We start from the raw sequence: 57671 nt of genomic DNA, 5'->3' as shown, positions 1-57671 counted from the left end.
GGCCGAGCCGCTTGCCGAGCCGCAGCAGGTCCTGCCGGACGCGGGTCTCGATGCCGAGGCCGTGGTCCATCAGCTCGAGATACAGGTTGCCGGGGCCGAAGATGTCGCGCAGCTCGGCGGCGGCGGCGCAGGCCCGCTCGAAGTCGCCGATGCGCAGCAGCGTCTGCACCTCGCCGGAGGGGCAGCCGGTGGTGGCGATCACCCCGCGCGAATACTCGGCCAGCAGCTCACGGTCGGCGCGCGGCTTGTAGAAGTAGCCTTCGATGCTGGACCGCGACGACAGCCTGAACAGGTTGCGCAGCCCGGTCTCGTCGGCGGCGAGCATGGTCAGGTGCGTGTACGCGCCGCCGCCGGAGACGTCGTCCTCGCCGCCGGCCGCCCAGCGGACCCGGGTGCGGTCGCCCCGGTGGGTGCCGGGGGTCAGATACGCCTCGATGCCGAGGATCGGCTTGATCCCGGCGGCGACGGCCTGCCGGTGGAAGTCGTAGGCACCGAACATGTTGCCGTGGTCGGTCATGGCGAGCGCGGGCTGGCCGAGCCGGGCCGCCTCGGAGAACAGGGACCCGAGCCGGGCGGCCCCGTCCAGCATCGAATACTCGGTGTGCACGTGCAGATGTACGAACGACTCCCCCACGTCGCAGAACCTATCCCCGGGGTACGACACTTTGCGAGACTCGCAGCATGATCGACCGTGACCGTCTGGGCGCACTGTTGCGCCGCGAGCGAGCCGCCTTCGCCGACCGTAACCCACGCTCCGCCGAGGAGTACGCGAACGCCGGGAACCTGTTCGGCCGCGTCCCGATGACCTGGATGAACAAGAACGCCGCCGGTTTCCCGCTCTACCTGGCCACGGCCCGGGGCGCGACGCTCACCGACGTCGACGGTCACGAGTACACCGACTTCTGCCTCGGCGACACGGCCGCCATGGCGGGGCACGCCCCGGAGGCGACCCGGAAGGCGGCGCAGGAGCAGTTCGCGAACGGCGCCTGCGCCATGCTCCCCACCCCGGACGCGGCCTGGGTGGGCAAGGAGCTCACCAGGCGGTTCGGCGTCACCGAGTGGAGCTTCGCGCTCACCGCCACCGACGCCAACCGCTGGGCCATCCGCCTGCTGCGCGCCGTCACCGGACGGCCGAAGATCCTCTTCAACAGCTACTGCTACCACGGGTCGGTCGACGAGTCGCTGATCGTGACGAGCGACCAGGGCCCGCGCAGCCGCGAGGGCAACGTCGGCGCCCCCTGCGACGTCACCACCACCAGCCGGGTCGCGGAGTACAACGACCTCGAAGGCCTCGAGCGCGAGCTCGCGCACGGCGATGTCGCCGCGGTCGTCATGGAGCCGGCCCTGACCAACATCGGCATCGTGCTGCCGGAGCCGGGCTACCTCGAAGGCGTGCGGGAGCTGACGCGGAAGTACGGCACGTACCTGGTCAACGACGAGACCCACACGTTCTCCGCCGGCCCGGGCGGCGCCACGGGACGCTGGGGGCTGGAGCCGGACGTGGTCACGATCGGCAAGGCGATCGGCGGCGGCATCCCGGCGGCCGCCTACGGGCTCTCCACCGAGATCGCACGGCACATCGGTCAGCGAACGGACCTCGACCTCATCGACATGGGCGGCGTCGGCGGCACCCTCGCCGGCAACGCGCTGTCCATCGCCGCGACCAGGGCGACCCTGGAGCACGTGCTGACCGACGAGGCGTTCACCGGGATGGAGCGCCTCGCGGAGCGGTTCGAGGCCGGCACGAAGCAGGTCATCGACGCGCACGGCCTGCCGTGGTCGGTGAGCCGGCTCGGCGCCCGCGTCGAGTACCGCTTCGCGAACCCGGCCCCGCGCAACGGCACCGACAGCGCGAAAGCCGCGGACGCGGACCTTGAGGACTACCTGCACGTGTACCTGGCGAACCGGGGCATCCTGCTCACGCCGTTCCACAACATGGCGCTCATGTCACCGGCCACCACGGAACAGCAGGTGGATCAGCACGCCGTCGTGTTCGGCGCGGCGATCGAGGAGCTTCAGCGCGCGTAGGGGTCCATCATCACGGCCGCCGCCCGCAGCCACGCGCGCTTCGTCGCCGGCGCCAGCATCGTGTACTCGATGTTGGAGCCGCTCTCGAGCGCCGGGTCGTACGGCACGACGACGACGGCTCTGGTCCGGGAGCGGAAGTGCCCGGCCAGGTCGTCGATGAGCGGCGTCGGGTTGGGCGTCGGGCAGGACAGCAGGGTCACCGCGTTGGCGACGAGCTCGTCCATGCCGGCCTCGTCGAGCAGGTCGAGCATCCAGTCGGCCGTGAACGCCGCGTCCTCCCGCGGGACGCTGGTCACGACCAGCTGGTCCGCGGTCTGCAGGACGGTCTGCCAGTTGGGGCTCTCCACGTTGTTGCCGGTGTCGACGCAGATCACGTCGTGGGTGCGGCGCAGCAGCTCCAGGACGCGGCGCACCGTGTGCGGGTCGAGCCGCTGCGCGAAGCGCGGGTTCTCCTCGCCGGCGAGGACGTCGTACGAGCCGTCCGAGGCGTGCCGCAGGTAGTCGTCGAGCTGGTCGTACAGGTCGTAGCCAGAGGCGTTCTCCACCCGGACGAGGTCGGCGATGAGGTGCCGGATGGTGCGGGCGTGCCGGGCGCTGCCGGCGCGCAGGCCGAGGGTGCCGCGCAGCTCGTTGTCGTCCCAGGCGATGACGCCCTTGCCGCGCACGCTGCCGATGGTGGCGGCGGTCAGCACGGTCGCGGTGGTCTTGTGGACCCCGCCCTTCGGGTTGGCGAAGGCGAGGACCTTGGGGGTCGGGATCTCCTGGCGCAGGACCTGCACCATCTGCTCGGTCGGGTCCGCCGGGCGGGCTTGATACTCCACCTGAGGACCTCGACGACTCTCATAGGGGTCGACGACCCGACGCTGCGACGGAGCGTCGGCGAGGGGGCGCGTGCCGTTGGGATGCATTGGCTCGTCATCGTAGGGCCGCGCGGGCGGATATGGGGCGCTGGGGCGCTCGAACCTTCCGTCGTAATCCAGATCACCCGGGCTTGACCGGCCGAGCAGGGCCCGGTCCAGCAGCGAGCGCCAACGGGCGGGCGGCTCCGACGACCTGTCCCAACTGGCATCGGCCCGCTCTGCCACGCTGGCCCTCCCTCCGCACCGCAGCGTCCACCCGTACCCCAGGCTACGGACCGAACACTATTCGGACCACACCTGCGGGAGCATCCCCTGCATCAACTGCACGACAGGCCGAAGAGATATCGCCTCAGGACGGACCGGCCGACGCGGAGGCGGCCGACAGAGGCCCCGCGACCTGTGCCTGCTCTGGCAGCGGCGGCAGGAACACCGTCCGGTCGAGGCGGCGCAGGTCGGTGATCGGATCGACGGCGCGGGTCTCCGGGCGGGCCGCGACGGCCCGCAGCCCGGCCGGCGCGGCGTAGATCACCGCGGCGTAGACGCACGAGCAGTGCTCCCGGTACGCGGTCGCCTCCTTGTCGGCGATGATCGCCCCGTCGAGGTACACGGCACGGACGTCGCCGGGCTGGTCGGCGGCCTTGTCGAGCAGCTGCCGGTAGTGCGCGGCCTCCCCGGTCTTGCGGGCGGCGGTCGCGTCCATCGCCTTCACCACGTCGGAGGGCACCTCGTAGGCGCCGAGACGGACCAGCTCCGTCTGCTCGCCCGGCAGCGGCACCCGCGCGAAGACACTCGACAGGGCGACACCCGAGAGCACCGGGGTCAGCCGGTCGGGGCCGAGGTACGCGGTGAACGACACCAGCGCGTACACGGACTGTTCACCCGTGAGTGCGGCCAGCTCGTCGGCGGAGCTCCGCACGTACACCGGGATCGAGCCGCCCTCGTCGACGCCGACGCGCAGCACGTCGCCCAGGGAGGGGTCGCTGCGCTGGTGCCGCTGCGCGCCGTGGACGACCAGCAGGGTCGCCGTGACCGCGACCAGCGCGACCACGGCGGTGAAGACGCGCAGGCGGACGGCGCCCCGGAACAGCCGGGCGAGGACGTTGCCGGCGGCGGGGAGCAGCCGCTGGTCGAGCCGCTGGAAGAAGTTCATCGCGCGTCGAGCGTCGCACAGGCAAGTTGCACGCCTCTTGACAGGGGTGACCAGTGAAGACTATCTATCAGGAAGGTTTCCTAATAGAAAGGTGCCTTCGTGAGAGCTCCCGCCATCGCGACCGCCGTCGCCGCCCTCGGTGCCGCCGTCGCGTTCATGGTCGCCGCCCCCGCCCAGGCGGCCGCCACGCTCCCCGCCCACGTGTTCGCCCCGTACTTCGAGGCGTACAACGGCGACAGCCTCAACGGGCTGTCCCAGCAGTCCGGGGTCAAGCACCTGACCCTGGCCTTCGTCCAGACCGCGACCCGCGGCTCATGCACCGTCTACTTCAACGGCGACACGTCCATGCCGATCGCGAACTCGACGTTCGGCGCCGACATCGCCGCGATCCGCGCCCGCGGCGGCGACGTCATCCCCAGCTTCGGCGGCTACGCGGCCGACAACGGCGGCACCGAGATCGCCGACAGCTGCACCGACGTCAACCAGATCGCCGCCCAGTTCCAGAAGGTGATCACGACGTACGACGTGACCCGCATCGACCTGGACATCGAGGACAACTCGCTGACCAACACCGCGGGCATCGACCGGCGCAACAAGGCGATCAAGCTGACCGAGGACTGGGCCGCCGCCAACGGCCGGACCGTGCAGTTCCAGTACACGCTGCCGACCACCACGACCGGGCTCGCCCCCAGCGGCCTCGCCGTGCTGCGCAACGCGGTCACCAACAACGCCCGGATCGACTACGTCAACCAGATGACGTTCGACTACTACGACAACCAGCCGCACCAGATGGCCCAGGACACGATCACCGCGTCCAACGGGCTGCACACGCAGCTCGGGCAGCTGTGGCCGGCCAAGACGGCGGCGCAGCGGTGGGCCATGATCGGCGTCACCGAGATGATCGGCGTCGACGACTTCGGCCCCGCCGAGACGTTCACCCTCGCCGACGCCCGTACCGTGCTCAACTGGGCCAACCAGCAGGGCATCGCGGCGCTGTCGTTCTGGGCGCTGCAACGCGACAACGGCAGCTGCCCCGGCGGCGCGGCGGCCGACAACTGCTCCGGCATCCAGCAGCAGACCTGGGAGTTCTCCCACATCTTCAACCCGTTCACCAGCGGCGACAGCGGCCCCGGCTCGCCCAGCCCGTCGGTGTCGAAGAGCCCGAGCACCAGCCCCAGCACGAGCCCGAGCACCCCGCCCGGCAGCGGCATCGTCAACGGTGGCTTCGAGACCGGTGCCCTGAGCCCGTGGACGTGCGCGCTCGGCAGCGTCGTCACCACCCCCGTGCACGGCGGCACGAAGGCGCTCAAGGCGGCCGCGTCCAGCTCGGACACCGCGCAGTGCTCGCAGACCGTCGGCGTGTCTGCGAACCGCACGTACACGCTGAGCGCCTGGGTGCAGGGCAACTACGCGTTCCTCGGCGCCACCACCGGCACCGGCGACGTGAGCACCTGGACGCCGGGCGGATCGACCTGGACGAAGCTCACCGTCACGGTCAACACGGGCAGCTCCACCTCGATCAAGGTGTGGGTGCACGGTTGGTACGGCACGGGCACGATCTACGCCGACGACGTCACCCTCGTGTAGCACTGTCTTCGCCAAGAAACCTGACCGCCGCGGTTCATCCACGGCCGGACCACGGCGGTCAGGCCGCGAGGACCTCCAGGGCGTTGCTGAGGTCCTGCGGGTAGTCGCTGACGAACGACACGTACTCGCCCTCACGCGGGTGGATGAAGCCCAGCTCCCGTGCGTGCAGCCACTGCCGCCCCAGCCCCAGCCGGGCCGACAGCGTCGGATCCGCGCCGTACGTGGTGTCACCGACGCACGGGTGCCGCAGCGCGGAGAAGTGCACCCGGATCTGGTGGGTGCGCCCCGTCTCCAGCTTGACGTCGAGCAGGCTCGCCGACGGGAACGCCTCGATCGTGTCGTAGTGCGTGATGCTCGGCCGGCCGCCGGAGACGACCGCGAACTTGTAGTCGTGGCCGGGATGCCGGTCGATCGGGGCGTCGATGGTGCCGCGCAGCGGGTCCGGGTGGCCCTGGACGACCGTGTGGTACCGCTTCTCGACCTCGCGGTCCTTGAACGCCCGCTTCAGGATGCTGTAGGCCATTTCGCTCTTCGCGACGACCATGAGCCCGGTGGTGCCGACGTCGAGGCGGTGCACGACCCCCTGGCGCTCGGCGGCGCCGCTGGTCGCGATCGTCAGCCCCATCGCGGCGAGCCCGCCGATGACCGTCGGACCCGTCCAGCCGGGGCTCGGGTGCGCGGCGACACCGACCGGCTTGTCGACCACGACGATGTCGTCGTCGCTGTACACGATGCGCAGGCCGTCGACGGGGATGGCCTCGACCGTGACCTCCGACGGCGGCGCGGGCAGGGTCACCTCGAGCCAGGCGCCACCGGTGACCTTGTCGGACTTCGCGCGGATCTGCCCGTCGACGGCGACGTCACCCGCCTCGACCAGCGCCGCCGCCACGGTCCGGCTGAAGCCGAACAGCCTGGTGAGCGCCTGGTCCAGGCGGCTGCCGTCGAGCCCGTCGGGGACGGGCATCGACCGGGTCTCACGCATCGCTGGGGTCCTTGCCGACCCGGCCGCTGGGCCCGTAGCCCAGCGAGAGCGGGTTGGACTCGGCGGGCTCGCCCTTCCCGGCCCGGGTGCCGTCGCGGCGGCGGCCCGTGAACTCCAGCAGGATCGCCAGCGCCACGCCGACCGTCAGCGCCGAGTCGGCGATGTTGAACACCGGGAAGTGCCCCGCGTGGTCGTCGAGGAAGCTGAACATGTCCACGACGTGCCCGTGGAACGGCTTCGGCGCCCGGAAGATCCGGTCGCCGAGGTTGCCCGTGGCGCCGCCCAGGATGAGGCCGAGCGCGACCGCCCATGGCACAGAGACGGTCGTGCGGACCATGACGAGCAGCCAGGCGATCACCGCCGAGGCGATGATCGGGAAGACCCACGTCAGGTCGCTGAACATGCTGAATGCCGCGCCGCTGTTGCGGGCGTAGATCACATAGATCAGGCCGCCGAGCAGCTTCACCGGCTCGCCGTGCGCGATGACGGAGGTGGTCCACTCCTTCACCGCGAGGTCGATGCCGATCACCACGACCGCGACAGCGCCGAACAGGCTCCAGGCCTTTCGCCGGCTGCCGCGGGGGGTGGTCGTGGTGATGTCGTCCTGGGTGGTCAGCGCCGCTCCTCCAACTGCTTGCAGGTGACGCAGAGCGTAGCCGACGGGAACGCCGCCAGCCGCTCGACCGGGATCGCGTTGCCGCACTTCTCACACCAGCCGTAGCCGCCCTCGTCGAGCCGCTCCAGGGCCCGCTCGACCTGGTTGACCCGCTCGAGGATGTTGTTGGCGAGGGTGATCTCCTGCTCGCGCTCGAACGTCTTGGTGCCGGTATCGGCCTGGTCGTCGCCCGCCGAGTCGGTGAGCCGGTGCTGCTGCAGCTCGGCGATCTCGGCCAGGGTCTGGTCGTGCTCCGCCTTGAGCTCGTCGCGCCGCTCGATCAGCGCGACGCGGATCTTCTCCGTCTCCGCGGCGGTGCGCGTGCCACGGGCCTTGGCTGCGGCGGTCTTCGGTTCGGCGGTCTTGGCCATCGTGGCTCCCTTGGCCGCACGAGCGGCGATCGGCGACGTGTTGGATGTGGTGCCTGAGCCGCCCGCGTCGTCCGCAAGCCCCCCAGTGTTGCCGCGCTTGCTCTGCGCCGACGTGGTGCTGTTCCCCCGAGCCGCCGCTTGCCGAGTGCCGCGTTTCTGTGCTGTTGTCACAGTGGTCACACGCGTCACATCAGCGGCGTCATGCTGCCCGGCGGTGCTCGCGGACGTGCCTTTCGGCACGCCACCCGCTCGCTCGGCCATGGCTTCCCCCAGATGCAAAACGGGCGCGCGACGCGCCGTCGCGCACTCCAGTGGCTGGCAAGAATACGGAATGTACACGCGTCCGACAAACATGCCACACGCATTCCGACCAATTGGATCAGTTATTGGCGCCGATCCTCGCCATGTTCGGCAAACCAGCGCGCAAGTCTTCCTCGCCTGCTCACCGCTCGCAGCCTGCGCTCCGCCGCGTCACGCACCTGCTCGGTGGCGACGATCAGCAGACTGTCGCGGGTCTTGAGGCGGGTCTGCGATTCCGGCACGAACGCGCCGCCGTCGCGAAGCACCAGCGTCACGACCGCACCGACAGGCAATCGTAGCTCGTCCACGTGCACGCCGTTGAGCTTCGAGCCGACCGGCACCTCAAGCTGCAGCAGGTCAGCGCCCATCCGCTCCAGCGGCGCCGACTCCACCTGCAGGTCGGTCGTCTCGCCGGGTGCCGCCACGCCCAGCCGCTTCGCGACCGGTGGCAGCGTCACCCCCTGCACCGCCGTGTAGACCACGACCAGCACGAACACGACGTTGAACAGCGTCTGCGCGCCCGGCAGGCCGGCCGACAGCGGGATCGTGGCGAGCACGACCGGGACCGCGCCGCGCAGCCCCGCCCACGACAGGAACGCCTGGTCGCGCCAGCCGTACCGGAACGGGGTGACGCTGACCAGCACCGACAGCGGCCGCGCGAGCAGGATCAGCACCAGGCCGACGACCAGCGCCGGCAGCACCGCGGCGCCGAGCTCGCTGGGCGACGCGAGCAGGCCGAGCAGCACGAACAGCCCGATCTGGGCGAGCCACGCCAACCCGTCCGCGAAACCGAGCATGGCCCTGCGGTGCGGCAGCCGGGAGTTGCCGAGCACGACACCGGTCACGTACACCGCCAGGAAGCCCGACGCGTGCGCGACGGAGCCGACCGCGTACGCCAGCACGGTCAGGCCGACCGCGGCCAGGGGGTACAGGCCGGCGGACGGCAGCGCGGCGCGGCGCAGCGCCCAGGCCCCGCCCAACCCGACGACGAGCCCGATGACGGCGCCGGCGAGCAGCTCGTAGCCGACCAGGCCCAGCTGCTCCCACCACGGGCCGGTGACCCCCTCCGGCAGCGACAGCAGCACGACCAGGATCACCACCGGCGCGTCGTTGATGCCGGACTCGGCCTCCAGGATCGCGGCGAGCCGCGGCCGGACCGGCATCCTGCGCAGCGTGGAGAAGACGGCCGCGGCGTCCGTGGAGGACAGCACCGCCCCGTACAGGAGCGACTGCTGCCAACCGGCGCCGAGCGCGAAGTGCGTGATCACGCCGACCACCGCCACACTCACCGCGACGCCCACCGTCGACAGCACCACGGCCGGCCCCAGCACCGGACGCAGCGTCGACCAGCGGGCCGTCAGACCACCCTCGGCGATGATCACCACGAGCGCGCAGATGCCGAGGGTACGGGTGAGCTCCGCGTTCTCGAAGTTGATGCCGAGCCCCGCCTCGCCGATCACGACACCCAGCAGCAGGTACACCAGAAGGCTGGGCAGACCGAGCCGCACCGACAGACGCACCGCACCCACGCAGACCAGCAGCACCGCCGCGCCGATGAGCAGCGCCAGGTTGAACTCGTGGCTCAATGCGAGGGGTCCATCAGCGCGGCCAGCCGTGCGGCGTGCCCCTCCGGCAACGTCTCGGGCAGCTCCACGAGCTTGTCCCGACTGGCGGCGCCCGCCTTCAGCCGCAGCGCCGACGGCCGCAGCCCCAGCGCGCCGGCGAGGGCCTTCAGCGCGGCCTCGGTGGCCTGCCCGTCAACGGGGCGGGCGCCGACCGCGACGATCAGCGCCGGGCCGTACGGTCCGGCGTGGCTCCCGCCGACCGCGGTGCGCGAGGCACCCGGCTTGACACGGATCGCGATGGTGGGCATGCCCTATTGTGAAGGTTCACCCGTTCGTGGGCGATCGACCAGACCGGTGGATCATCACCCGGACCGGTCACCTCTCACCACCCGCCACCCGCAGCTACTTTGCCGCTACTTAAGGTAATAACTCCGAGATCAATTTCTCCCGATACGTTACGGTGTAGGACAAGGCCGCCGTCACCGCCGAGGTCCCCGACGTGCCCCGCGAACGACGCCCCTGCCGGGTCCGTCGCCCCCAGCACGACGACCAGGCCAGCCACGGACGCCTCGCCCGCACGGCCGCCCGCGCGTAAGCACCCGGTCGCGGCGCCGGCCAGGCCGGCTCAGCCGGGGGCGAGCAGGCAGGCCGACGGACGCCTCACCCGAGGTCGTCTACGCGTCAGCGCCCGGGCGTCCAGACCGGAGCGTCCAGGCCCGAGCCTCCAGGTCGGGGTGTTCAGCCCGGAGCGTCAGGGCCGGGGTTGTTCAGGCCGGGGTTGTTCAGGCCGGGGTTGTTCAGGCCGGGTTGTTTTCAGGACAGGGTGGTCCTGGCCAGCCAAGCCGGGACGACCAGGCCGGCCTACGGACGCCTCTCCCGCAGGTGCTTGCGTGGTCGCCTGCGTGGAAGTGCCTGGCCGGGGACGACCAGGCTGCCCTGTCAAGACGACCAGGCTGGCCCGCGGACGCCTCGCCCGGAGTCGTCCCGCGCCCGCCCCACCGTCACCCCGTGGGCGCCGAGGTCCCGCCGCGCGGAAACGCCCAGCCGGGCACATCTGGATCGTCCGGCGGTAGGCGTGATCCGCCCCTCCGGGTGTCCGAGCACATGCCGGGCCGGTCGACGACGGCCGGCCCGGTCGGTCGGTCGGCCGGCCGGCCGGCCGGTGAGCGTGCCCAGAGCCGGGAGCCGGTGAGCGTGCCCAGCCGGGAGTCCGACGGCCGGAAGCCCAGCCGGGTCCGATCGCCGGAGGCGTCCAGGCGGCTCCGATTTCCGTGGCGGGCCCAAATGCAGCGGACGTCCGCCTGGGTCGCGCGGGACGAAAGTGCGCCGGCCTGGGCCGCGGCGTGCGCCGAAAGAAACGAGCGGGCAGGTCAGAGGTCAGGCGCGGCCGCGGTCCGACGGCCGGGAGCGCCCAGCCTGGTCCGGCGTCCGCGGCAGGCCCGGTGGAGTGAACGCCTGGGGCCGAGCCGGACGGATGTCCGTCCGGCTCGGGCCGCGGCGTGCGCCGAAGAAGGGCGAAAGGTCAGGCGCGGCCGGCGAGGACGGCGTCGTTGGGTTCGCAGACGCTGCAGGGGGTGAAGCCGAGCTCGACGGCCTCGCTGATCGGCAGTGGCTCGCTCTCCCGGCCGAGCAGGTGCACGCAGCCGCGCACGTGGTAGCGGGGGCGGCCGTCGATGACCAGGACCTCGTCCTGCATCGTGGCGACGCGGGCCATGTCGGCGGGTGACGACGGCTGGATCGGGGGCTCGTCCTCCGGGTCCTCGTCGTCGAACTCCTCGCCGTCGACGGACCATTCGCCGTCCGGGGAGGCCGGGTAGTCGTCGTACGGCTGCTGCGGCACGACCGGCTCGTCGCGGACGGGCGGCGTGATCGCGGTCTCGTCGACGGGCGGCACGTTGGCGTCGGTCCGCCCACTGTCCGCGAGCCGGGCGGGGCCGCCTGAGCCGGAGCCGGAACCAGCACCGGAACCAGAACCGGCGCCGCGGCCGTACGTGGTGCCGCCGGTGGACCGGGCGCCGGCGCCGACGGGCTGGCGGGCCTCGCGGGCGCTGTCAGCGTCCAGGCGGGACTCGAACGGGTCGTAACGCTCGTCGTTGGGCACCTGCCGGCCGGTGCGCACGGTGCGGGACGAGCGGGCGGCGGCGGCCTGGCGGCCACCGACGATGAGGGCGACCGCCGCGAGGAGGCTCGCCCCGATCGACGCCACCAGCAGGGCGTCAGCGCCTTGCAGCAGGCCCACCACGAGCAGGCCCACGGCCACGACGATCAGCAGCAGACTTCCGACGATCACGGCCTACCCCTCCGCAAGCTGAGCCCGGCAGATGCTGCGCAACGGTCCCGGGCGAGTGTCTCTCAGCCCGTACAACGAACGAGACCCCGGATAGCGACCGGCGCCCCAGCCGAATTTCGACTGGGGCGCCGCGTGTCGCATTGACCGGCGTGTCAGTGCTCTGTGCTGGTCACCCTCATGAGCCGCCGAGGTTGCCGAACTGAAAGCGGAGGGACTAGCGTCCCGCGCCCTCGTAGCCACCCGAGAGGCCCGCCGCGGCGAGACCGGTGCCACCGGTCGCGGCACGGGGCGCGGCCTCGTTGCGGGCGGCCATCTCGGCCTCGAGGCTCTGCTCGCGGCCGGTGAGGTCGCGCAGCTGGCTCTCCAGGTAGGCCTTCAGACGGGTCCGGTACTCCCGCTCGAACTGCTTGAGCTCCTCGATGTGCTTCTGCAGCGCGGTGCGCTTGGCGTCGAGACCGCCCATCGCCTCCTGGTGCCGCTGCCGGGCGTCGCGCTCCAGCGCGTCGGCCTTCGCGCGCGCGTCGCGGGTGACCTCCTCGGCCTTGGTGCGGGCGTCGGAGAGCAGCTTGTCGGCCTCGCGGCGGGCGTCGGACACGTGGTCGTCGGCGGTGCGCTGGGCCATCATCAGGACGCGGAGCGCCTGCTGCTCGCCGTCGCCGCCGGCCGGGCCGCCCTGCGAGCGGATCTGGTCCAGCTCCTGCTGCATGCCGCGAGCGGCCTGCTCGGCGGACTGCTTCTCCCGCTGGACGCGCTCGAACTGCGTCTTGAGGTCGGCCAGCTCCGAGGCCAGGCGCGGGTCGCCGCCGCCGCTGGGACCGGCGGGGGCGCGACCGCCACCACCGCGTTCGAGCTGCGCGCGCAGCTCGTTGTTCTCCTCGATCAGACGGGCGAGCTCGCGCTCGACCTCGTCGAGGAAGGCGTCGACCTCCTCCTCGTCGTAGCCCCGTTTACCGATGGGGGGCTTCTTGAAGGCGACGTTGTGGACGTCGGCCGGGGTCAGCGGCATCGAAACTCCTCGGGTCAGTTGCGGCCGCGTGGCCGCCGATCGGGGCGAGTCACGAGAACACCTCGATCAGTTGCCTTACCACGACGTTCATCAGCACGAACAGGATAACCAGCAGCACAAGCGAAGACAGGTCCACGGCCACGGTACCAATACGCAGCGGACGGATCACCCGCCTCAACGCTTTGAGCGGCGGATCGGTGACGCTCCACACCACTTCGAGCGCTGCCGCCGCGCCCCGGCCCGGTTGCCAGCGGCGGCCGAACTGCATCACATAGCCCATGACAAAGCGAGCGAGGAGCACCACCAGGAACAGGTAGAGCAGCAGATACACGATCTGCAGGGTGATGGACACCACGGCCGTTGAGTCCTCGCATCAGCTCTGGTTGAAGAACCCGCCCTCGGCGATCTTAGCTTTGTCCTCTGCGGTGACCTGGACATTTGCCGGAGAGAGCAGGAAGACCCGGTTGGTCACCCGCTCGAAGTTACCACGCAGGCCAAACACCAGTCCTGCCGCGAAGTCGACCAGTCGCTTCGCGTCGGCCTCGTCCATTTCGGTGAGGTTCATGATCACCGGGTGGCCGTCACGGAAGTGCTCGCCGATGGTCCGGGCCTCGTTGTACGTCGTGGGGTGCAGCGTCGTGATCGCGTAGCGGCGGTCGTCGGCCTCTTCCTCGACCACTGTCCGCTCCCTCGTCACCGGCTGCGGCGCGATCGCCAGGTTGTCTCGTGTCGGGTAGCTGACGGTCGTGGGCCGCGTGATCGAGCGCACGGTGCTGCGGCTCGCGGCGGCGGCGTCGCGCTCGGCCGCGGAGAGCCGCTCGGCCGCCGTCAGGCGCTCCGAGGTCGTCATCCGCTCGGCGGCGGCGAGGCGCTCGGACGCGGTGAGCCGCTCCGAGGAGGAGGTGGAGAGCCGGTCCGACACGGAGAGCCGGTCCGACACGGAGAGCCGGTCGGACGTCATGCGGGCACGCGGCGCCGGCACCTCGTCGACGTCGTCCTCGTCGTCGGCGAAGTCGTCACCGTAGCCCCGGTAGTGACGGTCGTCGTAGCCCCGCTCGTCGTCGTCCTCGACGAGCCCGAGCCATACACCCGCCCTGCGCAGAGCACCCATGCGCGCTCCTCCGTCCACCGCCATGCGGCACTTCCCCCCGTTGTCGGTGCCACCGATCACGATGGTGTGACACCGCCCCGCCGGCGCAGAACCACACCCGTGTAGTTTTTCCGTTCCCGCGGTCAGGCTACCCCAGTGGGGGTCGATTTCCGAGCAATGCGCTACCGACACGAACATGTGTCGAGCCGTGCGAAATCGCGGATTCGAGGTCGTCGCTCATGCCGGCGGAAATCCAGTCCGCGTCCGGAAAGGAGATCCGCAGGCGGGCGGATACGGCGGCGAGTCGCTCGAATGCCGCGTCCGGATCCCATCCGAGCGGCGCGACGGCCATCACACCTTTGAGTGTCAAAGCGGGGCTCGCCGCGATTGATTCGGCCACCTGTTCGATAATTCCGGTGACGGCGCCGCCGCGGTGCTCGTCGTCGTCGAGGCTCACCTGCACGAGCGCGCCCAGCGGCGTGTCGCGTCCGGCCCGCACCGCGGCGTCCGTCAGCGCGTCCACCAGCCGCAGGCTGTCCACGGAGTGCACGACCGACGCGTACGAGGCGACCGAGCGCGCCTTGTTGCGCTGCAGCTGACCGATGAAGTGCCAGCGCAGCTCGGCGGGGCACGCGGAGGCCTTGGGGGCGGCCTCCTGGTCCCGGTTCTCCCCCACGTCCAGCACGCCCAGCGAGGCCAGGCGGGTCACGTCCTCGGCGGGGTACGTCTTGGTGACCGCGACCAGGGTCACCTCGTCGGCGGCCCGCCCGGCGGCCCTGCAGGCCGACGCGACCCGGGCGCGGACCACAGCCAGGTTGTGTTCGATCTCCGCGGTCCGTGCGTCGCCCACGTGGCCCTCCGAGCATGCGAAACGAATCGGGTGGGCCCCGGAGGACCCACCCGATTCTTTCAGGCGCCGTTCTTCAGGAAGTCCGGCACGTCGACGTCGTCGAACAGCACCCGCCGGGGCGGCGGCGGGGCCTGGCGCTCGACCGGGGCCGGCTCCTTCGGCTGGTGGTGGTGCTGCGGCCGCGGGGCGCGGGCCTCGACCGGCCGGTAGGCCGGCGCGCCGCCGTCGAACCCGGCCGCGATCACCGTGACGCGCACCTCGTCGCCGAGCGCGTCGTCGATGACCGCACCGAAGATGATGTTGGCGTCGGGGTGGGCCGCGTCGGTGACCAGCTGCGCCGCGTCGTTGATCTCGAACAGGCCGAGGTCGGAGCCACCGGCGATGGACAGCAGCACCCCGCGCGCGCCGTCCATGCTCTGCTCCAGCAGCGGGCTGGAGATCGCCGACTCGGCCGCCTCGACGGCCCGGTTGTCACCGCGCGCGCTGCCGATGCCCATGAGGGCACTGCCGGCTCCGCTCATGACGCTCTTCACGTCGGCGAAGTCGAGGTTGATCAGGCCGGGCGTGGTGATCAGGTCGGTGATGCCCTGGACACCGGAGAGCAGGACCTGGTCGGCCTGCCGGAAGGCGTCCATCATCGAGATGCCCCGGTCGCCGAGCGCCAGGAGCCGGTCGTTGGGGATCACGATGAGCGTGTCGCACTGGTTGCGCAGCTCCTCGATCCCGGCCTCGGCCTGGACCTGCCGGCGCTTGCCCTCGAACGAGAACGGCCGGGTGACCACGCCGATCGTCAGCGCGCCGAGCTTCCGCGCGATGTTCGCCACCACCGGCGCGCCGCCGGTGCCCGTGCCGCCGCCCTCGCCACAGGTGACGAAGACCATGTCGGCGCCCTTGAGCACCTCTTCGATCTCGTCCCGGTGGTCCTCGGCGGCGTTCTTGCCCACGTCGGGGTTGGCGCCGGCGCCGAGCCCGCGGGTCAGTTCCCGGCCGACGTCGAGCTTGACGTCGGCGTCGCTCATCAGCAGGGCCTGGGCGTCGGTGTTGATCGCGATGAACTCGACGCCCTTGAGGCCAACCTCGATCATGCGATTGACGGCGTTGACCCCGCCGCCGCCGATGCCGACGACCTTGATGACCGCGAGATAGTTGTGCGGATGTGTCATCGGACTGCCTTTCCTTTCGAGGTTGGCGAGCGCCGATCCTTCCCGGAGCCGTCAGACTGGTGTAGCCCGGCCCCGCGACGGGCGGCGTCCGCCATGCAGACGCACTGGATGTGGGTCCCGCAAACCCTCACCCTTTACTAGAGGCTTATAGTTATGTCAACTAATGCCTTATCGCAAGGTAAGGGCCCGACTGTCGCGATCCAAGGACCGCCGCCCGGCGTGTCGGCTATTCCCCGACGACGCCGTCGACCAATTCCCTAACGGCGTCGAGGTGTCCGTTGTGACGGGCGGTCTCCTCGATCATGTGCAGAAGCACCCAGCGGACCGCGACGGGCTCGCCGCGCCGCGGTGCCGCGGCCGTCCCGTCGAGATCGACGTCGCGCATCAGGGCCCGCGAGACGTCGCATTGGCGCCGGTACCGGTCGAGGTTGCCGGCCAGGGTGGCACCGGGCGCCCGGCGCCAGTCCGCGTCGGTGTCGCCGGCGCTCCACGGCACCGGCACGTCCAGCCCCGCGACGACCCGCTCGAACCAGTACGACTCGACCGCCGTGAGGTGCGACACGAGCCCGGCGGCGCTGGTCAGCGGCGACGCCGACAGCGGGGTCCGCCAGGCGTCCTCCTCGGCGAGCCCGGCGCACTTCACGTGCACGGTCTCCCGGTGCCAGTCGAGCCACCCGAGCACTATCGACCGCTCGTCGCCGGCGAAAGGGACGTCAACACGGTTCACCGCTCCAGCGACCGCTCGTCGCCGGCGAAAGGGACGTCGAGACGGTTCACCGCTCCAGCACCACCCCGGGCGCGCTCACGTCGAGCGTCTTGTCCGGCAGGATCTTCGTGACCTGCAACACCCTGACCTTCGCCTCGTTCTGGGTCGCGTCGCCCCACACGACCGTGCGGCCCTCGGTGAGCTCCAGCCGCACCCGCGTCGGCGCGTCGGCGGCCAGGGCCACCATCTGCGACCGCAGCCACGGCGGCAGCGCCGCCAGGACGGTCAGCGCGGCCCGGGTGGCAGGGTCGCCGGGGGCGGGCGCGGCGAGGCGCACCACCGGCAGCCCCGCCGGCGCGGAGCCGACCGGGAGGAACGCCACGCCGTCGGCGTCCAGCAGCACGAACCCCAGCGCCGCCGGCACCACGGCGATCCCCGTCCGCTCGCGCACCGCGAGGACCAGGGTGCGCGGGTAGTCCTTGGACGCGGTGACCGTCCGGACCGGCTTCAGCGTCCGCACCCGCCGCTCCACCGCGGCGAGGTCGAGCCGGGCCAGGGGCGTGCCGGTGGCGACCCCGGCCGCGTCCCGGACGTCCTGGGCCGTCAGCGCCGACACGCCGGTGACCCGGATCCCGTGGACCCCGAACACCGGCGTGGCGTAGACGACGGCGACGGCCCCGCCGAGCAACGCGACGACGCCGAGCCCGACCAGCCAGGACAGCACGACGCGGAGGCGGTGCCGCCGGGCCCGCTGCGCGAAGCGGCGCTGCGACGAGCCGGCGGGCGCCGAGCGGGGTGCCAGGACCAGCCGCCAGCCGCGCGTGGACGTCAAGGGCGGTCAGTCCCCGGTCATTCGCCGTCGGGGCGGTTGTGCCGGCCGACGTAGCCGTCGCCGGAGTTCTTGAGCGCGGCGAGCAGCTCGTCACCCATGAGGGAGATCGGCGGCGCGCCCATCGTGACGACCACGTCGCCCTCCCGGACGCGGGCGACGACCTCGCCCGGCACGTCGTCCCACGACGGCACGAACACCTTGCGGTCCTCGGGCAGGTCGACGGCGGCGGTCAGCGCGACCCCGCCCTCCCCCGGCTCCCGGACCTCGCCCGGGCCGAACACCTCCATGATGATCGCCTCGTCGGCCAGGGACAGCGCGGCGGCGATCTCGGTCAGGTAGTCGCGGGTGCGGTACATCCGGTAGGGCTGGAACACCACGATCAGCCGCCCGTCGCCGGCGACCTCGCGCAGGGTGCGCATCGCCGCCTCGATCGGGACGTGGTGGTACGCGTACTCGTCGTAGATCCGCACGCCGGCCTCGGCGCCCTTGAACTCGAAGCGCCGCCGCACCCCGGGGAACGTCGACAGCGCCTCGATCGCCGACTCGGCCGGGATGCCGAGCCGCAGGGCGGTGAGCAGCGCCCCCGCCGAGTTGAGGCCGAGGTGCGCGCCGGGGATCGGCAGGTGCACCTCGCCGAGCGGCACGCCCTCGTGGTGCGCCACGTAGCGCACGCCCTGCGCGGAGGAGCGCACCTCCGTCAGGCGCAGGTCGGCGTCGGGGGCGGTGCCGTAGGTGACGACGTCGCCGCCGGCCTCGCGGACCCGCACGATCATCCGCTGGGCGCCGGGGTCGTCGGCGCAGGTGACCACGAAGCCGCCGGGCTCGACGCGGGCACAGAACTCGACGAACGCGTCCTCGAGGCCCTGCAGGTCGCCGTACGTGTTGAGGTGGTCGGCGTCGATGTTGGTGACGACCGCGACGTGCGGGTTGTAGAGCAGGAACGACCGGTCGCTCTCGTCGGCCTCGGCGACGAACAGCTCGCCGCTGCCGTGGTGGGCGTTGGAGCCGACCTCGGAGATCTCCCCGCCGATGACGAACGACGGGTCGAGCCCGGCGTGCTGGAGCATGAGGGTGATCATCGACGTCGTGGTCGTCTTGCCGTGTGTACCGGCGACCGCGACGCTCCTGCGCCCGACCATCGTGGCGGCGAGGGCCTCGGAACGGTGCATGACCCGCAGCCCCCGCTCCCGGGCCGTGACGAGCTCGATGTGGTCCTGCGGGATCGCGGTCGAGTAGACGACCGTGTCGACCCCGTCGAGGTTCGCCGGCTGGTGCTCGCGGAAGATCGTGCCGCCGAGCGCCTTGAGCGCCGCCAGCTGCGGCCACTCGCGCAGCTCGCTGCCGGACGTGGGGATGCCCCGGGTGAGCAGGAGCCGGGCGAGCCCGCTCATGCCGACCCCGCCCACCCCGACGAGGTGCACCCTGCCGAGGTCCTCGGCGGTCAAATCCGTCATGCTCCGACCACCTTCAGCAGGTACCGGCGAAGGGCCTCGTCGCCGTCGCGGCGACCGTAACCGGCGGCGGCGCGGCTCATCGCCGCGAGCCGGGCGCCGTCGCGCACCAGGGGCACCACGGTGTCGGTGACCCACTGCGGGGAGAGGTCGCCGTCCTCGACGATGAGGCCACCGCCGGCCTCGACGACCGGCAGCGCGTTGCGGCGCTGCTCGCCGTTGCCCCACGGCAGCGGCACGTAGATGGCCGGCATGCCGACCGCGGCGGTCTCCGCGCAGGTCATCGCGCCACCCCGGCACAGCGCCAGGTCGCCGGCCGCGTAGCCGAGCTCCATCTCCGACAGGAACTTGACCTTCACGTACGGCGCGGGCAGGCCGGTGGGGACCTCGACGTCGTCGTTGCGGGCGCCGATGATGTGCAGCACCTGCACCCCGGAGCCGGTGATCTGCTTCGCCGCGCCGGACACCGCCAGGTTGATCGAGCGGGCGCCGGCCGACGCGCCGAAGACGAACAGCGTCGGCAGGTGCGGGTCGAGGCCGAAGTGGGCGCGGGCCCGCTCCCGCAGCGCGGCCCGGTCGAGGGTGGCGATGCTCTGCCGCAGCGGCACCCCGACGACCTCGGCGTGCGCCACCGACGGGATCTGCTGCGCCTGGTGGGGGAAGCCGAGCACGATGTGCTTCGTGAAGCGCATGCCCATCTTGTTGGCCACGCCCACGGGCACGTTGACCTCGTGGATGATCGTGGGGGTCTTGCGCCGCCATGCGGCGAGATAGGCGGGGACGGAGACGTAGCCGCCGAACCCGACCACCGCGTCCGCCTCGACCTCGTCGAGGATCTCGCGGGTCGCCTTCGCGGACTTGTACATCCGGTCCGGGGTGCGGACCAGGTTCATGTTCACGGAGCGGGGCAGCTGGAAGGCCGGGACGTGGCGCAGGTCATAGCCGCGCTGCGGGATGATCTCACCCTCCATCCCACGCTCCGAGCCGATACAGGTGATCCGCAGGCCCGGGTCGTGCCTGCGGAGGCAGTCGGCGAAGGCGAGCAGCGGGTAGATGTGCCCGCCGGTGCCTCCGCCGGCCAGCACCACGGAGCGCAGCGCTGCCATCAGGAGCTCCTTCCGCGGGTCCGCCCTGGGCTGCCGCCCTGCGGCGTCAGTGGACGACCCGTCGCGCGTGTCGAGGGGACGTCACCGTCACTGTCGGCGCGGGCGCGCGGCAGCGGCGGCAACGGCGCCCAGAGTAGTCGCACCCACTTTCGCGGCGGACGGGCATGCATGGCTCTGGCGCAGTCGGGCTCGGCGCGGGCCGCGGAGCTGAGCATCCCGGCCGCGCCGAGGGCCACGACCAGGGCGGTGCCGCCGTCGGAGATGAACGGCAGCGGCAGGCCGGTGATCGGCATGAGCCCGACCACGCCGCCGATGTTGATGATCGCCTGCCCGACGAACCAGATGGTGATCGCGGCGGCGGCGAGCCGGCGGAACGGGTCCTCGACCCGGCGGGCGATGCGCAGCCCCGTGTAGGTGAGCATGCCGAACAGGACGAGGACGACCAGGCAGCCGACGACGCCGAGCTCCTCGGCGACGATGGCGAAGATGAAGTCGTTGTGCGCGTTGGGCAGCCGGCCCCACTTCAGCTGGCTCTCGCCGAGCCCGACGCCGAACCAGCCGCCGTTGCCGATCGCCCACAGCCCGCGCAGGTACTGGTAGCGCCCGTTGCGCGCCTCGGGGTCGATGGACGGGTCGAAGAACACCTTGATGCGGGCCAGCCGGTAGTCCTTCTCGGCCGGCAGGAGGATCAGCGCGAGCACGCCGGTGGCGGCGAGGCCGCCGAGCCAGGCGAAGACCGGCAGCCGCGCGCCGGCCGCCCACAGCAGCCCGGTGAAGAGGACCACGAGGCAGATCATGGAGCCGAGGTCGTTGTAGCCGACGAGGAGCAGCAGCGCCACCGTCACCGGCAGCAGCGGCATGAACAGCTCCCGCCACGACAGGATCGTGCGCCCCTTGCGCACCAGCAGGTCGGCGCCCCAGACGACGAGGGCGACCTTCGCGAGCTCCGCCGGCTGGACCTGGATGCCGCCGAGGTGCAGCCACAGGTCCTCGGCCCAGATCGGGCCGAGGTGGATCGGCTTCACCTTCTCGCCGGGCGGGGTGCGGCTGGCGGAGAGCCAGCCCATCAGGTCGACGAAGGCCATGAGCACGAACGCGGAGATGAGCAGCGGCACGGCGATGGCCCGGAACGTGCGCACCGGCAGCCGCTGGCAGACCCAGAACACGACGAGCCCGACCACGGCGAAGATCGTCTGCTTGAACACCGGGCCGAACGGGTCGCCGGACTCCGCGACGCCCTCGACGCCGGTGACGGAGAACACCATGGCCAGGCCGATGAAGACCAGCAGCCCGACGCTGGACAGCAGCAGGTAGTAGGAGGCGAGGGGCCGGTCGAGCAGGCCGCGCAGCGCGTCGAACCAGCCGAGGATCCCGCTGCCGGGCGCTGCGGGCACCGCCGCCTGGTTGGCCGGCGCCGGTGGCACCGACGCAGCCGCCGCTGGTGGCACCGACGCGGCCGCCGCCGACGTGTCCTGCTCCCCATCGCCCCGCATGGGGACCATCATGCCGCCGGGACCCGCGAGGTCTGGCGACCACGGGGTCCCGGCGTGTCGGACCGGTTCGATGTCCGGCGCGCCGTGATGCCGGCCGGACGCGCGGGGTCAGCCGGAGCCGCTCATCACCCGCAGGAAGTCGGCGGCGAACAGGCCGAGCGACGCGGCCATGCCCAGGCCGGCGATGATCCAGAAGCGGACCACGATGTTGACCTCGCTCCAGCCGGCGAGCTCGAAGTGGTGCTGCAGCGGCACCATCCGGAAGATGCGCTTGCCGGTCGTGCGGTAGGAGCCGATCTGCATGATCCACGTCACGACGATGATGAAGAACAGCAGGCCCATCAGCGGCAGCAGCAGGACGGTCTTGGTCGCCACGGCGAGGCCGGCGATGAGCGAGCCGAGCGCCATGGAGCCGGTGTCGCCCATGAAGATCCGCGCCGGTGACGTGTTCCACCACAGGAAGCCGACCAGCGCGCCGACGGCCGCGCCGGCGATGAGCGCCATCTCGAGGGGGTCGCGGACGTCGTAGCAGTAGCTGGCGGTGTACTCCGGGTCGGCGCACCAGTGCCGGTACTGCCAGAACGCGATCGCCATGTAGCTGCCGATCACCAGGATCGACGTGCCGGTCGCGAGGCCGTCGAGGCCGTCGGTGAGGTTCACCGCGTTGGACATCGACATGACCACGAACACGAAGAAGACGACGGCGCCGATCTTGGTGATGTCGAGCCAGTCGATGTCGTGCACCCACGACAGCTTCGGGCTGGCGACCGTGGTGACGACCGAGTCACCGGTCTGCTTCGCCGGCACGTACAGGGCGATCGCGCCGAAGATCGCGCCGATCAGCGCCTGGCCGATGAGCTTGCCGCGCTTGTTGAGCCCGTCGCTGTTGCGCTTGGCGACCTTGAGGTAGTCGTCGAGGAAGCCGAGCAGGCCGGTGAAGACGAACAGGCCCAGCAGCACCACTGCGGTCGCGGTCGGGCCGCTCGGGCGCAGCTGCTGGTCCGGCAGCGTGGTCAGCGCGATGTGCCCGCCGGTGTACGCGATGAGCGTGGCGAAGATGAACACCACGCCGCCCATCGTGGGCGTGCCCTTCTTGCCCAGGTGGCCCTGCGGTCCGTCGGCGCGGATCGGCTGGTCGGCCTTGAGCCTGGTGAAGTACTTGATCGCGATGGGGGTGCCGAACAGCGAGATGAGGAACGCCACGAACGCGGCGACGAAGACGGCCCTCACCTGACGCCCGCCCGCAGGGCGTCGGCGATGTCCCACGTCCGGTACCTGGATCCCTTGACCAGAACCACGTCGCGGGGCCGCAGCTCGGCGCGCAGCAGCGCGACGGCGGCCTCCTGATCGGTCACGAGCACCGGGTCTCCTCCCCAACTCGCCACGACGGACGCACCGTGCAGGATCGGCGCGGCCTGCTCGCCCACGGCCACGAGGCGGTCGACGCCGAGCTCAGCGGCGAGACGACCGACCTCCTCATGTCCGGTTCGCTCATACTCACCGAGCTCTGCCATGGAGCCGAGCACGGCGATCATCCGCCGCCCGCCGGCCACCGCGACGAGCGCCCGGAGCGCCGCCGCCATGGACGCCGGATTGGCGTTGTACGAGTCGTCGATGACCGTGACATCGTCGGCACGGTCGAAGACATCCATCCTTCGGCTCGACAAGCCCTCTAGATCGCCGAGTGTGGCGGCGATCGTGGCCGGATCCACACCGGCGTGCGACGCCACGGCAGCGGCGAGTAACGCGTTGCCGACCTGGTGCCGTCCGGCGACGTCGAGCCGCACCTGGACCGGGCCGGTGCCCGGCAGGTGCATCGTGAAGCCGAACCGGCCGCGGCCGAGGTCCTCGACGTCGGTGGCCCGGAAATCAGACACTTCCGATTCACCCGCGAAGCGCACCGGCGCGGCGCTGCGCGACGCCATCGACCGGACCCGCTCGTCGTCGGCGTTGAGGATCGCGAGACCGCCCGGGCGCAGCGCCTCGACGAGCTCCCCCTTGGCGAGGGTGGTGCCCTCCAGGGACCCGAACTCGGCGATGTGCGACGTGCCGACGTTGACCACGACCGACACGTCCGGCGGCGCGATGCCGCACAGGTAGGCAAGGTGCCCGCCACCGCGCGCACCCATCTCCAGCACCAGGAAGCGGGTTTCGGCGGCGACCTTGAGCACCGTGTACGGGGTGCCGAGCTCGTTGTTCTCCGACCCGATGGTCGCCACGGTCGGCCCGGCGGTGCGCAGCAGCGCCGCGATGAGGTCCTTGGTGCTCGTCTTGCCCGACGAGCCGGTGATCGCCACGACGGTGATGTCGTCGCGTCGCTCCAGGGCGGCCCGCGCGAGCAGCCCCAGGGCGGCGCGCGGGTCCTCGACGACGATCGTGGGCACGCCGTCGACGGGGCGGCTGCCGAGGACCGCGACCGCGCCGTCGGCGACGGCCTTGGCGGCGAAGTCGTGCGCGTCGACCTTCGCGCCGGCGAACGCGACGAAGAGCCCGCCCGGTCCGACCTTGCGGGAGTCGTACTCGACGGGGCCGTCGACGACCGCGGCACCGGCCGCCGAGGGGTCGGTGGCGTGCAGGGTGCCGCCGACGACGGCGGTGATCTCGGCGACGGTGAACGGGATCACGACGCCACCGCCCGCAGCGCCGCGGCGAGCTCGACCCGGTCGTCGAACGGCAGGACCTCGCCGCCGACCTCCTGGCCGCGCTCGTGGCCCTTGCCGAGGACCGCCACCACGTCGCCGGGCCGGGCCTGGGCGACCGCGTGGTCGATCGCGGCGCGCCGGCCGTCCACCTCGACGACGGTGGCGGTGGCGCCCCGGGTGCCGGCGAGCACCTCCGCCCGGATGGCCGCGGGGTCCTCGGTGCGGGGGTTGTCGTCGGTGACGACCACCAGGTCGGCGCCCTCCGCGGCGGCCCGGCCCATCAGCGGCCGCTTGCCCCGGTCGCGGTCGCCGCCGGCGCCGACGACGCAGATGACACGGCCGCCCCGGGACGCGGCGAGGGTCCGCAGCGCGGCGAGGACCTCGACCATCGCGTCGGGCTTGTGCGCGTAGTCGACGACGCCGAGCACGTCGCCGGGGGCGTCGACCCGCTCCATCCGGCCGGGTGAGCCGGGCGCCTCCGCGACGGCCTTCGCCGCGACGGCGAGGTCGACGCCGACGGCGACGAGCGCGGCGATCGCGAGCAGCGCGTTGGCGACGTTGTGCCGGCCGGGCAGGCCCACGCCGGACGCGACGGACACGTCCCGGCGGGTGACGGTGAACCGCTGGCCGTAGCCGTCGGGTGTGATGCCGGTGGCACGGACGTCGGCGGCCGGGTCGCCGGCCGCCGAGTAGGTCCACGACGCCGGCTTGCGCAGCCGCATGACCCGCTCGTCGTCGAGGTTGAGGATCTCGGTGGCGGCGCGGCCGTCGAACAGCTTGGCCTTCGCCGCGTAGTACGCCTCGACGTCGGGGTGGAAGTCGAGGTGGTCCATGCCGAAGTTCGTGTACCCGGCGGCGGCGAACCGGACCCCGTTGACCCGGCCGAGCTCCAGGGCGTGGCTGGAGACCTCCATGACGACGGCCTCGACGCCGCGCTCGAGGCCGGCGGCGAACAGCGCGTGCAGGTCCGTCGCCTCGGGCGTGGTGCGGGCGCTGTCGATGGTGAGGTCGCCGAGGCGGGTCTCGACCGTGCCGATGAGACCGGTGACCTGACCGGCGGCCCGCAGCCCGGCCTCGACGAGGTACGCCGTGGACGTCTTGCCGGCGGTGCCGGTGATGCCGATCGTGGTCAGCTGCCGGGTCGGCTCGCCGTACACGTGCGAGGCGATGCCGCCGAGCGCCGCGCGCGGGTCGTCGACGACGATCGCGGGCAGGTCGCCGGTCAGCCCGCCGATCTGCGCGAGGCCGGCCGGGTCGGTGAGCACGGCGACCGCGCCGGCCTCCTTCGCCTGGCCGGCGAACTGGGCGCCGTGCACCCGCGACCCGGGCAGGGCCGCGTACAGGTCACCGGGGCGCACCGCGGAGCTACTGTGGGTCACGCCGGTGACGGCGACCTCGCCGTCCTGCGCCACCATGGGCGCACCGGCGAGGGCCGCCAGCTCGACGGCGAGCACGGGGCGGACACTCCTCGGTCGGGGATAGCCGGGCACGGGGTCAGACCCTACCCGTCCCGCCGGGAAGCGGCAGAGTCGGTGTCACGGGTAGATCGTCAGCTTCGGCGGCTCGGTGCCCGTCGGTGCCACCCCGAAGCTACTGAGGGTGACCGCCATCATGTCCTTGAACAACGGCGCGGCGACGGAACCACCCGCGCCGCCGGGCACGTGCGCGGTGACGGCGACCACGTAGCGTGGTGCCTCCGCCGGCGCCATGCCGATGAACGACACCACGTCACCTGGCGCGTAGCCGCCGTCCTTGGGCAGCTTCGACGTGCCGGTCTTGCCCGCGATCCGGTAGCCGGGGATCGCCGCCTGGTGGCCGGTCGCGTCGTCGAGCGTCGTGACGCCCTCCAGCATGGTGCGCAGTTGCTGCGCGTACACCGGATCCAGGACCCGCCGGGTCGCCTGCGCGGGCGGCCTGGTCTCCGTGCCGTCCGGCGCGATGATCTTCCGGACCAGCGTCGGCTGCACCCACAGGCCGTCGTTGGCGATCGCGCCGTAGACGGCGGCCATCTGGATCGCGGTCGTCGCCACGCCGTTGCCGATCGGGATCGAGCCGGGGCTGGAGCCGGTCCACTCGCCCGGCGGCAGGAGCTGCCCCGGCGACTCGTTCGGCAGGCCGACGCCGGTGCGCTGGCCGAGGCCGAACTTGCGCTGGTACTCGTACAGCTTGTCCTTGCCGAGCATGTCCGCGACGGCGATCGTGCCGACGTTCGACGACAGCGCGAGGATGCCCGGGATGGTCATCGGCGTGCCGTCCTTCTGCGGCGGGTGGTCGGTGTAGGTGGTGTCGCCCTTCTTCACCTTCGAGTTGACGGTGATCGTCGACGACGGCGTGATCAGCCCCTCCTGCAGCGCGGCGCCCATGACGATCGCCTTGTGGATCGAGCCGGGGTCGAAGACCGTCGCCGTGCACTGGTCCTTGAGGTCCTCGGGGTCCGACTTGCCGGGGTCGTTGGCGGCGAACGACGGGTAGCTCGCCATCGCCATGACCTCCATGGTCCGGTTGTCGAGCACGATCGCGGTGCCGAAGGACGCGCCGAGCGCCGCCATCCGGTCGCCGAGCGACTTCTGCACCAGGAACTGCAGGTCGCTGTCGATGGTCAGCTCGACCGAGCTGCCGGGGCGGGCCGGCTTCAGCTCCTGCACGCCCTGCGGCAGCGGCTTGTTGAGCTCGCCCTGGCCGCGCTCGTACGTGTGCATGCCGTCGATGCCGCGCAGCTGCGCGTCGTACGCCTTCTCGATGCCGAGCTGGCCGGACAGGTCGGACCTGCTGGTGTAGCCGACCACGTTGGACGCGAAGTCGTAGCCGGGCACGTGCCGGCGCTCGTCACGGCCGATCTCCAGCGCGCCGGCGAAGCTGAGCTTGGCGATCCGCTCGCTGTCCTCGATCGAGATCTGGTGCGCGACGTACTCGTAGCGGATGTCGGTCTTGCCGTCGGCGCCCTTGTGCGGGGTCAGCTTGCGCACCAGGTCGGAGCGCAGCACCCCGTAGTCCGCGAGGATCGCGAACAGGTCGTCGGCCGCCTTCTCCGGGTCCTTGATCACCTGCGGGTCGGCGGCGACGTAGCGCGTCTCGACCGAGTGCACGATGATCTTGCCGTTGCGGTCGAGGATCGCGCCGCGGGACGCGGGCAGGACGTCGTGCACCAGCCGGGCCTTGAGCCCCTGGGCGGCGTAGGCGCTGGCGTCGGTGAGCTGCAGCTGGACGAGCCGGATGGCGATCGCGGCGAACATCAGCAGTGCCAGCACCGTGGCCAGCCGCAGCCGGCGGCGCGGCTCGGCGAGCTTCGGCGCGCGGTTGGTGCGTGGCAGGCGCGGGACCCGGACCCGGCTCTGCTTGCGGGGTTTGCGCACCGGGGTGGTTCTTCTCGCCGGTGTGCGGGCGGCGCCGGTGCGCTTCAGCGGTAGCGCGCCGGACCTGGCCTGGGCCGTCCTCGGCAGGCCCGTCCGGGCCCGCGGGTCCGTGGCCCGCTCGTCAGGCGCGGTGTGCCCGTCCCGGTCGAGGGACCGCGGGCCGGGCTGCTCCCGGTCGATGCCGATCCTCGCGGCCCGCTGGTCCGCGGCGCGCGGACCGGCCGTCCTGCGCGGATCGGCTGTCCTGCGGGCATCCGCCGCGCCGCGCCGGTCGGTCGTCCTGCGTGGGTCGGTGGTGCCGCGCGGCTCGGCGGTGCCGCGTGGGTTGGCGGTCCTGCGCGGGTCGGTCGTGCCGCGCGGGTTGGTGGTCCGCCGCGGGTCGGTCGACCGCCGCGGGTGCTGGTCCGCGGCGGTGTCCGGATCGCGCGGGCTGTCGGCGGCCCGGCCGGCGGCGCGGCGGCCGGTGTCGGCGCGGCCGCCCTGCAGCACCTCCAGTGCCGGCCGGAACGGGTCGCCCCGCCCCGTGCCGCCGTGCTCGACCGACGCGTCACGGACGGAGCGCCCCCGGGGCGTGTAGCGGCGCGCCTCGGACATCGTGCCGCGCACCGGCGGCTCGGCCCCGGAGTCGGTCCCGGGATTGGCCCTGGGATTGGCCCTGGGATTAGCACTGGTGTCGCCGGCACGGGAACGGGCGGCCGCACCGGCACCCCCCGCGCCTGCGCGACCGCCCGTCCGCTGTCGGCCGGCGTCACTGCCGCGACCGGCCTCCCGTCCGGCGCCCCCGCGCCGCTCGGTGCTGCTCCGCCGATCAGGAGTGTCGCCAGCCATCGTCCTGCAACTTCCCGTTGTTGAGTTTGGCTTCGTCGCTGTGCCTCGGACGTGCTTCTAGCTGCTTACTTGCCGGGGCCGGGCATCTCGAGCCGGCTGCCGTCGGGCAGCTGCAGGTACGCCGGCGTGCGCGACGGCACGAGGCCCAGCCGCTTGGCCCGCGCCGCGAGCGTCACCGGCGACTCCTTGTCGGCCAGGTCGCTGCGGAGCCGCGCCTCGTCACGGTCGAGGGTGCTCTGCTTCGTCCTGAGCGCGTCGAGTCGGAACGCGTTCTCGGCGATCCGCGTGTTGAGCACGAGGATGCCGATCACGCCGAGGAGCACCAGCACGAGCACGAGCGCCACGAACGGCGCGCGCGGCGCGGTGACCGGCGCCGGTGGCGCGACGCGCAGCCTCGGCCGCTGCTCGTCCCGGACCTTCTTCTCCTGCGGCGCCCGCCGCTCCCGCGCCGGCCTGTCCTGCGGTGCAGGCTGGGTGGTCCCCCGATCCGGCTGGAGCGCGGTCGCGCCGTCGATCGGCGCGTCGCTCCGCTCGTCAACCTGGCGCGCCGTGGTCCGGCCCCCCGACCGCGATGCACCCTGCTGACTTCTGCGCGGCCGGTCGGCCGGCAGTGTCGTCACGTTCATCTCACACCTCCCCCAGAGGTTGTGCCTTTGTTGCAGTTACTTGCTGTCCGCGGGTTGCTTGCGTTCGACGGCTCTGAGCCGCACGGACGCCGCCCGCGGGTTGGCCGCCACCTCGGCCGCGTCGGGGAGCTCGGCTCCCCTGGTGAGGACTCTCAGCTCCGGCTCGCTGCCCGCCGGCACGAACGGCAGCTCGACCGGCACCGTCGACCGCGACCGCCCGGCGATCGCCTGTTTGACCAGGCGGTCCTCGAGCGAGTGGTACGACAGCACGACCATCCGGCCGCCCGGCTTCAGCGCGTCGAGCGCCGCCGGCAGCGCCCGCTCGAGCACGGCGAGCTCGCCGTTGACCTCGATCCGCAGCGCCTGGAACGTGCGTTTGGCCGGGTGCCCGCCGGTCCGCCGCGCCGGCGCCGGGATCGAGTCCCGGACCAGCTCGGCCAGCCTGGCGGACGAGTTCAGCTCCCCCTTGCCGCGCTCCCGCAGGATCGCCTGCGCGATCCGGGAGGCGAACTTCTCCTCCCCGTACACCCGCAGGACGCGGGCGAGATCGCCGTGGCTGTAGGTGTTGACCACCTCGGCCGCGGTGACGCCCCGCGTCTGGTCCATCCGCATGTCCAGCGGCGCGTCCTGGGCGTAGGCGAACCCACGGTCGGCATCGTCGAGCTGCATCGACGACACCCCCAGGTCGAACAGCGCTCCGTCGATCCCCTCACCGTCCAGCACCTCCTCGAGCTCGTCGTAGACGGCGTGCACGAGGCGGGTCCGGTCCGCGTACGGCGCCAGCCGCTGCCCCGCGAGGCGCAGCGCCTGGGTGTCGCGGTCCAGGCCGAGCAGCCGCACCTCCGGGTGCGCCAGCAGCACGGCTTCGGCGTGCCCACCGAGGCCGAGCGTGGCGTCCAGGTGCAGCGCGCCCGCGCGGTCCAACGCCGGGGCGAGCAGCTCGAGGCAGCGCTCGAGCAGCACGGGAACGTGAATGTCCCGCTCCCCCATCGTCGACCCCCTACCGCGGCGGGTTCGCGGCCCGCCGTCGTGCTGAACGTTGCTGTTCCCTGTGCTCCGGTGAGCTGAAACGTGATTCACGTCCTGCTTCGCGGGTCGGCGGCGGCTTCCGGTGCGCTGCCGCGCATTCCGTGCGGTGCTGTGCTCCGGCGCGCTGCTGTGCCTGATCGCGCGCCGCGGTGCATTTCGGTGCGGTAGTGCACGAGCGCCGTACCGCCAGCTCCCCATCCGCTCGCTCCGCCCTGGCGCCGGGGAAGTGGCGTCAGGACCTTGGAGCGGCTGGAGAGCTCGCGGCACGGCGTCCGACTGGGTGCCTGCAGATGGACCTCACAGCCCGCCCGGCAGCACCCCCTCCTCGATCCCGGCGAAGTCGTCTTCGCTTTCGGCAAGGTAGGTGTCCCATGCCTGGCGGTCCCAGATCTCCACCCTGGTGCTCGCGCCGATCACGACGAGCTCGCGGTCCAGCCCGGCATACTCGCGGAGATGCGGCGGGATGGTGACCCGACCCTGACGGTCGGGGACCTCGTCGTGAGCACTGGCGAAGAACACCCGGCTGTAGGCCCGGGCGGCCTTGTGGGTCATCGGTGTCGCACGAAGCTGTTCGGCGATCCGGGCGAACTCAGCGCCGGGAAACACGTAGAGACAGCGCTCCTGCCCCTTGGTGATCACGACACCTCCCGCCAGCTCATCCCGAAACTTGGCCGGCAGGATCAACCGGCCCTTGTCGTCCAGGCGGGGAGTGTGGGTGCCGAGAAACATCGACATCCACCCCTTCCCACCGCGAACGGTCCCCCCGGGGCCGGCCGAGCCCCCCGGCTCCGCCATCGCGCTCCACTGTACTCCACTTCCCTCCACCGTCAACGAGAAAACACCGGAAGTGACATCGGCGGGCATGAAGAAATCCCACGTCAAACGGGGTGCGCCGGGGTGGAGGGCGGTTGGCCGACCGGTCACCCATACGGTCGGTTCGGCTGATCGTAAATGTGGACAAACCGCCTATGAGGTCGAACTTCGCCGGTGCTTTATGGCTCCGTTAAGGTCATCCGCGGCGCTGTTGCGGATTCGGTGGAGGGAAGTGGAGCGTTCTGGGACGAGCGGTGGGGTGAGCCCGCGGTCGGTTGTCGGACGGTGGACGGCGTTGGGCGAGTGATCCGTGGCAGGTAGGGTCTGCGGCATCGCCGGAAGACAGTGGAAGTGAGATGACGGACCACAAGCTCCCGATGCGGGCGAAGCTCGCCACATCGTTGTCGCGCGGCGCTGCCGCACTGTCCCGCGCCACCGGCCGGGGTGACGGCTCCGTCATCGGCGGCCGGCTCGCCCTGATGGTCGACCCCAACCTCCTCGCCGAGCTCGCGGCGGGCCGGGAGATCGCCCTGATCTCGGGCACCAACGGCAAGACCACCACGACCCGGCTCACCGCGGCCGCCATGGGCGTGCTCGGCGACGTCGCCACCAACAGCCTCGGCGCCAACATGCCCACCGGGCACACGTCGGCCCTGGCGAAGGCGGGCGCCACGCCGTATGCGGTGCTCGAGGTCGACGAGCACTACCTGAAGCAGGTCCTCGACGCGACCCGCCCGAGGGTCGTCGCGCTGCTCAACCTCAGCCGCGACCAGCTGGACCGGGCCAAGGAGGTCGCGATGATGGCGGCCCTGTGGCGCGACGCGCTGCCCGGCCGCGACCTGCACCTCGTCGCCAACGCCGACGACCCGATGGTGGTGTGGGCGGCGGGCAAGGCGGTCGCCTCCGGCACCGGTGTCACCTGGGTCGCCGCGGGCCAGCGCTTCCACGACGACTCGTGGGTGTGCCCCGAGTGCGGCGCCTCCATCTTGCGCAACGGCGACCAGTGGGCCTGCGTCGCCGGCAACCTGAGCCGGCCGGTGCCGACCTGGGCCGTCTCCGGCGACGGGGTCGTCGACAGCACCGGCGCCTATCACCACATCGAGCTGCAGCTGCCCGGCCGGGTCAACCGCGCGAACGCCGCGACCGCCCTCGCCGTCGCCGCCCACTTCGGCGTCCCCCCGGCGAAGGCCGTGCCCGAGCTGGCGAAGGTCGCCTCGATCGCCGGCCGCTACGCGGTCGTCGAGCGCGACGGCAGGGTCGTGCGCCTGCTGCTGTCGAAGAACCCGGCGGGCTGGCTCGAGGCCTTCGACATGGCCGACGACGTGCCGACACTGCTGTCCATCAACGCCCGCGACCCCGACGGCCTGGACACGTCGTGGCTCTACGACGTGGACTTCTCGCCCCTGCGCGGGCGGCGCGTCCTCGTCACCGGCGACCGGGCCATGGACCTCGCCGTCCGGCTCGAGGTCAACGAGGTGCCGTTCGAGCACGTCAAGTCGTTCTCGCAGGCGCTGACGCTGATCCCGCCGGGCCGTCTCGAGGTCATCGCCAACTACACCGCATTCCAGGACATCCGAGCGGAGCTGGACCGTGTCAACTGAGTCGCGCCTGCGCCTGATCTGGCTGTACCCGGACCTGCTGTCCACGTATGGCGACCGGGGCAACCTGCTGATCCTGGCCCGCCGCGCCGACCTGCGCGGCCTGCCGGTCGAGTGCGGCGAGGTCCGCGCCGACCAGGCCGTGCCGTCCGACGGCGACGTGTACCTCATCGGCGGCGGCGAGGACGGCCCGCAGGCCCTGGCCGCCCAGCGCCTGATCGCCGACGGCGGCCTGCGCCGGGCCGTCGACCGGGGCGCCACCGTCTTCTCCGTGTGCGCCGGCTACCAGCTGCTGGGCAACTCCTTCTACGCCAAGGGCGCCAAGTGCGCGGGCCTGGGCCTGCTCGACCTGGACTCCGACCGCGGCGAGACCCGCGCCGTCGGCGAGCTGGCCGGCGAGTGCGACCCGGCGCTGGGCCTGCCGACCCTCACCGGCTTCGAGAACCACGGCGGCCGGACCCACCTCGGGTCCGGCGTCCGACCCCTGGCCCGGGTCACCGCCGGCATCGGCAACGACGGCCGCTCCGAGGGCGCCTGGCACGGCCGGATCCTGGGCACGTACTCCCACGGCCCGGCCCTCGCCCGCAACCCCGGCATCGCCGACCTGCTCCTGCGCTGGGCCACCGGCATGACCATGGAGCCGATCGACGACCGCTGGCCGACCCGCCTCCGCGACGAGCGCCTCGCCGCCGTCCTCAACAAGTAGTCGCCGCACACGCGAAGGGCGCCCCCGGAGAACCGGAGGCGCCCTTCGTCGTGCTCGATCTGGACGACGATCTAGACGACGACCGAGACCATGCGGCCCTGCACGACGATGACCTTCTTCGGGGTCTTGCCGGCCAGCTGCGCGGCGACCTCGGCCAGGGCGGCCTCGCGGACCGCCTCCTCCGGGGCGTCGGCGGCGATCTCGAACGTGCCGCGGACCTTGCCGTTGACCTGCACCGGGTACTTCACCGACTCGGCGACCAGGAACGCCGGGTCGGCGACCGGGAAGTCCGCGTAGGCGATCGACGACCCGTTGCCCAGGCGCTGCCACAGCTCCTCGGCCAGGTGCGGCGCGAACGGCGAGACCATCCGCACCAGCGGGTCGACGACCTCGCGGGGGGCGCCGGACGGGGAGACCTGGGTGGCGCGGTTCGTCAGCTCGATCAGCTTCGCGATCGCGGTGTTGAAGCGCATCTCCTCGATGTCGACCCGGACGCCGTCGATGACGCGGTGCAGCAGGCGGCGGGTCTCGTCGTCCAGGGCCGCGTCGGTGACGCGGGTGGCGTCGGTCTGCTCGTCGACGACCAGTCGCCAGACGCGCTGCAGGAAGCGCTGCGCGCCGACGACCGCGCGGGTCTCCCACGGGCGGGACACGTCCAGCGGGCCCATGGACATCTCGTAGACGCGGAAGGTGTCGGCGCCGTACCGCTCGCACATCTCGTCTGGCGTGACGACGTTCTTCAGCGACTTGCCCATCTTGCCGTACTCGCGCTTCACCGGAGCGTCGTTGTAGAAGAACTGCCCGGGTGAGCGCTCCTCGACCTCCTCGGCGGGCACGTAGACGCCGCGCTCGTCTGTGTAGGCGTAGGCCTGGATGTAGCCCTGGTTGAACAGCTTGCGGAAGGGCTCCTCGCTGCTGATGTGGCCCAGGTCGAACAGCACCTTGTGCCAGAACCGCGCGTACAGCAGGTGCAGCACGGCGTGCTCGACGCCGCCGACGTACAGGTCCGCGCCGCCGACGTCGCCGGGCTTCTGCGGGCCCATCCAGTACCGCTCGTTGTCGGCGGCGACCATGTCGTCTTTGTTGGACGGGTCCAGGTAGCGCAGCTCGTACCAGGACGAGCCCGCCCACTGCGGCATGACGTTGGTCTCGCGGGTGTACGCCTTGGGCCCGTCGCCCAGGTCCAGCGTGACCTCGACCCATTCCTTGGCGCGCGACAGCGGCGTCTCGGGCATGCTGTCGGCGTCGTCGACGTCGAACGTCCGCGGCGAGAAGTCCTCGACCTCGGGCAGCTCGACGGGCAGCATCGAGTCGGGCAGGCCGATCGGCAGGCCGGTCTCGTCGTACACGATCGGGAACGGCTCACCCCAGTACCGCTGCCGGCTGAACAGCCAGTCCCGCAGCCGGTACGTGATGGCGCCGACGCCGTGCCCCTCGGCCTCCAGCCACTCGATGATCCTGGCCTTCGCCTCGACGACACCCAGGCCGTCCAGGAAGGAGGAGTTGATCGCCGGGCCGTCGCCGGTGAAGGCCTTCCCGTCGAAACCGTCGGTGGGCCGCACCGTCCGGATGATCGGCAGGTCGAAGACCTCGGCGAACTCCCAGTCGCGCTCGTCCTGGCCGGGCACCGCCATGATCGCGCCGGTGCCGTAGCCGGCCAGCACGTAGTCGGCGATGAAGACGGGGACGCGCGAGCCGTTGACCGGGTTCACCGCATACGCGCCGGTGAAGACGCCGGTCTTCTCCTTGGCGTCGGCCTGCCGCTCCACGTCGGACTTCCCCGCCGCGAACTCGCGGTAGGCGGCGACCGCCGCACCCGGGGTGGCGTGCCCGCCGGTCCAGACCTGCGGGATGCCGTCCGGCCAGGCGGCGGGGACCAGCGAGGAGACCAGCTCGTGCTCCGGGGCCAGCACCATGTACGTGGCGCCGAACAGCGTGTCGGGGCGGGTCGTGAACACCCGGATCGCGGCACCGGTGTCGGTGCCGAAGTCGACGTGCGCACCCCGGGACCGGCCGATCCAGTTGCGCTGCATGGTCTTGACCTTCTCCGGCCAGTCCAGCCGCTCCAGGTCGTCCAGCAGCCGGTCGCCGTACGAGGTGATCCGCATCATCCACTGCCGCAGGCTCCGCTTGAACACGGGGAAGTTGCCCCGCTCGCTGCGCCCGTCGGGGGTGACCTCCTCGTTGGCCAGCACGGTGCCCAGCCCGGGGCACCAGTTGACCGGCGCCTCGGAGATGTACGCCAGCCGGAACCCGTCGATCACCTCGCGCCGCTCGACCGGCGTCAGGTCGGCCCACGCGCGGCCGTCCTCCGGCACCCGCGAGCCGGATTCGAACGAGGCGATCAGCTCGTCGATCGGCCGGGCCTTCTGCGCGTCGGTGTCGAACCAGGAGTTGAAGATCCGCAGGAAGATCCACTGGGTCCAGCGGTAGAACTCGGTGTCGGTGGTGGCGACGCTGCGGCGGTCGTCGTAGGCCAGCCCCAGCCGGCGCAGCTGGCCACGGTACCGCTCGACGTTGGCCTCGGTGGTGACCCTCGGGTGCGTGCCGGTCTGCACCGCGTACTGCTCGGCGGGCAGGCCGAACGCGTCGAACCCCATGGGGTGCAGCACGTTGTAGCCGGCCATGCGGAAGTACCGCGTGTAGCAGTCGGTGCCGATGTAGCCCAGCGGGTGACCGACGTGCAGCCCCGAGCCGGACGGGTACGGGAACATGTCCATCACGTACAGCTTCGGCGCGCCCGCGCGCGGGTGGCTCGGGTCGCTGAGCGGGCCGGTCGGGTTCGGCGCGTAGAAGGTGCTGTGCTCCGACCAGTAGTCCTGCCAGCACGCCTCGATGTCCGTCGCCATCGCCGCCGTGTAACGGTAGGGCGGGATGTCGACCGCTCCGTCGGTCACAGCCTCACTCATGACTTCTCGCCGCCTTCGGGTCTCGGGTGTCCAACATTGTCCGGGCATGAAAAAACCCCTCACGCAGGAGGGGTCGCCGTGCGGACGCAGTCAGTGCGTCAGCACGGCTCGCTAAGAAGCCGGACAGCCCATGTCATGCCTCGGAGTGTACCGCAGGGTCCGCGCCCGCTCGCAGCGCGTTTGGACCGGGCCCGGGCGAGCGGCGCGGTGGTTCAGTCGCGGACGGCGGCCGGTACACCACCGGAGCACCGCACCTCGAACCGCAGGCGCTGCCCGGCCAGGCTGAACTCCACCCGCGACTTGTTGCGCGGCCCCGCCTGCAGGGAGACCAGGCTGCCACCGGCGGCGGGCTCGGCGCCGGTCACGTTGACCTGGTCGCCGGCGCACGCCGCGACGACGACCCCGCCGGACGTGCCGATCCTGACGGGCGGCCCCTCCACCGGGGTGGTCTGTCCCCTGCCGGTGTTGCCGGTGTGCCCGGGGTTTCCGTTCCCGTTCGCGGCGTCTGTACCGACTGGGCCGCCGCCGCCCGATCCGCCGGCTCCGCCGGACGTGCCGCCGCTCTGACCACCCGCACCGGCGCTCTGGCCGGCGTCCGCCGGGGTGACCGGAGTGTCCAGGGTGTCCGGCGAGCCGGTCGCGGCCGGCGCGCCGCGGGCCGCCCCCACTGTGACCTGCGGCTCGCTGGGCGGGCGGCTCAGCGCGAACGTCACCAGCAGCGCGGCCACCGCCACCACGACCGCCATCCCGGCGAGCACCCGCCGCCGCTCACCCGCGCCGTCACCGACCGCGCCCGTCGCGCGCTCTTCCCCGGCCGGCGCGTCCGTCGCGCGCTCTTCCCCGGCCGGCGCGTCCGTCGCGCGCTCTTCCCCGGCCGGCGCGACCGGGACGGGGTCGACCGGGGCGGTGGCGTCGCCGATGGCCGTGGTGCCGTCCGTCCGGGCCGCTGCTCCGGCGGCCGTCAGCTGCGGCGGCACCGCCGGTACCAGATGCAGCTCTTCGGCATTTGGACGCGGCGACACGCCCGCCGCCTCGGCGAGCACGGCCGCCGCCTCCTCCGCGGACGGGCGGGCCGCGGGCGCCTTGACCAGGCAGCGCATGCACAGGTCCCGGACCTGCACCGGCACGCCCGGCAGGTCGGGCAGCGGATCGGGCGCGACGGTCACGTGCGAGCGCAGCATCTGGGCGGTGGTCTCGCCGTCCCACGGCAGGCGGCCGGTGAGGCACCGGTAGAGCAGCATCCCGAACGCGTACACGTCGCTGGCGGGCACCGCCTCGTCGCCGACGAGCCGCTCCGGCGCGAGATAGGCGGGCGTGCCGAGGACCAGGCCGGCGTCGTCGAGGCCGCCGTCCGGGTCGCCGTGGACGCCGACGATGCCGAAGTCGAGGAGCTTCGCCGCACCCGGGGTGAGCACCACGTTGCCGGGTTTGACGTCGTGGTGCACGAAGCCCTCGGCGTGCGCGGCGGCCAGGCCGGCGGCGACCTCGGCGCAAACCCGGATCGCCGCGGCGGGGCTGAGCGGGCCCGCGGTCAGCCGCTCGGCGAGCGTCGGCCCGCGCAGCAGCTCCATCACGACGAACGGGCTGCCGCCGGCGGTCTCGCCGTAGTCGTAGACACCGGCGACGTTCGGGTGCGAAAGGCTCGCCGTGGCCCGCGCCTCGGTCCGGATCCGCTGGCGCCAGGCGGGGTCGGCGGCGAACGGGCCGGCGAGGACCTTGACGGCGACGGCCCGTCCGAGGACCTCGTCGCGGGCGTCCCAAACGACCGACATGCCGCCTTCGCCGAGCCGGTCGGCGAGGCGGTAGCGACCGTTGAGGAGCTGCCCGACATTCTGCTCCTCGTGCATGGGTCCAGTCTGCCGGAATCGGCGCCGGCCGCATCCCGGCAGTTCCGTTTGTTGGACATTTGCGGGGGTACGTGCGGCTCGCCGCGGGCCCGCGGAAAAAACGTCGCGGACAGTCACGGCCGTGATGTCCGGAATGACGTTTTCCGGTGCGGCGCGGTGTGCGATCCCCGGCTAGCCTGAGGGGATATAAACGGCTCGGCTTGCCAACGTTTCCGTGCAACCGGGCGGTCCACCTACGGGTCTATCACCTAACGGTGGCCACAGCAGGAAACGAGGAGGCCAGTTGACCAGGCACCGCACGTTCGAGGAGCTCGGGGCCCCACTCCCCAGCCCGGAGTTCCGCGCCGCGACCGATGCGATCGTCGCCAACATCGAGCAGGTCATCGAGGGCAAGACCGCCACTGTGCGGCTCGCGCTCGCCGTGCTGCTCGCTGAGGGCCACCTCCTCATCGAAGACGTACCCGGCGTCGGCAAGACCAAGCTCGCCAAGGCCCTGGCGAAGTCGATCGACTGTTCGGTCCGGCGTATCCAGTTCACGCCCGACCTGCTGCCCAGCGACGTCACCGGCGTCAGCGTCTACAACCAGGAGACGCGCGACTTCGAGTTCAAGCCGGGCGCGGTGTTCGCCAACATCGTCGTCGGCGACGAGATCAACCGGGCCTCGCCGAAGACGCAGTCGGCGCTGCTGGAGAGCATGGAGGAGCGGCAGGTCACGGTCGACGGCGCGACCTACCCGCTGCAGGTCCCGTTCATGGTCATCGCCACGCAGAACCCGATCGAGATGGAAGGCACCTACCCGCTGCCGGAGGCGCAGCGCGACCGGTTCACCGCCCGGATCGCGATGGGCTACCCCGACATGGGTGCCGAGCTCGCGATGCTCGACGTGCACGGCCGCCACGACGCGCTCGACGACATCCTGCCCGTCTCCGACGCCACCCAGGTCCGCCGCATGATCGCCACCGTCCGTGACGTGCACGTCGCCGACGCGGTGAAGCAGTATGCGGTCAACATCGTCACCGCCACCCGCGAGTCCGGCGAGCTGCGCCTGGGCTCGTCGCCCCGCGCGACGCTGCAGCTGCTGCGCACGGCCCGCGCCGTCGCCGCCCTCGAAGGGCGCGAGTTCGTGCTCCCCGACGACCTGCAGGCCCTGGCCGTGCCGGTCCTCGCGCACCGGGTCATCCCGACCGCCGAGGCGCAGCTGTCCCGCCGCACCACCGACGCGATCATCGCCGAGCTCGTCCACCGGCTGCCGCTGCCCTCGGACCGGCAGCCGCGCTCCCCGTATGACACCCGACCGGCCGACCGCACCCAGCCGCGCGGGCAACAGTTCGGGGGTCGCTGAGCATGCGGGAGGCGCTGCGGGGGCTCACCACCCGGGGCCGTAGCTTCCTGGCCGCCGCCGCAGCGGCCCTCATCGCGTCGCTGATCCTGGGCGAGCGCGACCTGCTCCGGGTGGCGGTGCTGCTCGCGGCGCTGCCGCTGCTGTCCGCCGCGTATGTGGGCCGCACCCGGTACCGGCTGTCCTGCAGCCGCACCCTGGACCCGCACCGGGTGCAGGTCGGCGCCAGCGCGCGGGTGATCCTCCGCCTGCAGAACCTGTCCCGCCTGCCCACCGGCACGATGCTGCTCGAGGACCGGCTGCCGTATGCGCTCGGCAGCCGGCCGCGGCTGGTGCTGGAGAAGCTGGGCGCGCACCAGGCGAGCTCCGTGGCCTACACGGTGCGCGCCGACGTCCGCGGCCGGTATGAGGTCGGCCCCCTGGTCGTGCGGCTCACCGACCCGTTCGGGCTGTGCGAGCTGACCAGGGCGTTCCCGTCGGTCGACCGGCTCACCGTCATCCCGCAGGTCGTGCCGCTGCCGTCGGTGCGTCTCGCCGGCGAGTTCGCCGGCTCCGGGGAGAGCCGCGCCCGGTCGGTGGCCGTGCACGGCGAGGACGACGCCGCGACCCGCGAGTACCGCTACGGCGACGACCTGCGCCGGGTCCACTGGCGCTCCACCGCCCGGACCGGCGAGCTCATGGTCCGCCGCGAGGAGCAGCCGTGGGAGAGCCGGGCGACGGTCGTGCTCGACACGCGCTCCACCGCCCACCGCGGCGAGGGACCGACCGCCAGCTTCGAGTGGGCGGTGTCCGCCGCGGCCAGCGTCGCGGTGCACCTGCGCCACGCGGGCTACAAGATGCGCCTGGTCACCGACGCCGGGGTCGACGTCGACGCGACCGAGATCGACGGCGACGGTCCTCTGCTGGATCAGCTGGCCGATGTCAGGCTGGCGCAGCGCGGCGACATCGGCACGCTCATCGAGCGGGTCCGGCGGCGCAGCGACGGCGGGCTGATCATCGGCATCTTCGGGCTCCTGTCGTCGGCGGAGGCCGAGCTCCTGGCCGGGTTCCGGTCCAACAACGCGACCTGCGTCGCCCTGTTCATCGACTCCTCGACGTGGCTCAACCTGCCGACGGCGGCCCGCGAGGAGGCCGACAAGGCCCACGGTGTCGCCTCCCTCGCGCTGCTGCGCAGCGGGTGGCGGGTCGTCGAGGTCCCGCACGGTGCGAAGCTGCCGGCACTGTGGCCACAAGCCGGGCGGGGGTCGCAGGGCTTCGCCTGGCGGGCCGCGTCGGCCGAGAGCGTCGCCGGAGGCGTGCGGTGAACCAGCGCAAGCACCTGACCCTGATCGCTGCGGGGTCCGCCTACCTGTCGGCGCTGCCGCTGTTCAACGTCTTCGAGGAGATCACCTGGGCGGTCCGGGCGTTCCTCGTCGTGGCCGCCATGTGCGGCGTGGCGCTGCTGGTCCGCAGCCTGCGGGCGCCGACGTGGGCGCCGAGCGCCGCGATGGCGGTCGCCGCGCTGTTCGGGCTGACCTGGCTCTACCCGAGCTCCAGGGAGTACATCGGGATCATCCCCTCCCCCGACACGCTCAAGCACTTCGGCCAGCTGCTGAGCACCGCGTCGACCGAGATGAGCGAGTTCGCGACGCCGGTCGGTGACCGGCCCGGCTTCCTGTTCCTGGCCACGCTCGGCGTCGCGGTCGTCGCCCTCGTCGTCGACCTGTTCGCCGTCGTGCTGCGCCGCCCGGCCCTCGCCGGCCTGCCGATGCTCGCGATCTACTCGGTGCCGGTCACCGTCACCGCCGAGAGCACCAGCTGGCTGCCGTTCGCGCTCGGCGCCGTCGGGTTCCTGTGGTTGCTGGTCACCGACAACGTCGACCGGGTCCGCCGCTTCGGCCGCCGCTTCACCGGCGACGGCCGCGACGTCGACCTGTGGGAGCCCTCGCCGCTCGCCGCCGCCGGCCAGCGCCTCGGCGCGGTCGGTGTGATCGCGGCCGTGCTGCTGCCGCTCGTGCCGTTCGCGATGCCCGCCGGCGTGATCGACTCGATCGGCGCCGGCGCGGGTGGCGGCGGGATCGGCCCCGGCGGCAAGAACGGCAAGCAGGTCAGCATGTTCGCCCTGCTCTCCGGGCAGCTCAACCGGGACAAGTCCTTCGACATGGTCAAGGTGACCAACGTCAGCAACGACCCCAACCCGTACTACCTGCGCTTCAACGTGCTCGAGGAGCTCACCAGCAAGGGCTTCAACGCCAAGCCGATCACCGGCGGCAAGAGCGTCAGCGCCGGCCTGGCCGCCCCGGGCTGGAACGGGTCCGTGAAGACCACCACCCACAAGGCCAGCATCGAGGTCACCAACGAGCTGGCGATCTACTTCCTGCCGATCTACACCTGGCCGACGAAGCTGGAGAAGATCGACAACAACTGGTCCTTCGACCCGAACACCGCCGTCGTGTACTCCAGCAAGCAGACGACGGCGAAGAAGAAGTACACGGTCGAGTACACCCGCCCCGAGATCAGCCCGGACGACCTGCGCAAGGCCGCGCCGATCAAGGAGAACGACCCGGCGGTGCACGGCACCCTGACCGTCCCGGCCAACAACACCGTCAAGGACAAGGTCGCCGAGCTCACCAAGGGCAAGACCACGGAGTACGACAAGGTCAAGGCGATCTACGAGTACTTCTCGCAGGCCAACGGCTTCGTCTACGACACGAGCACCGGCTCGGACACCAGCGGCTCGGCCATCGCCGACTTCCTCAAGAACAAGCGCGGCTACTGCGCCCAGTACGCGGCCGCCTTCGGCTGGCTCCTGCGCGAGGCGAAGATCCCGTCCCGGGTCGCCTTCGGCTTCGCCCGCGGCGGCACCCGCCAGGGCCAGACGATGACGCTCACCAACTTCAACCTGCACGCGTGGACCGAGGTGTACTTCCCGGGCTACGGCTGGCTGCCCTTCGACGCCACGCCCCCGCAGGCGATCGGCGGGTCGGTCTCCACGTCGTACCTGCCCAACGCCGCCAGCGAGCAGATCGACCCGGCCGACGAGAACCTCCGCAACCGCCCCGGCGGCGCCCCGAGCAGCAGCGCCGAGGCCGCCCCCGCCGGCGACAGCGGCAACAACCCCGGCAACGTCGGCGGCGTCGGCCCCGAGACGCAGGACGCCACGCTGATCTCGGTGCTCGCCGTCGGCGGCGCCTGGCTCCTGGGCAGCCTGCTCGTCGTGGCGCTGCTCCTGTCCCCGGCCCTCGTCCGCAACCGCACCCGCCGCACCCGCCTGACGGCCGCGGCCGCGGCCAAGGACGTGTCGGGCGGCCCACCCCCCGAAGGCGCCCCACCGGGCGTCATGGTCCTGCTCGCCGACGACGGCGAGGCCCGCTCCCAGGCCCACCACGCCTGGGACGAGCTGGTCGACACGATGGTCGACTACAACGTCTCTGTCGACGACGCCGAAACCCCCCGCGCCACGGTCACCCGCCTCGTCACGAAGGAACGCCTCCGCGACAAGGCCGAGCAGGGCGTCCGCCTGCTGAGCACCGTGGAGGAGCACGCCCGCTACGCCCGAACCCCCCTGACCGGCGGCCAGCTCCGCTCAGCCGTCGACGACGTCAGGACCGCGTTCGCCGCCCGCGCCACCCGCAAGACCCGCATCCTGGCAGTCCTCCTGCCCCCGTCGGTCCTGCGCCGCTGGCGCGCCACCACCACCCAACGCTCCAGCAACGCCACCCTGGCCGTAGGCCAAGCCTGGGACAAACTCATGCGCGCCATCAGCGTCCGCCGCTTCGTAGCCCGCCGCGCCGACCGCTGACCCACCCTTACCCACCAGGCGCCCCGGACCCCTCCACCCGTCCGGGGCGCCACTCTTCACCCCCACCCACCCCACCGCGACAGCAACGTGACCGGGAACAGCCCCGCCTGAGCACAGCCACAGCGACGGGGACAGGGACAGCCCCGGCCCGGCAACAGCCCCCGACGACAGGGGGGCCAGCCAAAGCGACGGGGACGGGACAGCCCCCGGCCCGGCAACAGCCCCGGCCAGACGGACAGCCACGACCCAGGCAACGGAGACGGGCACGGGGCAGCGACGGCCTAGGCGACAGGGACAGCCCAGGCGATAGCCCAGGCCACGGCGACGGGGACAGCCACAGCCCCGCGACAGCGCCCACTGCGACCACGCCCGCGCACCGGCACCATTGCCCCCGCCGCCATCACCGCTGATCAACACCCTGCTCCGGCACGGACAGCGACCGCCATGACCTGGTCCCCCCGCAACCACACCGGCAGGACACTCACCGACGCGATGATCCAAGGCCGGATCTGGCCACCCCGACAGCCAGAACCATCCTTCGATCAACCGCCAACGCCACCCAGCACCGCCCTCACCGCCGCAACGCCCCTCGACACGGCGATCAGGGGACACGACCAGCCCCGCCGACTCCCGGCACCATCCTCTGATCGACCCACCACGCGACGACCAGCGCCGCGAGTGCCGCACCCCGGTCCAGCGCTCAACGGCTGATCACCCTCAATCCGGCCGCCGACGCGAAGCCACTGTCCGCGCCCCACCGTGCCACCTGCCCCGGCCCAGCGTGCCGGCCAACTGCCCCCACCCGAACGTCACCGACACACCCAACGCCCACCCACCATCAGGCTCACCGAAAACCGACCCGCGACCGAATCACAGGCCGCCGTCAGAAGAGCCTGCGGCCCGGGACAACGCGCCTGGCCAGACTGCGGCACAGGATGACCCGCGCCGTGCTGGTCCCGTGGACAAGACGTCCGGGCGGATAGCTCTGGGCGGGTTGCCGGGGGTGAGCTGTGGGCGAGGGGTGATCTGAAGGGTGAGCCCGCAGCTCAGGTGCGACGCAGGCCAGGGCACGACGCAGGCCAGGGCCCAACCCACACCAGACACGACGCGGCGCAGGCAAGGCGCGGCGCGGCGCAGGAGCGAGACAGCCCGCCTCCAAGGTGCGGGGGCGGGCTGGGCAAGGTGGGGGCGGTCGAAGAAGGAGTTCTGCGCGCTGGGCAGACGGGCGGGCGCGTCGACGAGGAACCCGTGTCGACGCGCCCTTGCCTGGCCCGGTGGGGTCAGGCGTCGCCTTCAGGGCGGCGGCGCCAGCGCTCTTCCAGGCGGTCGACCAGGCCGCCCCTGCGCTGCTGCCGGGTACGGCGTGTGGCCGTGCCGCCGACGGCGTGCAGGTCGGTGCTCTGTCCGCGGCGGTACGCCTGGACGCCGAAGACGAGGGCGCCCAGCATGACGACGAAGCCGCCGACGCCGAGGGGTGGGATTGAGATGGCGACGCCATAGACCAGTAGCGCCATGCCGGCGAGTAGGAGCACCGCGGCGGCGATCATCCGACGCTTGGCATGGAACCGCGGGTCGGTGGCTCGCACCGCCGAGGCAAACTTGGGGTCCTCGGCTAGCGACCGCTCGATCTGCTCGAACAGCCGCTGCTCGTGTTCCGAGAGCGGCACGGCACTCCTCCCCGGTCGCGAAGGTCGACCCTGATGGACCGACAGTCCGGCACAGCCCGTCGGGCTGCGTACTGGCAAGTTTACGAGGGGCTCACCGGGTCGGAAAGCGGGACGATGGTCCGGCCGTGCCGATTTTCCGTCGAGTCGTGCTCTATCTGCCCCCATTGTGGCGTGTCGGCGGTCCGGAAGGTGGGTCGGGGGCGGGTGCGGCGCCGTTACCGTCGCCGCGGAGGCCGTCGCCGCGCAGGAGGCTGGCGGGCTTGACGAGGCCCGCGCCGAAGCGGGCGGCGACCGCGTCGGCGGCGCGTTCGGCGTCGCGCCAGCCGTGGTCGCGCTCACCGAGCGTCATCTGGCGTGGCGCTCCGTCAGCGGAGGAGAGGCTCTCGACGCGGACGCCGATGAGGCGGATGCGCTCGCCAGGGCGGGCGGAGGTGAACAGGGCCCACGAGATCTCGAAGATCTCCCGGGCGACGTCGGTCGGGATGTCTACGGTCCGTGACCGACTGAGCGTCTGGAAGTCGGCGAGCCTGATCTTGACCGCGATGGTGCGGCCGGCCTGGTCGGCGTGGCGGAGGCGCTGGGCGACCTTGTTGGACAGGGCAAGCATCGTGCGTCGGATGATTGACAGGTCGCTGACGTCGACGTCGAACGTGGTCTCGGCGCCGATCGACTTCTCCACGTGGTCGGGAATCACCCGTCGGGGGTCACGCGCCCACGACAGCTCGTGCAGATGGTGGGCGGCGGCGTCGCCCACGGCGGCGCGGAGCATGCCGAGCGGGGCGGCGGCGAGGTCGCCGACGGTCTTCAGGCCGAGCCGCTGGAGAGTCTCGGCGGTCCGGTCGCCGACGCCCCACAGGGCGCTGACGGGCAGCGGGTGCAGATACCGCAGGGCCAGGGCGGTCGGGACGACGGCCATGCCGTCGGGCTTGGCGCGGGTCGAGCCGAGCTTCGCCATGAACTTCGTCGAGGCCACCCCCACGGAGCAGGTCAGCCGCTGCTCGGTGGCGACCCGGCGGCGGATCAGGGCGGCGATCTCGGCGGGGCGGCCGAGCAGCTTGCGGGCGCCGGCGACGTCGAGGAACGCCTCGTCGAGCGACAGCGGCTCGACCAGCGGCGTCACGTCGCGGAAGATCGCCATGACCGCGCGGGACGCCTCCGTGTAGGCGGCGAAGTCGGGCGGCAGGAAGACGGCATGCGGGCAGAGCCGCTGCGCCCTGCTGCCGGGCATGGCGCTGCGCACCCCGAACCGGCGGGCCTCATAGCTGGCGGCGGACACGACGCCGCGCGGCCCCGCGCCGCCGACGATGACGGCCTTGCCGCGCAGCTCCGGGCGGCGGCGGATCTCGACCGACGCGTAGAACGCGTCCATGTCGACGTGCAGCACCGTGCAGCCGGTGTCGTCGGCGTCGGGACCGAACTCCCCCGCACCCGAACCGTCCCTCGGCACCACCTGGCTCCGCCCCATGTCCGCACTCTAGCCAGACCCCCCGACAAAAATCGGCAAGCCAGACCCGGCAAGAACGGCAAGCCAGATCCCGGCAGACAATCGGCAGCGTTTGACGGGAAGTTAGGATTGCCTTACCTTCCTGGGATGGCCCTCCTCGCGCTGACGTCGCCGCTGGCGCCCGTCGTCGCGGCCGTGGAAGGCCTCAGGCTCCAGCATCCGGACCTCGTCCGCTGCATCGCACGGGGGTTGATGACCAGCGGCGGCGACGGCTGGCGCCCCGGCACGGACCGGTGCGCCCTCGCCGTGCTCCTGGTCGCGGGCTGGACCAGGGCGCGCAGGGTGCCGCTGCCGGCCTGCGGCGAGACGTTCCTCAACCAGGCCGGCCAGCTCGGGATCCGCCGGGCACGGGTGGCGGTCCTGTGCGACGACCCCGTCGCGGGAGCGCCCGGCGTGGTGGTCGCCGCGTCGAGGCACGAGCTGCTCCAGATCGTCCTGGAGCACGCGGTCGACGCGGGGCCGGAGCTGCGGAGCACACTCCAGAAGCTGAAGGCCTAGCTGCGCACCACCAGCAGCGGGATCTGCATCTCCGCCGCCGTGCTCGACCCGTGGAACGCCACCATCTTCGTATACCGCAGCGGCTCGTGCTCCGTGGCCATGATCGCCCACCGCTCGTGGCAGATGACGACCACGTCGCCGACGCGGGCGAGGTGCTGCTGCGGGATCGGCCCGAACCAGCCTCCCGCGACCGCCTCGTCGCGGCTGAGCACGGTGGCCCGGTCCCCGAGGACCCCCCGCCAGGTGGCGATGACGTCGTCGTGCGCGCCGGGGACGGCGTGCAGATACCGCACCCGGGGCTCACCCGCGACGACCGCGACGCCGGCCCGCAGCCGGGTGTCCTGGTCGAGGTCGAGGCGCCGGTCGGCGGGGATGTCGACCTGCCCGTGGTCGGCGGTCACGACCAGCGCCGAGTTGGGCGGCAGCCCGTCGACGAGGCGGGTGAGGAGCCGGTCGGCGTCGGCGACGGCCGTCCGCCACTCGCCGGTCCCGATGCCAAAGTCGTGCCCGGCGCGGTCGACGTCGGGCAGATACCCGTACACGAGGCGGGAGGACCGCAACGCGAACAGCATCGAGGCCGCGACCTCGTCATAGGCGATCCCGGCGCCGAACCGGGCGCCGCGGTAGGCGGACACGGACAGGCCGGTCCGCTCGAACTTCGGGTTGCTGACGACGGTGGGGGCGAGCCCCGCGTTGCCGGCCCGGGTGAACGCGGTCGGCAGCGGCTGCCACTGCGCGGGGTCGGGCTGGTCCTCCCAGTGCAGGTGGTTGACGAGCTTGTCGGTGCCGGGCTGGTTGAGCACGATGCCGACGATGCCGTGGGCGCCGGGCGGGGCGCCGGTGCCGAGGGTGACGAGGCTGACCGGGGTCGTCGACGGGAAGCCTGCGGTGATCGAGCGGGCGGTGCCGAGCCGGCCGCCGAGGAAGTCGGTGATCGTCGGCGCGTGGGGCGCGGCGACGCCGAGCTGGTGCCAGCCGAGCCCGTCGAGGAGCAGCACGGCGACCCGGTCGACGCCGGCGAGGGCGGCGCCGAGGCCGAGGGCGTCCCGCTCATACGGCATCCCGAGGACGCTCAGCACGCTGGGCATGACCTCGGCGAGGCTCGCCTGCCCGTAGCGGGGTGCGACGGGGTCGAGCGGGCCCATCAGTGTCTCCTGCAGAGCAGGTGCAGCTGGGTGGCGATGTCCCGGTAGGGCGGGGTGCCGGCGAGGGCCAGCTCGAACGCCTGCAGCGCCTCCGGCTCGCTCTCCGCGACGCTGCCGGGCACCAGGTCGGCGATGATCCGGACGCCGTGGATCTGCTCGACCTCGAACCCGCCGCCGGTCAGCAGGGCCGTGGCGGTGCCGACGTCATAGCGCCGGCTGAGCCGGTCGCGGGTGTCGCCGCGCCCGTCGGGGCTGGCGACGAGCAGCGACGCGGCGGCGAGGTGCCCGCCGATCGCCCTGGCGAGGACGGCGGCGGCCCGGTTGGCGACGACGACGCTGGCGGCGCCGCCGGGGCGCAGGGTCGCGGCGAGCGCGGTGACGACCTTGTGCGGGTCGTCGACCACCTCGAGCATGCTGTGGCACAGCACGAGGTCGACGCTGCCGGGCGGGACGAGGTCGGCGAGGCCGTCGCCGTCACCCTGCACGGCGGTGATCCGGTCGGCGACGCCGGCCTCGTCGGCCCGCCTGGTGAGCGCGGCGAGGGCGTCGGGGCTGGGGTCGACGACGGTGACGGCGTGCCCGGCGCGGGCCAGCGGCACGGCGAACCCACCGGTGCCGCCGCCGACGTCGAGGGCGGTCAGGGGGTGGTCGGCCGCGGCGATCTCGCGTCGCAGGACCTGCCAGACCACCGCGGTGCGTGGCGACGCCACTGAGGACTCCACCCCCCGACCTTAATACCCACCTACGACACAACCGGCAGGTATACCTGCCCGCCCGACGCGACGAACTCCTCGGACTTCGCCTGCATCTCCAGCGACAACGACTGGCTGATCTTCATGGAGCAGAACTTCGGGCCGCACATCGAGCAGAAGTGCGCCGTCTTCGCCGCCGACGCCGGGAGCGTCTCGTCGTGGTACGAGCGCGCGGTGTCGGGGTCCATCGCCAGGTTGAACTGGTCCTCCCAGCGGAACTCGAACCGCGCCTTGGACAGCGCGTCGTCCCACGCCTGCGCCCCGGGGTGGCCCTTGGCGAGGTCGGCGGCGTGCGCCGCGATCTTGTACGCGATGACGCCGGCCTTGACGTCGTCGCGGTTCGGCAGCCCGAGGTGCTCCTTCGGCGTGACGTAGCAGAGCATCGCCGTGCCGTACATGGCGATCATGGCGGCACCGATGGCGCTGGTGATGTGGTCGTAGGCGGGCGCGACGTCGGTGGTGAGCGGTCCGAGCGTGTAGAACGGCGCCTCGTGGCACCACTCCATCTGCAGGTCCACGTTCTCCTTGATCTTGTGCATGGGCACGTGGCCGGGGCCCTCGATCATGACCTGCACGTCGTGCTCCCACGCCACCTTCGTCAGCTCGCCCAGGGTGCGCAGCTCCGCGAGCTGCGCCTCGTCGTTCGCGTCGGCGATCGAGCCGGGGCGGAGCCCGTCACCGAGGGAGAAGGCGACGTCGTACCGGGCGAAGATCTCGCACAGCTCGGCGAAGTGCGTGTACAGGAAGTTCTCCTCGTGACGCGCCAGGCACCAGGCGGCCATGATCGAACCGCCCCGGGAGACGATGCCCGTGACCCGGCCGACGGTCATCGGCACGTACCGCAGCAGCACCCCGGCATGGACGGTCATGTAGTCGACGCCCTGCTCCGCCTGCTCGATGACCGTGTCGCGGTACGCCTCCCAGGTCAGCTTGAGCGGGTCGCCGCCGACCTTCTCCAGGGCCTGGTAGATCGGCACGGTCCCGATCGGCACCGGCGAGTTGCGCACGATCGCCTCGCGGGTGGCGTGGATGTGCTTGCCGGTGGACAGGTCCATGACCGTGTCCGCGCCCCACTTCGTCGCCCAGGTGAGCTTCGCGACCTCCTCCTCGACGCCGGAGGAGACCGCGGACGTGCCGATGTTGGCGTTGACCTTCACCAGGAAGCGGCTGCCGATGACCATCGGCTCGCTCTCGGGGTGGTTGACGTTGTTGGGCAGGATCGCCCGCCCGGCCGCGATCTCGTCGCGCACCAGCGACGGGTCGACACCCTCGCGGATCGCCACGAACTCCATCTCCGGCGTGATGATCCCCTGCCGCGCGTAGTACAGCTGCGTCCGCTCTCCGCCATGATCGCCGCTGCGCGCGGCGATCCACGGCGCGCGCAGCGGCGGGAGGCCCGTGGGCGGGTCGTTCAGCGGGCCGCTGGTGTCGTAGAGGCGCACCGGTGGGTTGCCGCCGCTCAGCTCGACCTCGGCGAACGGCACACGGATGTCGTCGCGGGACCCCTGGACGTGGACCTTGCGCTTCATGGCGCATCCTTTCGTGGGCTGTGGGCACGGCGAAGCGGGCACGCCATGAGGCGCACCTGTTCGCGTTTTCGGCAGATGTACTGAGCGAGCGGGCCGGACCAGAAGATCCGCGGGCCGGACCTGGTGGGTTACGGAAGCGGGCCGGAGAAGGGACCCCACGCGAGCGGACCGTGCCCGGCGCCGAGCCGCCAGCCGGACGAGGCGCTCAAGGCCGACTGCACGTACTGCTTCGCCCCGGCGAGCGCCTCGGCGAGAGGCTCCCCGAGCGCGAGCCGGGCCGCGGTCGCCGCCGCGAACGTGCACCCGGTGCCGTGGTTGTTCGCGGTGTCGACCCACGGCAGCGACAGCAGCTCGACGGTGCCGCCGACGCAGACGACGTCGACGGCGTCGCGGCTGCCGCGCAGGTGGCCGCCCTTCACCACGACACACTTCGGTCCGGTCGCGGCGAGGTCCTGGGCGGCCTTGATCGCGTCGTCGACGTCGGTGACGTCCCGGCCGAGCAGCACCGACGCCTCCCGCAGGTTGGGCGTGACGACGGCGGCGTGCGGGAAGAGCAGGTCGAGGTACGCGCGCTCGGCGTCCCGGGTGAAGAGCCGGTCCCCGGACGACGCGACGAGCACCGGGTCGACGACGAGGCCGGGCAGCCGCGGCGCGTACGACGCGACGAGGGCGACGGTCTCGGGTGTGGCGAGCATGCCGGTCTTGACGGCGGCGACGGGCAGGTCGGCGAGGACCGCGTCGAGCTGCGCCCCGACGAACCCGGGGTCGACGGCGGAGATCCCCCGCACGCCGACGGTGTTCTGAGCAGTGAGTGCGGTGATCACACTGGTGCCGAAGACCCGGTGCGCGGCGAACGTCTTCAGGTCCGCCTGGATCCCCGCACCCCCACCGGAGTCGGATCCCGCGATCGTCAGGGCGACACTCGGGTTCACGCCGCCACCTCCGCTTCGCTCCGGCGTCGGCCTGAACTCAAGACTGCGCCCAAGGTGCCCGACCCTCCGCTGCGCTCCGGCCCGGTCACGCCGCCACCTCCGCTTCGCTCCGGCCCGGTCACGCCGTCATCAGCTCCTTGACGAACCTCGCGGGGTCGTCGGCGCGCATGACGGCACCCATGACGGCGACGCCCGCGGCTCCCTCGTCGAGGCAGTCCCGGACCCGCGCCGGCGAGTCGACGCCGCCCAGGGCGTACACCGGCAGCGGGACGACCAGCGCCATCCTGGCGAGCGCGGCCAGGCCCAGCGGGGGGCCGTAGCCGGGCTTGGACCGGGTCGGGAAGATCGGCGACAGGGTCGCGAACCCCACCTTCGCCTCGGCCGCGGCGAAGAGCTCCGCCTGGTCGTGGCACTTGCGGTACGCGGCCGTGTCCTCCGCCAGCACGAGCCGGCCCTTGACGCCGTCGAGCATGCTGCGGAGCCGGTCGGCGAGGTCGGCGCGGGCCCCCGCGGGCAGGTCCTGCTCGCCGAGGACGACCAGCCGCGCGCCGCCGTCGATCGCCCGGTTGACCACCTCGTCGAGCGGCCGGTGCGCCTGCCGGCGGTCGGTGAACAGCACCAGCCTCGTCACCATGGCAGCCCCCCCATCGGGCTCGAGGCGGTCGCGTACAGGCGGCGCGGGATCCTCCCGGCGGTGTGTGCGAGCCGGCCCGCCTCGACGGCGAGCCGCATCGCCTCCGCCATGCGCGCGGGGTGTTCGGCGCGGGTGACCGCGGTCGCGAGCAGCACCCCGTCGCAGCCGAGCTCCATCGCCAGCGCCGCGTCGGAGGCGGTGCCGATCCCGGCGTCGAGGATGACCGGCACGGCCACCTTCTGCCGGATCAGCGCGATGTTGTGCGGGTTGCGGATGCCGAGGCCGGAGCCGATGGGCGCGCCGAGCGGCATGACCGCGGCGCATCCGGCGTCGGCGAGGCGCTGGGCGAGGACCGGGTCGTCGGTGGTGTACGGCAGGACCGTGAACCCGTCCTCGACGAGCCGCTCCGCGGCGGTGACCAGCTCGACCGCGTCGGGCAGCAGCGTCTCCTCGTCGCCGATGACCTCCAGCTTGACCCACGCCGTGTCGAACGCCTCCCTGGCCAGGTGGGCGAGCTTCACCGCCTCGGTCGCCGTGTAGCAGCCGGCGGTGTTGGGCAGCACCCGCACGCCGCACCGTTCGACGACGTCGAGCAGCGACGGCGCGCCCGGGTCGAGCCTGCGCAGCGCGACCGTGACAAGCCCGGTGCCGCTGGCCCGGATCGCGGCCTCGAGCGCGGCGTGGCTGGTCGCCCCGCCGGTGCCGAGGATGAGCCGCGACGGCAGGTCCTCCCCGGCGATGCTGAGCTTCGCGCCGTCGCCGGCGGCACTACTGAGGCCGCCGATGGCGCCGTTGCCGAGGTCAGCCACCTTGGACCGCCGTGAGGACGTCGATGGTGTCGCCGTCGACCGGCCTGGTCCCGGCCCAGTCGGCCCTCGGCACGACGGACCCGTTCAACGCGACGGCGACGCCCCGCGGGTCGGCGACCCCGGCGAGGCCACGGACGACGTCGGCGACGGTCGCGGTGTCGTCCACATCGGCGGCGACCGCGTTGACCACGAGCTGCATACGGCTCACTCCTGACTCCCTGCGCCGGCATGATCCGGATCAGGTTCGACGGTCGGGGGCTGACAGCCCCCCTCTCAGCCCGGTCATACCGGACTCCCGTGGGGTACGAGCTGACCATAACCCCGGCGCGGTCCTCAGGTAAAGCGGCCCACCCCGTATGCGCTGATGTCCACATCCGTCGATCCCTTGGTGACCAGGTCGGCGACGGCGTGCGCGGTGACCGGCGCGAGGAGCACCCCGTGCCGGTAGTGACCGCCCGCGACGTACACGTTCCCGTGCGGGTGCCCTTCGAGCCGGCCGAGAATCGGGGCGTTGTCCGGGGTCCCGGGCCGCAGGCCGGCGAGGGTCTCCGCGAGCGCCAGCTCGGCGACCCCCGGCAGCAGGTCCGCGGCCGGTCGCAGCAGGTCGAGCACCCCACCGGCGGTCACCGTCGTGTCGGCACCGCGCTCCTCCTCCGTCGCCCCGACGACCAGCTCCCCGTCGGCGCGCGGCACCAGGTACACGTGCCGCCCCAGCGCGACGCCCCGCACGACGTGCGTGAGCAGCGGCTCGGCCCCCCGCAACCGGAGCAGCTGTCCCTTCACCGGCCGCACCGGCAGCCCGGTCAGCCGCCCGATCCCGATCCCGTTCGCGATGATGATCACATCGTCCCGCAGGCTGGACAGATCCTCGACGTCCCGCTCCACCCACGTCACCGGCAGCCGCTCCGACCGCAGCGCCGCGAGCAGCAGCCGCGGGTCCACCTGATGGTCCCCGGCCGCCTTCGCCCCGCCGCGCACCCGCGGGCTGAGCATCGGCTCCAGCTCCCGGAGCTCCCGCCCCCGCAGCGGCTCGACCGGCAGCCCCGCCCGCAGGTAGTAGTCGACGAGCCGCCGCACCTCGGTGAGGTCGTCCTCGGTGAGCGCGACGAGCAGCGTCCCCTCCGTCCGGTACCCCAGCGGCATCCCGGTCGCCGCGCTCAGCTCGGCCGCGAACCCGGGCCACCGCCGCATCGACTCGAGCATCAGCCCCTGCAGCGCCTCCTCCCCGAAGCTCGCCTCGGCCGCCGGCGCCAGCATCCCCGCCGCGACCCGGCCCGCCCCCCGCCGCGGGTCCCGGTCGTACACGGTGACCTGCTCCCCACGCCGCACCAGCTCCCACGCGACGCTGAGCCCGACGATCCCTCCCCCGACGATCCCGACCTTCACGCCACCCCTCCAGCCGGACCCTGCCCCGACGCCGCATGCCCACCGGCGTGGCCGGCGCCCAGCGAGCGCGGCAGACCGCCTTCCCCAGACGGACGGAGGCCGTCACCTTCGAACGCGCGAGACCCGCCGCCTCCCCCGGATAAATCCAAGCGCAAGCGCCCAGATTTATCCGACATTTCGCTTTTGTCCGGCGAAGGAGTGGCGGTCGAAGCGGTCATGGAATCGGGCGGGGAAGGTGGTGTCGGGAGGGAGGCCGTTGACGGAGGGGCGGCGGCGAGGACGGCGGCGAAGGCGGCGGCCGCCGCGGCCGGGTCGGGGGCGGTGCTCATCGCGCCGACGACGGCGACGGCGTGGGCGCCCGCCGCGAACAAGGTCGCGGCGCGGGACGGGGTGACGCCGCCGATCGCGATGACCGGGACGTCGACCGCCTCGACGACGGCACGCACGCCGGAAGGGCCGATGGCGGCGGGGAGGCCGGTCTTCGTGGTGGTCGAGTACGCGGGGCCGACGCCGAGGTAGGAGGCGCCGTCGGCAACCGCCTGGCGGGCCGAGACGGGGTTGCGGGCGGTCGCGCCGAGGATCGCGTGCGGGCCCAGGACCCGGCGGGCGGCGGACACGGGCAGGTCGTCGGCGCCGACGTGGGCGCCGTCGGCGCCGGCGGCGAGGGCGATGTGCAGGCGGTCGTTGACGAGGCAGACGGCGCCCGCGGCGCGGCAGAGGGCGACGACGCGCAGGGTCAGCTCGTACGCCTCGCGGTCGGTGACGCTGTCCTCGGGGCGGACCTGGACGACGGTGAAGCCGGCGGCGAGCGCATGCCCGACGACGCCGAGGACGTCGCGGCCGGGCCGGGTATCGGTGATGAGATGAAGTCGTCCTAGCACCGCGATAGTTTTTCAGACATGAAGCAGGTGCGACTTGGCCGGACCGGGCTGAAGGTCTCCGAGATCTGTCTCGGCATGATGAGCTACGGCGATCCCGCGTGGCGTGACTGGGTGCTCGACGAGGAGGCCGCGGACCCGTTCGTGCGGCGTGCCGTCGAGGCCGGGATCACGTTCTTCGACACCGCCGACGTCTACTCCCTCGGCGCCAGCGAGACCGTGACGGGGCGGCTGCTGGCGAAGTACTTCCCGCGTCGCGACGACTACGTGCTGGCCACCAAGGTGTACAGCGTGATGAGCGACCGGCCAAACGACTCGGGGCTGTCGCGCAAGCACATCCTCGCCGGCATCGACAACTCGCTGCGGCGGCTCGGCGTCGACCACGTCGACCTGTACCAGATCCACCGCTTCGACCCGGAGACCCCGGTCGAGGAGACCATGGCGGCGCTGCACGACGTCGTTCGGTCCGGGAAGGCCCGCTACATCGGCGCTTCCAGCATGTACGCGTGGCAGTTCGCGAAGATGCAGCACACGGCCCGGGCCAACGGCTGGACGGAGTTCGTGTCGATGCAGAACCACTACAACCTCGTCTACCGCGAGGAGGAGCGGGAGATGCTGCCGCTCTGCGCCGACCAGGGCATCGGCGTCATCCCGTGGAGCCCCCTCGCCAGGGGCATGCTGGCCGGCAACCGCGGGCGCGGCGACGAGCGGCGCACGACGAGGGCCGCGAGCGACGCGTTCAGCTCCATGTACACCGACGACGACTTCGCCGTCGTGGACGTCAACGCGGAGGTGGCCGGCGAGCGCGGGGTCGCCCCGGCGCAGGTGGCGCTCGCGTGGCTGCTGTCCAGGCCGGTCGTCACGGCGCCGATCGTGGGCGCGACGAAGCTCTCGCACCTGGAGGACGCGATCGCCGCGACCGAGCTGACCCTGGACGAGAAGGAGATCGAGCGCCTCGAGGCGCCGTACGTGCCGCACCCTGTATTGGGTCACTGAAAACGGCGAACGGCCGGCCCTCGGAGGGCCGGCCGTTCGTGGGCGAACTCAGTTGGAGGCGACACCCAGCGCGGCGCTGCCACCGTCGGTGTGCAGCTGCGTGGCCGAGGCGAACGAGCTGTCGAGGCGCGCCTGCAGGGCCTCGAGCTCGTTGTACTCCGACGCCGACGAGTGCTCCGAGCCCTCCGCGGCGAACGTGTGGTCGGCGCTGGCCTCGTTGTGGTCGTACGAGGTGAAGTCCGACTCCTCGTACTGCGCACCCGACGCGTCCGTGACCGACACGTGGTGACCCTGGTCGAACGACGTCGACTCGGCCGACGCGGAGTCCTGCTCGTACACGCCGAAGTTCGAGTCGTAGTTGTTGTCAGCCGCGTTCACCTCGTGCAGCTGGTTCAGCGACTCGTGGTCCGCACCGGTCTCCACGTGACCGTAGTCGGTGCCGCCGTCGTACCCGTGGTCGCCGCTGTCGCCGCTGTCCCACTCGCTCATTGCATTTCTCCCCGGTGTCCGGTGTGTTTTCCGTTGCTGTCGAAGACAACGTTAGTCAATCTTGCGGACCGTCGAATCCCCGAAACGTGCCACGGGGATCACACCAGCAGGACGCGGCCGGTGACGCCGGAGGCGGGCACGGGGCCGTAGTGGCGGGAGTCGCGGGCGACCTCGCGGTTGTCGCCGAGGACGTAGAGCATGCCGTCGGGGACCGTCACCGGCGTGCAGTCGGTGGCCGCGCCGTGGATGTAGGGCTCGTCCAGCGGCGTGCCGTCGCGGCGGACCCTGCCGCCGGCGCAGTCGATGGTGTCGCCGGCGAGGCCGATGACCCTGTCGACGGTGGTGAACGAGCCGCCGACGCCCGACGAGCCGCCGACGCCCGACGAGCCGCCGACACCCGACGGGGCGCGCAGCACGACGATGTCGCCGCGGTCGATGCCCGTCAGCCGGAACGAGAGCCGGTCGACGACCGCGTGGTCACCGATCGACAGGGTCGGCGCCATCGCGCCCGACGGGATCGAGCGGAGCTGGAACGCGGCCAGCGCGGCGGTCGCGACCAGGGCCGCGACGACGGCACGGCGGACCCGGCGCCGCTCCCGCACCGCGACCCACAGGCCGCCGGCCGTCCAGCGCAGCACCGGCCAGGTGCCCTTGACCTCGTCGAGCTCGGCGATGACGGCGGCGCCCCACGGACTGCGGCTGCCCGCCAGTGCCACGGTCAGGACGCCGCGGGCCAGCCGGTGGACGGCGCTCACGACGCGGTCCGCGGGTGCAGGCGCGGCGCCGGAGCGGTGGCCTGCGCCGCGCGCCGGGCCAGGCGCGAGCGGGCCAGCGACGCGCCGTCCTGGGTCAGCCGGTACAGGTGGCGTGGGGGACGACCGGGCTGCTCCGCCGGCTCCCAGCGGGTCTCCAGCAGCGCCCCCTCCGCGAGGCGCATCAGGATCGGGTACAGCGAACCGGACGCCAACCCGGTCTCGCGGCTCAGGTCATACCCGTACCGCCACGCGTCGGGCGCGGCGAGCAGGGCCTCGAAGACGTGCAGCGTCTGTGGCGACGAGTGCGGCAACCTCGGCATACCTGAAACTCTACATATGAAGACTATCGCTGGAAAGGTGTGCCGCGCCCCCGGGCGAGGGCGTCGACCCGGCGCAGCGCGTCCGGCAGGCGGAACGCCCCGGCCATCGCCGCGACCATCGCGGCCGCGTCGGGCAGCGGCACCCCCGCCGCGGTGACGAACAGGGGGCGGTCCGCGCCGCCGCGGCGCACGGCGACGGCGTGGGTGGCGCTGCGGAACGCGGTCTTCGCCACGCCGACCACGGGGATGCCGAGCGCGTCGCGGACGTGCGCGCCGAGGCCCGGGCGGCCGTCCGGGTCCAGGTCGACGTAGCCGTCGACGATGAGCAGGTCGAGCGGTGGCAGCGGATCCAGCAGCGCGTGGACCGCCGGCAGCTCGCGCTTGTAGAAGGCGCCCGGCTCATACGGGGCGACGTCGTCGA

General features: G+C 72.3%; 49 protein-coding genes, 3 pseudogenes and 1 riboswitch (2 of these 53 cut by a window edge). Of the genes and pseudogenes, 9 read left to right on the top strand and 43 right to left on the bottom strand.

Annotation, left to right across the window (positions count from 1 at the left end; translation table 11 throughout):
- Positions 1-634: pseudogene (dnaE, locus tag ABD332_RS22290) on the bottom strand (DNA polymerase III subunit alpha); its annotated part reaches 2861 nt to the left of the window's first position; the annotation flags it as partial.
- 47 nt (positions 635-681) lie between these two features.
- Here dnaE and ABD332_RS22285 point away from each other — a divergent pair.
- Positions 682-2028 (top strand): transaminase, encoded by a 1347-nt coding sequence (locus ABD332_RS22285; protein ID WP_344503938.1) that lies wholly within the window; start codon positions 682-684, stop codon positions 2026-2028.
- Here ABD332_RS22285 and ABD332_RS22280 read toward each other — a convergent pair.
- Together ABD332_RS22280 and ABD332_RS22275 are read right to left on the bottom strand one after the other, a co-directional pair.
- A pseudogene (locus tag ABD332_RS22280) lies at positions 2016-2999 on the bottom strand (MinD/ParA family ATP-binding protein); the annotation flags it as partial. The gene ABD332_RS22285 and the pseudogene ABD332_RS22280 overlap by 13 nt on opposite strands.
- 238 nt (positions 3000-3237) lie before the next feature.
- Positions 3238-4038: a hypothetical protein gene (locus tag ABD332_RS22275; RefSeq protein WP_344503937.1), complete on the bottom strand. Its 801-nt coding sequence runs from the start codon at positions 4036-4038 to the stop codon at positions 3238-3240.
- Positions 4039-4137: 99 nt separating this feature from the next.
- On the opposite strand from ABD332_RS22275, the gene ABD332_RS22270 reads away from it, so the two are divergent.
- Positions 4138-5625, top strand: coding sequence for a glycosyl hydrolase family 18 protein (locus tag ABD332_RS22270; RefSeq protein WP_344503936.1), 1488 nt, complete (start codon positions 4138-4140; stop codon positions 5623-5625).
- Positions 5626-5683: 58 nt separating this feature from the next.
- On the opposite strand, the gene ABD332_RS22265 is transcribed toward ABD332_RS22270, so the two are convergent.
- The 23 genes from ABD332_RS22265 to mraZ all read right to left on the bottom strand — a co-directional run bounded on the left by ABD332_RS22265 (position 5684) and on the right by mraZ (position 30692).
- Complete coding sequence (locus tag ABD332_RS22265; protein WP_344503935.1) at positions 5684-6607, bottom strand: RluA family pseudouridine synthase; 924 nt, start codon at positions 6605-6607, stop codon at positions 5684-5686.
- Positions 6600-7205: a signal peptidase II gene (lspA, locus tag ABD332_RS22260; RefSeq protein WP_344504034.1), complete on the bottom strand. Its 606-nt coding sequence runs from the start codon at positions 7203-7205 to the stop codon at positions 6600-6602. Before lspA ends, ABD332_RS22265 begins: the two co-directional genes overlap by 8 nt.
- A gap of 14 nt (positions 7206-7219) precedes the next feature.
- Complete coding sequence (locus ABD332_RS22255; RefSeq protein ID WP_344503934.1) at positions 7220-7633, bottom strand: TraR/DksA family transcriptional regulator; 414 nt, start codon at positions 7631-7633, stop codon at positions 7220-7222.
- A 383-nt stretch (positions 7634-8016) separates the two neighbouring features.
- Positions 8017-9519, bottom strand: a complete 1503-nt coding sequence (locus tag ABD332_RS22250) for a potassium/proton antiporter (protein WP_344503933.1) — start codon at positions 9517-9519, stop codon at positions 8017-8019.
- Positions 9516-9806 carry a DUF167 domain-containing protein gene (locus tag ABD332_RS22245; RefSeq protein ID WP_344503932.1) on the bottom strand — a complete coding sequence of 97 codons (291 nt, stop codon included), beginning with the start codon at positions 9804-9806 and terminating at the stop codon, positions 9516-9518. Before ABD332_RS22245 ends, ABD332_RS22250 begins: the two co-directional genes overlap by 4 nt.
- 1214 nt (positions 9807-11020) lie before the next feature.
- The gene (locus ABD332_RS22240; RefSeq protein ID WP_344504041.1) at positions 11021-11788 is read right to left on the bottom strand and encodes a hypothetical protein; all 768 of its coding nucleotides are present in this window, start codon (positions 11786-11788) and stop codon (positions 11021-11023) included.
- Between the two features lie 214 nt (positions 11789-12002).
- A complete protein-coding gene (locus ABD332_RS22235; RefSeq protein ID WP_344503931.1) occupies positions 12003-12794 on the bottom strand; it encodes a DivIVA domain-containing protein in 792 nt (263 codons plus the stop codon).
- A gap of 49 nt (positions 12795-12843) precedes the next feature.
- A complete protein-coding gene (locus ABD332_RS22230) occupies positions 12844-13149 on the bottom strand; it encodes a YggT family protein (RefSeq protein WP_344503930.1) in 306 nt (101 codons plus the stop codon).
- An 18-nt stretch (positions 13150-13167) separates the two neighbouring features.
- On the bottom strand, positions 13168-13905 hold the full coding sequence (locus ABD332_RS22225) for a cell division protein SepF (RefSeq protein WP_344503929.1): 738 nt from the start codon (positions 13903-13905) through the stop codon (positions 13168-13170).
- 127 nt (positions 13906-14032) lie between these two features.
- Positions 14033-14734, bottom strand: a complete 702-nt coding sequence (locus tag ABD332_RS22220) for a YggS family pyridoxal phosphate-dependent enzyme (protein WP_344503928.1) — start codon at positions 14732-14734, stop codon at positions 14033-14035.
- A gap of 59 nt (positions 14735-14793) precedes the next feature.
- Positions 14794-15897 carry a cell division protein FtsZ gene (gene ftsZ / locus ABD332_RS22215; RefSeq protein ID WP_344503927.1) on the bottom strand — a complete coding sequence of 368 codons (1104 nt, stop codon included), beginning with the start codon at positions 15895-15897 and terminating at the stop codon, positions 14794-14796.
- A 226-nt stretch (positions 15898-16123) separates the two neighbouring features.
- Positions 16124-16624, bottom strand: a complete 501-nt coding sequence (locus ABD332_RS22210; RefSeq protein WP_344503926.1) for a DinB family protein — start codon at positions 16622-16624, stop codon at positions 16124-16126.
- A gap of 46 nt (positions 16625-16670) precedes the next feature.
- Positions 16671-17435, bottom strand: a complete 765-nt coding sequence (locus ABD332_RS22205) for a cell division protein FtsQ/DivIB (RefSeq protein ID WP_344503925.1) — start codon at positions 17433-17435, stop codon at positions 16671-16673.
- 17 nt (positions 17436-17452) lie between these two features.
- A complete protein-coding gene (gene murC, locus ABD332_RS22200; RefSeq protein ID WP_344503924.1) occupies positions 17453-18889 on the bottom strand; it encodes a UDP-N-acetylmuramate--L-alanine ligase in 1437 nt (478 codons plus the stop codon).
- Positions 18886-19992, bottom strand: coding sequence for a UDP-N-acetylglucosamine--N-acetylmuramyl-(pentapeptide) pyrophosphoryl-undecaprenol N-acetylglucosamine transferase (locus ABD332_RS22195; RefSeq protein WP_344503923.1), 1107 nt, complete (start codon positions 19990-19992; stop codon positions 18886-18888). The genes murC and ABD332_RS22195 overlap by 4 nt, the downstream gene beginning before the upstream one ends.
- On the bottom strand, positions 19992-21485 hold the full coding sequence (locus ABD332_RS22190; RefSeq protein WP_344503922.1) for an FtsW/RodA/SpoVE family cell cycle protein: 1494 nt from the start codon (positions 21483-21485) through the stop codon (positions 19992-19994). The genes ABD332_RS22195 and ABD332_RS22190 overlap by 1 nt, the downstream gene beginning before the upstream one ends.
- Positions 21486-21593: 108 nt before the next feature.
- Complete coding sequence (gene mraY, locus ABD332_RS22185; RefSeq protein ID WP_344503921.1) at positions 21594-22715, bottom strand: phospho-N-acetylmuramoyl-pentapeptide-transferase; 1122 nt, start codon at positions 22713-22715, stop codon at positions 21594-21596.
- Complete coding sequence (locus ABD332_RS22180; protein ID WP_344503919.1) at positions 22712-24109, bottom strand: UDP-N-acetylmuramoyl-tripeptide--D-alanyl-D-alanine ligase; 1398 nt, start codon at positions 24107-24109, stop codon at positions 22712-22714. Before ABD332_RS22180 ends, mraY begins: the two co-directional genes overlap by 4 nt.
- Positions 24106-25617, bottom strand: a complete 1512-nt coding sequence (locus tag ABD332_RS22175) for a UDP-N-acetylmuramoyl-L-alanyl-D-glutamate--2,6-diaminopimelate ligase (protein WP_425552268.1) — start codon at positions 25615-25617, stop codon at positions 24106-24108. The genes ABD332_RS22180 and ABD332_RS22175 overlap by 4 nt, the downstream gene beginning before the upstream one ends.
- 45 nt (positions 25618-25662) lie before the next feature.
- Positions 25663-28086, bottom strand: a complete 2424-nt coding sequence (locus ABD332_RS22170) for a peptidoglycan D,D-transpeptidase FtsI family protein (protein WP_344503918.1) — start codon at positions 28084-28086, stop codon at positions 25663-25665.
- Positions 28087-28373: 287 nt separating this feature from the next.
- Positions 28374-28934: a cell division protein FtsL gene (gene ftsL / locus ABD332_RS22165; RefSeq protein ID WP_344503916.1), complete on the bottom strand. Its 561-nt coding sequence runs from the start codon at positions 28932-28934 to the stop codon at positions 28374-28376.
- Positions 28935-28970: 36 nt separating this feature from the next.
- Positions 28971-29924, bottom strand: a complete 954-nt coding sequence (rsmH, locus tag ABD332_RS22160) for a 16S rRNA (cytosine(1402)-N(4))-methyltransferase RsmH (RefSeq protein ID WP_344503915.1) — start codon at positions 29922-29924, stop codon at positions 28971-28973.
- A 336-nt stretch (positions 29925-30260) separates the two neighbouring features.
- Positions 30261-30692: a division/cell wall cluster transcriptional repressor MraZ gene (mraZ, locus tag ABD332_RS22155; RefSeq protein WP_344504031.1), complete on the bottom strand. Its 432-nt coding sequence runs from the start codon at positions 30690-30692 to the stop codon at positions 30261-30263.
- A 440-nt stretch (positions 30693-31132) separates the two neighbouring features.
- Between mraZ and ABD332_RS22150 the strand changes: the two genes are divergently transcribed.
- Positions 31133-32377, top strand: a complete 1245-nt coding sequence (locus ABD332_RS22150; RefSeq protein WP_344503914.1) for a Mur ligase family protein — start codon at positions 31133-31135, stop codon at positions 32375-32377.
- Positions 32367-33080 (top strand): type 1 glutamine amidotransferase, encoded by a 714-nt coding sequence (locus ABD332_RS22145; protein ID WP_344503913.1) that lies wholly within the window; start codon positions 32367-32369, stop codon positions 33078-33080. Before ABD332_RS22150 ends, ABD332_RS22145 begins: the two co-directional genes overlap by 11 nt.
- A gap of 71 nt (positions 33081-33151) precedes the next feature.
- Here ABD332_RS22145 and leuS read toward each other — a convergent pair whose 3' ends face one another.
- Together leuS and ABD332_RS22135 are read right to left on the bottom strand one after the other, a co-directional pair.
- Positions 33152-35989, bottom strand: coding sequence for a leucine--tRNA ligase (leuS, locus tag ABD332_RS22140; RefSeq protein ID WP_344503912.1), 2838 nt, complete (start codon positions 35987-35989; stop codon positions 33152-33154).
- A gap of 212 nt (positions 35990-36201) precedes the next feature.
- Positions 36202-37836 carry a serine/threonine-protein kinase gene (locus ABD332_RS22135; protein WP_344503911.1) on the bottom strand — a complete coding sequence of 545 codons (1635 nt, stop codon included), beginning with the start codon at positions 37834-37836 and terminating at the stop codon, positions 36202-36204.
- Between the two features lie 283 nt (positions 37837-38119).
- On the opposite strand from ABD332_RS22135, the gene ABD332_RS22130 reads away from it, so the two are divergent.
- The 3 genes from ABD332_RS22130 to ABD332_RS22120 are packed head-to-tail and all read left to right on the top strand — an operon-like array spanning position 38120 to position 42956.
- Positions 38120-39178 carry an AAA family ATPase gene (locus ABD332_RS22130; RefSeq protein ID WP_344503910.1) on the top strand — a complete coding sequence of 353 codons (1059 nt, stop codon included), beginning with the start codon at positions 38120-38122 and terminating at the stop codon, positions 39176-39178.
- A 2-nt stretch (positions 39179-39180) separates the two neighbouring features.
- Positions 39181-40479, top strand: a complete 1299-nt coding sequence (locus ABD332_RS22125; RefSeq protein ID WP_344503909.1) for a DUF58 domain-containing protein — start codon at positions 39181-39183, stop codon at positions 40477-40479.
- Entirely contained in the window at positions 40476-42956 is a 2481-nt protein-coding gene (locus ABD332_RS22120; protein ID WP_344503908.1) for a transglutaminase TgpA family protein, read from the top strand. The genes ABD332_RS22125 and ABD332_RS22120 overlap by 4 nt, the downstream gene beginning before the upstream one ends.
- A gap of 1280 nt (positions 42957-44236) precedes the next feature.
- Here the strand turns inward: ABD332_RS22120 and ABD332_RS22115 are convergent.
- Positions 44237-44623, bottom strand: coding sequence for a DUF3040 domain-containing protein (locus tag ABD332_RS22115; RefSeq protein WP_344503907.1), 387 nt, complete (start codon positions 44621-44623; stop codon positions 44237-44239).
- Between the two features lie 151 nt (positions 44624-44774).
- Positions 44775-46088, bottom strand: a complete 1314-nt coding sequence (locus ABD332_RS22110; RefSeq protein WP_344503906.1) for a DNA polymerase IV — start codon at positions 46086-46088, stop codon at positions 44775-44777.
- 126 nt (positions 46089-46214) lie between these two features.
- Between ABD332_RS22110 and ABD332_RS22105 the strand changes: the two genes are divergently transcribed.
- Positions 46215-46625, top strand: coding sequence for a hypothetical protein (locus tag ABD332_RS22105; protein WP_344503905.1), 411 nt, complete (start codon positions 46215-46217; stop codon positions 46623-46625).
- On the opposite strand, the gene ABD332_RS22100 is transcribed toward ABD332_RS22105, so the two are convergent.
- The 9 genes and pseudogenes from ABD332_RS22100 to thiE all read right to left on the bottom strand — a co-directional run.
- The gene (locus ABD332_RS22100; protein WP_344503904.1) at positions 46622-47770 is read right to left on the bottom strand and encodes an alkaline phosphatase family protein; all 1149 of its coding nucleotides are present in this window, start codon (positions 47768-47770) and stop codon (positions 46622-46624) included. The genes ABD332_RS22105 and ABD332_RS22100 overlap by 4 nt on opposite strands.
- Entirely contained in the window at positions 47770-48492 is a 723-nt protein-coding gene (locus ABD332_RS22095; RefSeq protein WP_344503903.1) for a class I SAM-dependent methyltransferase, read from the bottom strand. The genes ABD332_RS22100 and ABD332_RS22095 overlap by 1 nt, the downstream gene beginning before the upstream one ends.
- A gap of 20 nt (positions 48493-48512) precedes the next feature.
- Complete coding sequence (gene thiC, locus ABD332_RS22090) at positions 48513-50051, bottom strand: phosphomethylpyrimidine synthase ThiC (RefSeq protein WP_344503902.1); 1539 nt, start codon at positions 50049-50051, stop codon at positions 48513-48515.
- A gap of 128 nt (positions 50052-50179) precedes the next feature.
- Positions 50180-50983: a bifunctional hydroxymethylpyrimidine kinase/phosphomethylpyrimidine kinase gene (gene thiD / locus ABD332_RS22085; protein WP_344503901.1), complete on the bottom strand. Its 804-nt coding sequence runs from the start codon at positions 50981-50983 to the stop codon at positions 50180-50182.
- A gap of 118 nt (positions 50984-51101) precedes the next feature.
- The gene (locus ABD332_RS22080; protein WP_344503900.1) at positions 51102-51617 is read right to left on the bottom strand and encodes a thiamine phosphate synthase; all 516 of its coding nucleotides are present in this window, start codon (positions 51615-51617) and stop codon (positions 51102-51104) included.
- Positions 51611-52357, bottom strand: coding sequence for a thiazole synthase (locus ABD332_RS22075; protein ID WP_344504030.1), 747 nt, complete (start codon positions 52355-52357; stop codon positions 51611-51613). The genes ABD332_RS22080 and ABD332_RS22075 overlap by 7 nt, the downstream gene beginning before the upstream one ends.
- Before the next feature lie 61 nt (positions 52358-52418).
- Positions 52419-52625: a sulfur carrier protein ThiS gene (thiS, locus tag ABD332_RS22070; RefSeq protein WP_344504029.1), complete on the bottom strand. Its 207-nt coding sequence runs from the start codon at positions 52623-52625 to the stop codon at positions 52419-52421.
- A riboswitch (TPP riboswitch) is annotated at positions 52624-52734 on the bottom strand. Its footprint overlaps the gene before it by 2 nt.
- Before the next feature lie 25 nt (positions 52735-52759).
- Entirely contained in the window at positions 52760-53812 is a 1053-nt protein-coding gene (thiO, locus tag ABD332_RS22065) for a glycine oxidase ThiO (protein ID WP_344503899.1), read from the bottom strand.
- A 269-nt stretch (positions 53813-54081) separates the two neighbouring features.
- Positions 54082-54699: pseudogene (thiE, locus tag ABD332_RS22060) on the bottom strand (thiamine phosphate synthase); the annotation flags it as partial.
- Between the two features lie 12 nt (positions 54700-54711).
- Here thiE and ABD332_RS22055 point away from each other — a divergent pair.
- A complete protein-coding gene (locus ABD332_RS22055) occupies positions 54712-55686 on the top strand; it encodes an aldo/keto reductase (protein ID WP_344503898.1) in 975 nt (324 codons plus the stop codon).
- Between the two features lie 48 nt (positions 55687-55734).
- Here the strand turns inward: ABD332_RS22055 and ABD332_RS22050 are convergent, their stop codons facing one another.
- From ABD332_RS22050 to ABD332_RS22035, 4 genes are all read right to left on the bottom strand, one after another.
- Positions 55735-56175: a hypothetical protein gene (locus ABD332_RS22050; protein WP_344503897.1), complete on the bottom strand. Its 441-nt coding sequence runs from the start codon at positions 56173-56175 to the stop codon at positions 55735-55737.
- Positions 56176-56273: 98 nt separating this feature from the next.
- Positions 56274-56930 carry a signal peptidase I gene (gene lepB, locus ABD332_RS22045; RefSeq protein WP_344503896.1) on the bottom strand — a complete coding sequence of 219 codons (657 nt, stop codon included), beginning with the start codon at positions 56928-56930 and terminating at the stop codon, positions 56274-56276.
- The gene (locus ABD332_RS22040; RefSeq protein ID WP_344503895.1) at positions 56927-57250 is read right to left on the bottom strand and encodes a PadR family transcriptional regulator; all 324 of its coding nucleotides are present in this window, start codon (positions 57248-57250) and stop codon (positions 56927-56929) included. The genes lepB and ABD332_RS22040 overlap by 4 nt, the downstream gene beginning before the upstream one ends.
- A gap of 23 nt (positions 57251-57273) precedes the next feature.
- On the bottom strand, positions 57274-57671 hold the 3' portion of the coding sequence (locus ABD332_RS22035) for an endonuclease V (protein ID WP_344503894.1). Its footprint extends 124 nt past the window's final position; only the last 398 of its 522 coding nucleotides appear in the window; its start codon lies off the right edge, out of view; its stop codon occupies positions 57274-57276.

Origin of the sequence: Dactylosporangium maewongense (genome assembly GCF_039531485.1) — a bacterium.
GTDB lineage: Bacteria > Actinomycetota > Actinomycetes > Mycobacteriales > Micromonosporaceae > Dactylosporangium > Dactylosporangium maewongense.
This window is presented reverse-complemented; position numbering and strand designations above follow the sequence as displayed.

What these genes read in the sequence shown, in the direction of transcription:
- murC (WP_344503924.1), bottom strand. Translation starts at nt 18,889, where the DNA reads ATGACGGATTTGACCGCCGAGGACCTCGGCAGGGTGCACCTCGTCGGG.
- ftsL (WP_344503916.1), bottom strand. Translation starts at nt 28,934, where the DNA reads ATGAACGTGACGACACTGCCGGCCGACCGGCCGCGCAGAAGTCAGCAG.
- ABD332_RS22105 (WP_344503905.1), top strand. Translation starts at nt 46,215, where the DNA reads ATGGCCCTCCTCGCGCTGACGTCGCCGCTGGCGCCCGTCGTCGCGGCC.
- mraZ (WP_344504031.1), bottom strand. Translation starts at nt 30,692, where the DNA reads ATGTTTCTCGGCACCCACACTCCCCGCCTGGACGACAAGGGCCGGTTG.
- ftsZ (WP_344503927.1), bottom strand. Translation starts at nt 15,897, where the DNA reads ATGACACATCCGCACAACTATCTCGCGGTCATCAAGGTCGTCGGCATC.
- ABD332_RS22275 (WP_344503937.1), bottom strand. Translation starts at nt 4,038, where the DNA reads ATGAACTTCTTCCAGCGGCTCGACCAGCGGCTGCTCCCCGCCGCCGGC.
- ABD332_RS22055 (WP_344503898.1), top strand. Translation starts at nt 54,712, where the DNA reads ATGAAGCAGGTGCGACTTGGCCGGACCGGGCTGAAGGTCTCCGAGATC.
- rsmH (WP_344503915.1), bottom strand. Translation starts at nt 29,924, where the DNA reads ATGGGGGAGCGGGACATTCACGTTCCCGTGCTGCTCGAGCGCTGCCTC.
- ABD332_RS22125 (WP_344503909.1), top strand. Translation starts at nt 39,181, where the DNA reads ATGCGGGAGGCGCTGCGGGGGCTCACCACCCGGGGCCGTAGCTTCCTG.
- ABD332_RS22135 (WP_344503911.1), bottom strand. Translation starts at nt 37,836, where the DNA reads ATGCACGAGGAGCAGAATGTCGGGCAGCTCCTCAACGGTCGCTACCGC.
- thiS (WP_344504029.1), bottom strand. Translation starts at nt 52,625, where the DNA reads ATGCAGCTCGTGGTCAACGCGGTCGCCGCCGATGTGGACGACACCGCG.
- leuS (WP_344503912.1), bottom strand. Translation starts at nt 35,989, where the DNA reads ATGAGTGAGGCTGTGACCGACGGAGCGGTCGACATCCCGCCCTACCGT.
- ABD332_RS22255 (WP_344503934.1), bottom strand. Translation starts at nt 7,633, where the DNA reads ATGGCCAAGACCGCCGAACCGAAGACCGCCGCAGCCAAGGCCCGTGGC.
- ABD332_RS22150 (WP_344503914.1), top strand. Translation starts at nt 31,133, where the DNA reads ATGACGGACCACAAGCTCCCGATGCGGGCGAAGCTCGCCACATCGTTG.
- ABD332_RS22195 (WP_344503923.1), bottom strand. Translation starts at nt 19,992, where the DNA reads ATGGCAGCGCTGCGCTCCGTGGTGCTGGCCGGCGGAGGCACCGGCGGG.
- ABD332_RS22190 (WP_344503922.1), bottom strand. Translation starts at nt 21,485, where the DNA reads ATGCGGGGCGATGGGGAGCAGGACACGTCGGCGGCGGCCGCGTCGGTG.
- ABD332_RS22080 (WP_344503900.1), bottom strand. Translation starts at nt 51,617, where the DNA reads ATGGTGACGAGGCTGGTGCTGTTCACCGACCGCCGGCAGGCGCACCGG.
- ABD332_RS22245 (WP_344503932.1), bottom strand. Translation starts at nt 9,806, where the DNA reads ATGCCCACCATCGCGATCCGTGTCAAGCCGGGTGCCTCGCGCACCGCG.
- thiC (WP_344503902.1), bottom strand. Translation starts at nt 50,051, where the DNA reads ATGAAGCGCAAGGTCCACGTCCAGGGGTCCCGCGACGACATCCGTGTG.
- ABD332_RS22100 (WP_344503904.1), bottom strand. Translation starts at nt 47,770, where the DNA reads ATGGGCCCGCTCGACCCCGTCGCACCCCGCTACGGGCAGGCGAGCCTC.
- ABD332_RS22235 (WP_344503931.1), bottom strand. Translation starts at nt 12,794, where the DNA reads ATGCCGCTGACCCCGGCCGACGTCCACAACGTCGCCTTCAAGAAGCCC.
- ABD332_RS22110 (WP_344503906.1), bottom strand. Translation starts at nt 46,088, where the DNA reads ATGGGGCGGAGCCAGGTGGTGCCGAGGGACGGTTCGGGTGCGGGGGAG.
- ABD332_RS22050 (WP_344503897.1), bottom strand. Translation starts at nt 56,175, where the DNA reads ATGAGCGAGTGGGACAGCGGCGACAGCGGCGACCACGGGTACGACGGC.
- ABD332_RS22265 (WP_344503935.1), bottom strand. Translation starts at nt 6,607, where the DNA reads ATGCGTGAGACCCGGTCGATGCCCGTCCCCGACGGGCTCGACGGCAGC.
- ABD332_RS22225 (WP_344503929.1), bottom strand. Translation starts at nt 13,905, where the DNA reads ATGGGTGCTCTGCGCAGGGCGGGTGTATGGCTCGGGCTCGTCGAGGAC.
- ABD332_RS22285 (WP_344503938.1), top strand. Translation starts at nt 682, where the DNA reads ATGATCGACCGTGACCGTCTGGGCGCACTGTTGCGCCGCGAGCGAGCC.
- ABD332_RS22040 (WP_344503895.1), bottom strand. Translation starts at nt 57,250, where the DNA reads ATGCCGAGGTTGCCGCACTCGTCGCCACAGACGCTGCACGTCTTCGAG.